The 57671-nt window shown below is 33.2% G+C and carries 57 protein-coding genes and 7 pseudogenes (1 of these 64 running past the window's edge); 24 read left to right on the top strand and 40 right to left on the bottom strand.

What is annotated here, in order from left to right; translation table 11 throughout:
• The 10 genes from RWU19_RS11835 to RWU19_RS11790 form a co-directional block, all read right to left on the bottom strand.
• Nucleotides 1–1116, bottom strand: partial view of a pilin N-terminal domain-containing protein gene (locus RWU19_RS11835; RefSeq protein WP_316002528.1) — the 5' portion only. It extends 861 nt beyond the left edge of the window; only the first 1116 of its 1977 coding nucleotides appear in the window; it begins with the start codon at nt 1114–1116; the stop codon falls past the left edge of the window.
• 52 nt (nt 1117–1168) lie between these two features.
• Nucleotides 1169–1840, bottom strand: coding sequence for a class A sortase (locus tag RWU19_RS11830; protein ID WP_316002527.1), 672 nt, complete (start codon nt 1838–1840; stop codon nt 1169–1171).
• 81 nt (nt 1841–1921) lie between these two features.
• A complete protein-coding gene (locus RWU19_RS11825) occupies nt 1922–3088 on the bottom strand; it encodes an EpaQ family protein (RefSeq protein ID WP_316002526.1) in 1167 nt (388 codons plus the stop codon).
• A 5-nt stretch (nt 3089–3093) separates the two neighbouring features.
• Nucleotides 3094–3783, bottom strand: a complete 690-nt coding sequence (locus RWU19_RS11820) for a sortase domain-bontaining protein (protein ID WP_316002525.1) — start codon at nt 3781–3783, stop codon at nt 3094–3096.
• Nucleotides 3784–3909: 126 nt separating this feature from the next.
• A complete protein-coding gene (locus RWU19_RS11815) occupies nt 3910–4149 on the bottom strand; it encodes a hypothetical protein (RefSeq protein WP_002358968.1) in 240 nt (79 codons plus the stop codon).
• Nucleotides 4150–4234: 85 nt separating this feature from the next.
• A complete protein-coding gene (locus tag RWU19_RS11810) occupies nt 4235–4420 on the bottom strand; it encodes a hypothetical protein (RefSeq protein ID WP_316002507.1) in 186 nt (61 codons plus the stop codon).
• A 55-nt stretch (nt 4421–4475) separates the two neighbouring features.
• Nucleotides 4476–4799 (bottom strand): hypothetical protein, encoded by a 324-nt coding sequence (locus tag RWU19_RS11805; protein ID WP_316002508.1) that lies wholly within the window; start codon nt 4797–4799, stop codon nt 4476–4478.
• Nucleotides 4796–5488 carry a DUF1642 domain-containing protein gene (locus RWU19_RS11800; protein ID WP_316002509.1) on the bottom strand — a complete coding sequence of 231 codons (693 nt, stop codon included), beginning with the start codon at nt 5486–5488 and terminating at the stop codon, nt 4796–4798. Before RWU19_RS11800 ends, RWU19_RS11805 begins: the two co-directional genes overlap by 4 nt.
• 590 nt (nt 5489–6078) lie before the next feature.
• Nucleotides 6079–6411: a type IV conjugative transfer system protein TraE gene (gene traE / locus RWU19_RS11795; protein WP_316002510.1), complete on the bottom strand. Its 333-nt coding sequence runs from the start codon at nt 6409–6411 to the stop codon at nt 6079–6081.
• An 838-nt stretch (nt 6412–7249) separates the two neighbouring features.
• Complete coding sequence (locus RWU19_RS11790; RefSeq protein WP_316002511.1) at nt 7250–8293, bottom strand: replication initiator protein A; 1044 nt, start codon at nt 8291–8293, stop codon at nt 7250–7252.
• Nucleotides 8294–10996: 2703 nt separating this feature from the next.
• On the opposite strand from RWU19_RS11790, the gene RWU19_RS11780 reads away from it, so the two are divergent.
• The 8 genes and pseudogenes from RWU19_RS11780 (at nt 10997) to RWU19_RS11750 (ending at nt 18554) form a co-directional block, all read left to right on the top strand.
• The gene (locus RWU19_RS11780) at nt 10997–11260 is read left to right on the top strand and encodes a type II toxin-antitoxin system Phd/YefM family antitoxin (protein ID WP_316002767.1); all 264 of its coding nucleotides are present in this window, start codon (nt 10997–10999) and stop codon (nt 11258–11260) included.
• On the top strand, nt 11260–11529 hold the full coding sequence (locus RWU19_RS11775; protein WP_316002762.1) for a Txe/YoeB family addiction module toxin: 270 nt from the start codon (nt 11260–11262) through the stop codon (nt 11527–11529). The genes RWU19_RS11780 and RWU19_RS11775 overlap by 1 nt, the downstream gene beginning before the upstream one ends.
• Before the next feature lie 54 nt (nt 11530–11583).
• A complete protein-coding gene (locus tag RWU19_RS13990) occupies nt 11584–11736 on the top strand; it encodes a type II toxin-antitoxin system RelE/ParE family toxin (RefSeq protein WP_410053488.1) in 153 nt (50 codons plus the stop codon).
• Between the two features lie 222 nt (nt 11737–11958).
• On the top strand, nt 11959–12819 hold the full coding sequence (locus RWU19_RS11770) for a ParA family protein (RefSeq protein ID WP_316002763.1): 861 nt from the start codon (nt 11959–11961) through the stop codon (nt 12817–12819).
• Nucleotides 12820–13374, top strand: a complete 555-nt coding sequence (locus RWU19_RS11765; protein WP_316002764.1) for a hypothetical protein — start codon at nt 12820–12822, stop codon at nt 13372–13374.
• A gap of 369 nt (nt 13375–13743) precedes the next feature.
• Nucleotides 13744–14496, top strand: a complete 753-nt coding sequence (locus RWU19_RS11760) for a hypothetical protein (protein WP_316002765.1) — start codon at nt 13744–13746, stop codon at nt 14494–14496.
• An 81-nt stretch (nt 14497–14577) separates the two neighbouring features.
• Complete coding sequence (locus RWU19_RS11755) at nt 14578–16575, top strand: immunoglobulin-like domain-containing protein (RefSeq protein WP_316002766.1); 1998 nt, start codon at nt 14578–14580, stop codon at nt 16573–16575.
• A gap of 320 nt (nt 16576–16895) precedes the next feature.
• Nucleotides 16896–18554: pseudogene (locus RWU19_RS11750) on the top strand (IS1182 family transposase).
• A gap of 136 nt (nt 18555–18690) precedes the next feature.
• On the opposite strand, the gene RWU19_RS13985 reads toward RWU19_RS11750, so the two are convergent.
• Together RWU19_RS13985 and RWU19_RS11745 are read right to left on the bottom strand one after the other, a co-directional pair.
• Nucleotides 18691–18801, bottom strand: coding sequence for an IS3 family transposase (locus tag RWU19_RS13985; protein ID WP_410053485.1), 111 nt, complete (start codon nt 18799–18801; stop codon nt 18691–18693).
• Nucleotides 18802–19070: 269 nt separating this feature from the next.
• A complete protein-coding gene (locus RWU19_RS11745) occupies nt 19071–19844 on the bottom strand; it encodes an AraC family transcriptional regulator (protein ID WP_316032195.1) in 774 nt (257 codons plus the stop codon).
• 165 nt (nt 19845–20009) lie between these two features.
• Here RWU19_RS11745 and RWU19_RS11740 point away from each other — a divergent pair, with 165 nt between their 5' ends.
• Together RWU19_RS11740 and RWU19_RS11735 are read left to right on the top strand one after the other, a co-directional pair.
• Complete coding sequence (locus tag RWU19_RS11740) at nt 20010–20453, top strand: hypothetical protein (protein ID WP_316002805.1); 444 nt, start codon at nt 20010–20012, stop codon at nt 20451–20453.
• 86 nt (nt 20454–20539) lie between these two features.
• Nucleotides 20540–21823, top strand: a complete 1284-nt coding sequence (locus RWU19_RS11735) for a hypothetical protein (RefSeq protein WP_316002806.1) — start codon at nt 20540–20542, stop codon at nt 21821–21823.
• A 317-nt stretch (nt 21824–22140) separates the two neighbouring features.
• On the opposite strand, the pseudogene RWU19_RS11730 reads toward RWU19_RS11735, so the two are convergent.
• Nucleotides 22141–23446, bottom strand: a pseudogene (locus RWU19_RS11730) (ISL3 family transposase).
• 132 nt (nt 23447–23578) lie between these two features.
• On the opposite strand from RWU19_RS11730, the pseudogene RWU19_RS11725 reads away from it, so the two are divergent.
• Nucleotides 23579–24699, top strand: a pseudogene (locus tag RWU19_RS11725) (IS3 family transposase).
• Nucleotides 24700–24961: 262 nt separating this feature from the next.
• On the opposite strand, the gene RWU19_RS11720 reads toward RWU19_RS11725, so the two are convergent.
• Genes RWU19_RS11720 through RWU19_RS11710 form a run of 3 tightly spaced genes read right to left on the bottom strand, consistent with a single transcriptional unit; the run spans nt 24962 to nt 25736 of the window.
• On the bottom strand, nt 24962–25300 hold the full coding sequence (locus tag RWU19_RS11720; RefSeq protein ID WP_316002807.1) for a hypothetical protein: 339 nt from the start codon (nt 25298–25300) through the stop codon (nt 24962–24964).
• 21 nt (nt 25301–25321) lie between these two features.
• A complete protein-coding gene (locus RWU19_RS11715; RefSeq protein WP_316002808.1) occupies nt 25322–25513 on the bottom strand; it encodes a class IIb bacteriocin, lactobin A/cerein 7B family in 192 nt (63 codons plus the stop codon).
• A 13-nt stretch (nt 25514–25526) separates the two neighbouring features.
• The gene (locus RWU19_RS11710; RefSeq protein ID WP_004271274.1) at nt 25527–25736 is read right to left on the bottom strand and encodes a Blp family class II bacteriocin; all 210 of its coding nucleotides are present in this window, start codon (nt 25734–25736) and stop codon (nt 25527–25529) included.
• A gap of 277 nt (nt 25737–26013) precedes the next feature.
• Between RWU19_RS11710 and RWU19_RS11705 the strand changes: the two genes are divergently transcribed.
• The 6 genes from RWU19_RS11705 to RWU19_RS11680 all read left to right on the top strand — a co-directional run bounded on the left by RWU19_RS11705 (nt 26014) and on the right by RWU19_RS11680 (nt 32587).
• A complete protein-coding gene (locus tag RWU19_RS11705; RefSeq protein WP_316002809.1) occupies nt 26014–28185 on the top strand; it encodes a peptide cleavage/export ABC transporter in 2172 nt (723 codons plus the stop codon).
• Between the two features lie 455 nt (nt 28186–28640).
• On the top strand, nt 28641–29591 hold the full coding sequence (locus RWU19_RS11700; RefSeq protein ID WP_316002810.1) for a sensor histidine kinase: 951 nt from the start codon (nt 28641–28643) through the stop codon (nt 29589–29591).
• Between the two features lies 1 nt (nt 29592).
• Nucleotides 29593–30351 (top strand): LytTR family DNA-binding domain-containing protein, encoded by a 759-nt coding sequence (locus RWU19_RS11695; RefSeq protein ID WP_316002811.1) that lies wholly within the window; start codon nt 29593–29595, stop codon nt 30349–30351.
• A gap of 808 nt (nt 30352–31159) precedes the next feature.
• A complete protein-coding gene (locus RWU19_RS11690; protein ID WP_316002812.1) occupies nt 31160–31297 on the top strand; it encodes a hypothetical protein in 138 nt (45 codons plus the stop codon).
• A gap of 16 nt (nt 31298–31313) precedes the next feature.
• Nucleotides 31314–31832, top strand: a complete 519-nt coding sequence (locus RWU19_RS11685; RefSeq protein WP_316002813.1) for a PedC/BrcD family bacteriocin maturation disulfide isomerase — start codon at nt 31314–31316, stop codon at nt 31830–31832.
• Nucleotides 31833–32407: 575 nt separating this feature from the next.
• A complete protein-coding gene (locus RWU19_RS11680) occupies nt 32408–32587 on the top strand; it encodes a hypothetical protein (protein WP_316002814.1) in 180 nt (59 codons plus the stop codon).
• A 453-nt stretch (nt 32588–33040) separates the two neighbouring features.
• Here the strand turns inward: RWU19_RS11680 and RWU19_RS11675 are convergent, their stop codons facing one another.
• On the bottom strand, nt 33041–33616 hold the full coding sequence (locus tag RWU19_RS11675; protein ID WP_316002815.1) for a helix-turn-helix transcriptional regulator: 576 nt from the start codon (nt 33614–33616) through the stop codon (nt 33041–33043).
• Nucleotides 33617–33839: 223 nt separating this feature from the next.
• Between RWU19_RS11675 and RWU19_RS11670 the strand changes: the two genes are divergently transcribed.
• The 3 genes from RWU19_RS11670 to RWU19_RS11660 all read left to right on the top strand — a co-directional run bounded on the left by RWU19_RS11670 (nt 33840) and on the right by RWU19_RS11660 (nt 37006).
• Nucleotides 33840–34364 carry a hypothetical protein gene (locus RWU19_RS11670; RefSeq protein ID WP_316002816.1) on the top strand — a complete coding sequence of 175 codons (525 nt, stop codon included), beginning with the start codon at nt 33840–33842 and terminating at the stop codon, nt 34362–34364.
• Nucleotides 34354–35370 (top strand): hypothetical protein, encoded by a 1017-nt coding sequence (locus RWU19_RS11665; protein WP_316002817.1) that lies wholly within the window; start codon nt 34354–34356, stop codon nt 35368–35370. The genes RWU19_RS11670 and RWU19_RS11665 overlap by 11 nt, the downstream gene beginning before the upstream one ends.
• Nucleotides 35371–35437: 67 nt before the next feature.
• Nucleotides 35438–37006, top strand: a complete 1569-nt coding sequence (locus RWU19_RS11660) for an ABC transporter ATP-binding protein (protein ID WP_316002818.1) — start codon at nt 35438–35440, stop codon at nt 37004–37006.
• Nucleotides 37007–37188: 182 nt separating this feature from the next.
• Here RWU19_RS11660 and xerS read toward each other — a convergent pair whose 3' ends face one another.
• Nucleotides 37189–38274, bottom strand: a complete 1086-nt coding sequence (gene xerS, locus RWU19_RS11655) for a tyrosine recombinase XerS (protein ID WP_316002522.1) — start codon at nt 38272–38274, stop codon at nt 37189–37191.
• A gap of 320 nt (nt 38275–38594) precedes the next feature.
• Between xerS and RWU19_RS11650 the strand changes: the two genes are divergently transcribed.
• Both RWU19_RS11650 and RWU19_RS11645 read left to right on the top strand, forming a co-directional pair.
• The gene (locus RWU19_RS11650; protein ID WP_316002521.1) at nt 38595–38828 is read left to right on the top strand and encodes an addiction module antitoxin; all 234 of its coding nucleotides are present in this window, start codon (nt 38595–38597) and stop codon (nt 38826–38828) included.
• Nucleotides 38825–39232 (top strand): type II toxin-antitoxin system death-on-curing family toxin, encoded by a 408-nt coding sequence (locus RWU19_RS11645; RefSeq protein WP_316002520.1) that lies wholly within the window; start codon nt 38825–38827, stop codon nt 39230–39232. The genes RWU19_RS11650 and RWU19_RS11645 overlap by 4 nt, the downstream gene beginning before the upstream one ends.
• A gap of 405 nt (nt 39233–39637) precedes the next feature.
• Here RWU19_RS11645 and RWU19_RS11640 read toward each other — a convergent pair whose 3' ends face one another.
• The 19 genes and pseudogenes from RWU19_RS11640 to RWU19_RS11550 form a co-directional block, all read right to left on the bottom strand.
• Nucleotides 39638–40174 carry a hypothetical protein gene (locus tag RWU19_RS11640; RefSeq protein ID WP_316002519.1) on the bottom strand — a complete coding sequence of 179 codons (537 nt, stop codon included), beginning with the start codon at nt 40172–40174 and terminating at the stop codon, nt 39638–39640.
• A gap of 53 nt (nt 40175–40227) precedes the next feature.
• The gene (locus tag RWU19_RS11635) at nt 40228–40398 is read right to left on the bottom strand and encodes a hypothetical protein (RefSeq protein WP_316002518.1); all 171 of its coding nucleotides are present in this window, start codon (nt 40396–40398) and stop codon (nt 40228–40230) included.
• The gene (locus RWU19_RS11630; RefSeq protein ID WP_316002517.1) at nt 40398–40631 is read right to left on the bottom strand and encodes a hypothetical protein; all 234 of its coding nucleotides are present in this window, start codon (nt 40629–40631) and stop codon (nt 40398–40400) included. The genes RWU19_RS11635 and RWU19_RS11630 overlap by 1 nt, the downstream gene beginning before the upstream one ends.
• A gap of 104 nt (nt 40632–40735) precedes the next feature.
• On the bottom strand, nt 40736–41359 hold the full coding sequence (locus RWU19_RS11625; RefSeq protein ID WP_316002516.1) for a hypothetical protein: 624 nt from the start codon (nt 41357–41359) through the stop codon (nt 40736–40738).
• A gap of 814 nt (nt 41360–42173) precedes the next feature.
• Entirely contained in the window at nt 42174–42548 is a 375-nt protein-coding gene (locus tag RWU19_RS11620) for a hypothetical protein (protein ID WP_316002712.1), read from the bottom strand.
• A gap of 247 nt (nt 42549–42795) precedes the next feature.
• The gene (locus RWU19_RS11615; RefSeq protein ID WP_316002713.1) at nt 42796–43125 is read right to left on the bottom strand and encodes a hypothetical protein; all 330 of its coding nucleotides are present in this window, start codon (nt 43123–43125) and stop codon (nt 42796–42798) included.
• 328 nt (nt 43126–43453) lie between these two features.
• Entirely contained in the window at nt 43454–44716 is a 1263-nt protein-coding gene (locus tag RWU19_RS11610; RefSeq protein WP_316032194.1) for an alpha/beta hydrolase, read from the bottom strand.
• 815 nt (nt 44717–45531) lie between these two features.
• Entirely contained in the window at nt 45532–45933 is a 402-nt protein-coding gene (locus RWU19_RS11605) for a histidine phosphatase family protein (protein ID WP_316002715.1), read from the bottom strand.
• 68 nt (nt 45934–46001) lie between these two features.
• On the bottom strand, nt 46002–46091 hold the full coding sequence (locus tag RWU19_RS11600; RefSeq protein ID WP_316002716.1) for a hypothetical protein: 90 nt from the start codon (nt 46089–46091) through the stop codon (nt 46002–46004).
• Nucleotides 46092–46682: 591 nt separating this feature from the next.
• Nucleotides 46683–47332: pseudogene (locus RWU19_RS11595) on the bottom strand (replication initiator protein A); the annotation flags it as partial.
• A 196-nt stretch (nt 47333–47528) separates the two neighbouring features.
• Nucleotides 47529–47936 carry a hypothetical protein gene (locus RWU19_RS11590; protein WP_316002827.1) on the bottom strand — a complete coding sequence of 136 codons (408 nt, stop codon included), beginning with the start codon at nt 47934–47936 and terminating at the stop codon, nt 47529–47531.
• A gap of 18 nt (nt 47937–47954) precedes the next feature.
• Nucleotides 47955–48773, bottom strand: a pseudogene (locus RWU19_RS11585) (ParA family protein).
• Between the two features lie 189 nt (nt 48774–48962).
• Complete coding sequence (locus RWU19_RS11580; protein WP_316002425.1) at nt 48963–49256, bottom strand: type III secretion system protein PrgN; 294 nt, start codon at nt 49254–49256, stop codon at nt 48963–48965.
• A gap of 136 nt (nt 49257–49392) precedes the next feature.
• The gene (locus RWU19_RS11575) at nt 49393–49572 is read right to left on the bottom strand and encodes a hypothetical protein (protein ID WP_316002426.1); all 180 of its coding nucleotides are present in this window, start codon (nt 49570–49572) and stop codon (nt 49393–49395) included.
• The gene (locus RWU19_RS11570) at nt 49569–49919 is read right to left on the bottom strand and encodes a hypothetical protein (RefSeq protein ID WP_215719684.1); all 351 of its coding nucleotides are present in this window, start codon (nt 49917–49919) and stop codon (nt 49569–49571) included. Before RWU19_RS11570 ends, RWU19_RS11575 begins: the two co-directional genes overlap by 4 nt.
• A complete protein-coding gene (locus RWU19_RS11565) occupies nt 49912–51237 on the bottom strand; it encodes a Y-family DNA polymerase (RefSeq protein ID WP_316002427.1) in 1326 nt (441 codons plus the stop codon). The genes RWU19_RS11570 and RWU19_RS11565 overlap by 8 nt, the downstream gene beginning before the upstream one ends.
• A gap of 254 nt (nt 51238–51491) precedes the next feature.
• On the bottom strand, nt 51492–51959 hold the full coding sequence (locus RWU19_RS11560) for a hypothetical protein (protein WP_316002428.1): 468 nt from the start codon (nt 51957–51959) through the stop codon (nt 51492–51494).
• 94 nt (nt 51960–52053) lie between these two features.
• The gene (locus RWU19_RS11555) at nt 52054–52581 is read right to left on the bottom strand and encodes a hypothetical protein (RefSeq protein ID WP_316002429.1); all 528 of its coding nucleotides are present in this window, start codon (nt 52579–52581) and stop codon (nt 52054–52056) included.
• Between the two features lie 438 nt (nt 52582–53019).
• Nucleotides 53020–53637, bottom strand: coding sequence for a recombinase family protein (locus tag RWU19_RS11550; RefSeq protein ID WP_316002430.1), 618 nt, complete (start codon nt 53635–53637; stop codon nt 53020–53022).
• A 359-nt stretch (nt 53638–53996) separates the two neighbouring features.
• Here RWU19_RS11550 and RWU19_RS11545 point away from each other — a divergent pair, with 359 nt between their 5' ends.
• Together RWU19_RS11545 and RWU19_RS11540 are read left to right on the top strand one after the other, a co-directional pair.
• Nucleotides 53997–54557: a recombinase family protein gene (locus RWU19_RS11545; protein ID WP_316002431.1), complete on the top strand. Its 561-nt coding sequence runs from the start codon at nt 53997–53999 to the stop codon at nt 54555–54557.
• A gap of 212 nt (nt 54558–54769) precedes the next feature.
• Complete coding sequence (locus RWU19_RS11540; protein WP_316002432.1) at nt 54770–55384, top strand: recombinase family protein; 615 nt, start codon at nt 54770–54772, stop codon at nt 55382–55384.
• 20 nt (nt 55385–55404) lie between these two features.
• Here the strand turns inward: RWU19_RS11540 and RWU19_RS11535 are convergent.
• The 3 genes and pseudogenes from RWU19_RS11535 to RWU19_RS11530 form a co-directional block, all read right to left on the bottom strand.
• A pseudogene (locus RWU19_RS11535) lies at nt 55405–55615 on the bottom strand (hypothetical protein).
• Nucleotides 55609–55720, bottom strand: a pseudogene (locus tag RWU19_RS13980) (PbsX family transcriptional regulator); the annotation flags it as partial. The pseudogenes RWU19_RS11535 and RWU19_RS13980, both read right to left, overlap by 7 nt.
• Nucleotides 55721–55842: 122 nt before the next feature.
• Complete coding sequence (locus RWU19_RS11530) at nt 55843–56838, bottom strand: ETX/MTX2 family pore-forming toxin (protein ID WP_316002433.1); 996 nt, start codon at nt 56836–56838, stop codon at nt 55843–55845.
• Nucleotides 56839–57671 lie beyond the last annotated feature (833 nt).

The following is a 57671-nucleotide window of genomic DNA, read 5'->3' as shown; positions in this document are numbered from 1 at the left end:
TGTGATACCGTCTGCTCCGCCTGCAATGTCTGTTGGGATATGAATCGTTCCTTGATAATTTACTGCGTCACCAATTTGGAAAGAATGTTCTTGTCCTGTTCCATTTGTTACTGTTTTATCGATCACTGGTGCTTTATAGTTTACGTATGAAGCTTTTAAGTCACTTGTCACGCCATCATTCGTAATTTCAAAGGTTAATTTATTGTGCGCATCGTTGCGAGCGTCTGCGCCTAATAAATATTGATCTGCTGTTGGTTCTTGATCTGATCCCACTACGACTTCTGAAGGAACTTCCACATAATAGTATTTTCCTAACGTCAAATCAGTCGCAGTCAGCTTTCCTTGATCATCCGCTACAAGATCTCCTAATTTTGTACCTTTTCCAGGTTCGCCCTTGTATAACTCAAATTTTGCCCCTTTTAAAGGTGTTTGTTTGCTTTGAGCTGTGCCATCGTCACCAAATTTCGTTAATTCAAAACTCAACTTAGAAACAATATTCTTTGGATACAAATGAATGTCTTTTAAAAAACCTGAACCTGTATTATCAGTCATTGGGGCAATCACAACCATTGGTTTTGCTTTTTGTGTGACTAATCCAGCTGCGGATTTACTTTCATACACCACATATACATTTCCTTTGGAATTGACATAGGCTGGTTGATCCGCAAAAGTGATCTCACCATTTTCATCTACAGCTGAAGTAATTTTGTTGGTTGCATTCTTGACGTACTCACTGTTAGATCCCTTGTCTTCTACATCTTTCACGATTTCGTCCACTTTCGCGTTGGTTAGATCAGAATCTTCCCTCGGTAATACTTGATCCGTAATATTTCCTAACGTAAACTCAACATCACCATAATCTGCCTTGTTGTATTTCGTTACACCTGTAGGATACTGATCGTGCGTATAACCATCGTTTTTAATCCCGTCAATATCAACATTCAATTGCGTACTTTGATCGTACATTAATTTATGAACCGTGATATTGACCTTCTCTGGTGGCGTTTTTTGCGTGACATCTTCTGCATATGCTCGATATCCCTGAAAGCAGCCTGCAATGATTCCTAACATTCCAACAAGCATTCCAGCTTTTTTTACATACCGATTTATTGCCATTTTTTACTCTCCTCATTTCATATTTCAACGACTCGCGTTGATTAAAACCTTGTTATTGTAGCTCTCCCTGTACCACGTATCTTTCTTTTCCTTGTGACGTATAAACACAAGTAAATAACGTTAATAAGGGTTTTTCTCCTTTCTTCGGTAAAGACAAGAAAGAGTTCTCTTCAGGAACGCCATCGATTAATTTAAAGTACTCAGGTACGATAAATTTACGCGTTACCTTGTAACGATAGACGCCATCGTTACTAACTAAGTCCATCACCTCCCCTAATGACAACTTTTGAATATCAGAAAATAAAACACCTGGCATTTCCATGTTATGACCTGCTAGGACATAGTTTCCTTTACCCATTTCAGCATCTTCATAAAAATAAGTAGCCGCTCCAAGACTCAAAGTGTATTGATTTGCCCCTTTAAAAATCGGCAATGCTAAACCAAGTGCAGGAATCTGAATTTGTGCAAATACTTGTTTATTGACGCCCATTTCGATTGCTTCTTTTTGTATGGACAACATTTGCCCCAAAGACATATCATTATTGGCGTTCGTTGCATCCTCCTTATAACTCTTTGCGTGTGCATTGATTTGATCTACGGGCATCTTTTTTTCTATATTTTGCTTAAACACCTCTCCTTCATGTTTTTGGTAGCTAACATAGCCAAACACACTGCAAAAGACGATTAAAGCGACTCCTAAAAAACCAAATAACCATTTTTTCATCCATCTGCCTCCTTTCAGACAAAACAAAAAACACTTTTTCACAACGAAAAAGTGTTTTCTCTTATTACTATTCTATTTCATTTATCTGGTGGTTTTATATTGGTGTGTAGCCATTGCTAACATTAAGAATACAATTGGCACCCAACTGATTGTAGTTAATGTTTCTTCCATGAATGATTGACACATGATCGCTAAAAAAGCCCACAAGAATGTTAGTTGTCCGTTTGTCAGCTCACATTTTCTTACGAGCAACCATAAGAAACTAAGCAAAAGAATAATCGATAGAACAAAACCAATCAATCCATAGTGATTGACGAGTGCGTGATACGTATTATGATTACCTAGAATCTGATTTCCTCTATGGAAAAAGAAAGGTTTCATCCCTACAAATATTTGTCCTGTTTTTTCGCCTAATGTTTCATAGAATTTGCGCCAAATTTCTTCTCGTCCTGTAAATAAGTGAACTTTGTCTGACATTGCAGCAAAATAAGAAATCGGTAAAGCTAGAACCGAAACTGCTGCATACATCCAAAAGGACAAGTGTGTGTTTCGAAAGATCTTCTTAGGTAAAATTTCTAGGATAACGAAGATAACAAGCACGTATAATGCTGCTTTCGATTGGCAAACCCAAATCGTTACCCCAGCAAGAATCAACGCTGGTAATGATAGCAATCGCATGTACCATTTTCCAAATGAACTAGCAAATCCTGTGATAAGAAGGGCTAATGTCATTAAAGAACTACCTATCGTATTTGTATTGATCCAAATATCTGATAATTTGTTCGATGGATTCCAAATACTTTGTCCTTCTGGTACTGGTATCTCGGTAAATACTCGATAAACCGTTACGAGTAAAAAGACATAGAATACTACAAGATACAAGCTACGATCAAATACAGTAAATTCCGTCCATTTTACAATCAAAATAATGGCAATAATTGTCGGAACGATCAGATCACCATAGAAAGTATCTCCTCGGTAGCTTCTAAAAAAAGAAAAGAAAAGGTAAAAAAGAATGCCTGCTGCAATGAAGAATAGATCGTTTCTCTTTACCTTGTACAGATTCAAAAGAAACAAACAGCCTACGAAAAACGTCACTAACTGTGCAGCATTATCATAAATAAATAATACCGTAGGAGGATTTAACCCCACCGTCCATATTAAATATAGAATGGATACCAACAGTAACAGAAAAATGGCACTCATTTTATTGATCAATTTTTCTACAAGTTCTTGAATGTGACTCACTTCCCTTATTTATTAATTTTTTCTACATTGACTAATTCGCACTGGATCACATCGCACTTTTTCATATTATTTGCTTGAAAGTCTAACAGTGTGAGTAGTGGTTTTTTACCTGCTTTTGGCAAGGATAAAAAGGAATTGTTTTCCTTAGATTGAACTACCTGGCTGTAATCAGAAATTTTTCCTCTTTTGGAGACTTCGTACTGATACTTGTAATGAGCATCGATTAGATCAATTTCTTCTCCTTCGGATAAATCAATCATATCGGATAATAAAACGCTTGGTGTATCTACGTTATAACCAGCAAGAATATAATTTCCATTTCCCATTTCAGCATCTGGATAATAAGTAGAAGCTACTCCTAAACTAAGCGTGTCGCTATTCGCTCCTTGAAAAACAGGGAGAATAAATCCTGTAGAAGAAAAAACAAGTTTTCCAGCAACTTCACCTTTGAGATCCTTTTCTAATGCCTGTTTTTGATTAGTAATCAGTTGTCTCTTAGAAATATCCGTTAAACTGGTCAAATTATCTTGATAGGTTTTAGCCTGTTCCTGAATATGGATTGTTTTTGTTACATCATCTACTTTTTCAGCGATTTTGTCCTTTTGATAACCTTGATAAGCAAAATAACTAAAAAGGAGAAAAACAATGATTACGCCTACATAAGGATTAAATAAAGTTTTATTGTTTTTATTCATCTATCTACCTTCTATATTTGAATTAATTTACCTACATCTAACCAAGATAAACCACGTTAAATTTTACTATTCTTTTTATTCAATAACAATGCCGCATCATAATTGATCATTTTCATATCATAATCGTCAAGAAACTTCTAATAATAGTTGGCAATTAGAACTTGTTTTCACATAAGTTCGTCTCAACTGTTCAAAATTTTTCATTGAACCCAACAAACAGGCTTTTTCCTTTCCTGTTATCTGCATGTCATTGATATATTGCATGACAGATAATCTTTTAAGGTGTTTTTGTTTCATCGTTTTTAGCAACTTTTCTTCCATTTCTTTCGACACTTTTTTTCTGTTTTCGATTTCTTCATAATTCATGAGTTTTCCTACCTTCCTTATTTTTTGCAAAAATAAAAAAGCCTATGTTTACATACGCCTTTGATTCACTCTAATTATTATATTTTTATTTGACTACTGGTCGAACAGGTTTTAACTCTTTAATTCCGTTTTGTATCCGCCAGTAATCGAATTCTTTTCTCAACGTTGATTTTTTCATATTTGTTCCTTCCGCTAGAGATCGAAAAACATCTCTTGGAGTATAACCTCGAGCTAATAATTGAATGTACTTTCCTTTAGTTAAACTGTCCATACTTATTGGTTCTAAAACTTATCTTGCCATTTTTTACCTCCATTATCCAAAATTTTCAATTTACCATATTAGCCAAATTAAATATTATATCAATAATTAAAAATACAAAACACACGATTAAATTCAATAGCAATAAATAAAAAAGTATTTCATCTTCTTCCATAGAAAGCTTTTCACATGATTTTCCGACAACATATCGTAATGTTGCTGTCAATATAAGACATAGCATTTGGAACATGAACCACTTAAATGCTAATAAATTTTCATTGACTAACCAAAGAAAAATTGTTCCTATGAAAGCGGCCACAGCAAAGAAAAAAGTAGCGATAGTTAGAGTGATAAAAGCATTCCATAAAAATATTTTAAATACTTTTTTCACATGGTATCCTCCATAATTTTTATTTTACCATCGATTGTAAAATATTTTTTCATTGTTTCAACCAAACTTTCGTATAACGGTTTAAACGATTCGGTAGCTATTAACTCGATATTTTCCAAATTAGTGAAATGTTCTTCGAGTTCTTCTTTCAATATTTCATCATTTATTTTCTCCTGCACTTGATCACTTATATACAATTGATCTTGCCTATGTTTGAAAGTTTTACCAGATTCCCAATCTCCTGTTTTTCTAGCGTAATCATACTGATCTACCGTTAAATATTCTTCATCATTACTTCCCAATGGCTTTTTCTTGCTATCATATCCATCTAGCCAAGCACGCATGAACTTTTCTGGATTCTTTATTAACCAGTCAACTGCTTTATCATGTTTATCATGCTGAGTATCTTCATTTTGACAGTAATACCAATCGTGAAATGTTAATATTAAAGCTAATAGATCAACATCTGACGAATTACGATAATAATCTAGTAACTCTGCTACATTTTCAGGTACATCAACTGACTTTTTCGGTTCGTCCAGTTCTATTGCATTCAATACCGATAAAATTGCTTCTTTTTCTGAAATCTCTCGTTTGAATTGTTTCGGAGCTAAATTCATGACACTCAAGTCATTTTCAATCTTTTCAATCCATGCAGTTCTGCTCATTTTCACAAATTTTTGAATCATCCCTCTACCACCTTTGCTATCTACTAAATTAGTTTTACTTCATAACGAATATTTTTATCGTTTTTCGTTCACTCAAAAATATATAAAATAAATAGACTCGTTTATGGCGTCCGAAACGAGAAACCCTAGTAGAAAACGGTAAATGCTCGATTGATCCAAAGATCAACGTCTTCGCAAGTATCTACATGTACTGCAGCACACGACACAATTTCTTGTGCGTCCTCCCCATTACGAGAAGACCTACTCCTTATTTCATGAGTTTGCGTCAAAGCCTAGATCCCTTAGTAGCTGCTCATGATTAATCTAGGCGCTATTCTAACTTGTCTAACTTCTAAATTCCCTCTTGTTTACTCTGTGCATATTATTTACACAAATTCATTTCACCCCTATCCAAACAAGGGCATTTACTCGATTGACCAATTTTTTACGTTACCAATCGTAAAAACCTACCCCGTCACTCCCCGAAGGGAATTGTTGATAGATCAAGTCTACTCCTTATTTTTCTAGTGATTCTAAGTTCTTTTAGAAGTCTCGACAATATTTTCAAGCAAGCGAAAAACGATAAAATACAAGTTATGAGAATGATTAATTCAGCTGATTAAACGCCCCATCCCTTTTGCGGTACAACGCAAGACTCCATTTTTTCTTCGACCAATCAGTACACCGTTTTGGTCATAAACATGTTTGATTGTTGGATATAGCTCTTTTAAAGGGATAGGATCTTTTAAAATTCTTTGCTTTTGTTTACCAACGTAATAAATCATTTCCTCTGAGACTTTGTCTTTCTGGATTATATATTTCTTACACTGCACAACGGTTTTACTTTGGCCAGTTGATAGTTTCTTCGTGATTTTTTCTGTAGCGGTACACCGTTTACCGTAGTGACAAATATTTTCAAGACTCAAAATTCCCGTATATGACATAAAATGATCCTCCCACTTTCTTTAAATATTTTTAACAAGTTTTTCTTGTTATTTTTCAAAAATAGAGAATTGATTTTCGTTCTTGATAAACAAAAAAGAGGGAACGCATACAAACATGCGTTCCCTCTAATTTCAGCGTTTACCATACGGCAAAGGGCCACACAGACTTTTTTCTAACACTATGCCTTGACATAGATCCATCGTAATACCACGTATTTTTAACTTTTGCAAGACTAAAAAAGTGGTATCACTTTTGAATATCTGTTATACTAAATCCGTTGCGGGTAATACCGTAACACTGAAAGGTTAACGCATTAAGGGCCAAATCTTAATGCCTCCTGTGGATGTCGACGAAGGTTGGTAGCCTTCCGAGTCTCACAGGGCCTTTCTTTTTTTTGTATTTTCAATTATCCTAAATTAACGTCCAAAAGTGCAGAACGAAAATCAATTCATCACAAGCATAGCAGACAATTAAATTTAAAACAACTAAATTTATACAAAAAAATGTAAGCGAATAATATTCGTATTGCCTGAAAAGAAGTAATATCAAGTTTTTTAGCTTGTTTAAATAATGAAATTATCTCTCTTCGTGTATTATTATAACTCAAAAAAAGGAGTGTGCAAACATCTGTTCCCTTTTTTGCTGTTTGAAATTAATTATTACTTTTAACAGTTATGACGTAAAAAGCTACGTTTGCGATTTTTATCATAATATTTTAACTTACAAGTTCTATTAAAATAGCTATTACTTTGTAACATTCGTAATATAATTAGAATAATAAAAAATTTTTAATTTTAATGCTACCCATGAAGCAACAATCATCCTACCGGTAAAATTTCACTCTAACCAGTCTTTCGTAATAGTGTTTGGGTAGCTTTCAGAATTCAAACGTTTTTCACTTGATACTTTAGCAGCTATTGGTTTTTCAATAAACCAATTTTTTACATAGACAAAAATCAGGTTCTGGATATTTTCGACTTTTTCGGTTTTTAATTTTTGATAGGCTTTTAACAGTGTCGTGTATAATTCTTGTTCTGCATTGACATAATAACTATCGAGTTCTTCAAAAACTATTGAAATATCACTTTCTATTTCAGCTTTTTTCTTTGCATTATGAATAGTCTGGACGGTTTTTTGAGCTTCACTGTAACTTGAAGAAAATGTTTTTATCAAATTTAATACTCGTTCAGGGACAAACGTAGCTATGCTGTCGCTTGTCATGATTGTCTCAAAATTGTCTAGCAACAATTGATCTTGTACGCGTTCTTTTTCAGTGTCTATATTGTGTCTATTAGTGTCTAATATATTATTATTATTAAGTTCTGGTATGATTTTCATACCCTCTGATTTATCAACGTTTTGGCACGGTATGATTTTCATACCCTCTTGAGCCCCAAGGGATTCAGCGTCTGATTTTTCGTTAGGGGTGGGTATGATTTTCATACCCTCTGATTTATCAACGTTTTCCCTATTTTCTCTATCAAATTTTTCGAGTAAGTAGATATCATTTTCTGAGACTTTTAATTCTGCTAGATATAGTCTATTAGGATTATTTTTCCCTAACTGTTTGTTGAATCCCATCTGTTTTTGTAATAATAAACCAAATGATTCTAACTCTTTTTTGATTGCTATCGCTTTTTGTTTTTGGCAGTTTAATACGCTGCATAGTTCATTTGTCGTATAAGTAAAATAAACATTACCATCTTCATCGATTTGCTGTTTACTGATCGCGATCTCTAATCTTGCTTTTAAAAGCATATAGGCAATCTTAGTTGAATCTTTCATTTTTTTGTATTCGTCAGAAACAATAAAGACTTTTGGAAATTGATAAAATAATTCGTTGTAAACTCTATCCGCCTTAAAGTAATTAAAATCAGTCATTGTAGATCCTCTACTTTCACATTGTATTATTTATGTAAAATTACCTACTCTTTTCGAAAATAGCAAAGATAAATAAAAAATGCAAACGCATTAAAAATGTTTTTTTATTAAGTACTACCTAAAATCAGAAATAAAATTAATTGTGTACTACCTTTAAAGTTATTAAGAACTACTTTAAATATATATTATTTTTAATTAAATACTACCAGAAAATTAAAAGAATAAAATATCGAGTCAAATTAAAGATAATTATGTACTACCAATATAAAAATAAAAATTAAATTAAGAACTACCTAACATTTAGAAAACATACTACCTATAAATACAATAAATACTACTCTAATTAGGTAGTATTTATTGTACATTCTTATAAGGTAAAGCTTTAGGATATAAAACAATAGATTATATACTACTGAAAATTATAATAAGTACTACCAACAGCACACATGTATAATGATTATGTACTACCAATAAAAATAGGTAATTTAATTACATACTACCTTTTTTATTGCGTAAAAATTTAATTTGTAGTAGTTACATACTACCTACTAAAATATGTACTACCATTAATGTTTTAATTACATACTACCTTATTCTTTATTAAGTACTACCAAACTAGTAAGAAGATAAAAAAAAAATACTACCAAAGTACAATTAAATACTACTTAAATTGTAAAAATTAAGAACTACCTTATTTAGGTAGTTCTTAATAAAGAAAATATAAGATAAATTTACAATGTGTAAAAAATTAGACTTAAGTTTTCAAATATATGCACTTGTTTATTAAGTACTACTTTATTTAGGTAGTATATAATTTATACATAAAAATCACATGCGTGTATTTTATCTAGCAAAAGAGTTGCATATGATTTATATAAAGGTGTGCAGCATAATTTAGTAGGAATTAAGAGAATAAAATAAATATTTTTTTGTTTTGCTAATATACAAATACTACCATTTTAAGGTAGTGTCTAAATATGCATCGTTCATTTTTTCAAATAATTGTATTATATAAGCATAAAAATTGATATAACTATTTTGTAGATTATTTAAGTACTACTTAAATAAGGTAGTAGGTAACTAAGAAGTAATACATATCTTCTTTTATATATAGAAGGAGAGAGGCCTAGTTAAAAGCAGCGACGGAGAGTCGTAAACTAGTTGAGCAATCGTTAGTAGTAATTCCAAGGCTTCATCTTCGAACAACATGAAACAACGACAATTAATAACAATGGATTTAATGATTCACAAAATTCATTTGATGGACAATCAATTGATATTAGCAATGTGGTTCTACCTTTTTAAGTATACGCATAGATTGCAATCGACAGATTATGTGCTATAATAAGAGTATCAAAACAGGTTCATATTACGACCGAAAGCCACTAGCGTGCAGGCTAGTGGTTTTCTTTTACGTTCTTTATTAGATTAACGGGTAGGCTTACTGTCTTTTTTGGCAATTTTACAATCAAGCCATTTGCAGACGTAGTGTGCAGCTACTTCTGCCAGGATTGCAAAAATAAAATCTATAAACAAGCTCATTAATTACGACCTCCTCCCCTTGCCAGAATGGGCCGGGGTAGCAGACAGCAAAACTATTATAGCATAATTGAAATATCTAAATGACACAGGTTTATACAGATATAATAATTTATGTAGTCTATTTTTGATCAAAATCGACATAATTTTTAATAAATACCACCTTTTTTAGGTAGTATTTATTTTTTATGTTTTTAAAGAGAAAGTTCATTATATATGGGAAACTTCTTACATATTATGTTGAGACATGTAAATATTCAACCCTGTTAGATTATTTACAAAATTTTATTTTGTGTTTATTCTTGTTTTAAAAGGAATGGGATAAAATATAAGTATAATAACTATTGGATGCTAAATATAATTACTGGAGGAGAGGTAGTGAACATACTTAATGAAAAAAGATATGTATGGTTTGCTGGTAAAAAATATATGACTACTTTCAAAAGACTATCCGAGTTAATGCAACAGACTGTTAAAAGTGCTATGCCTGAAGGATACAAGTTTAATTTTGTTCAGTCTTCAGTATCTACTGAAAGTATCTACTTTTCAATTCTTTCTGAGAGTAGGCTTTTTCATTTTAGAATAAATTCTCATGCAAAGAAAACTGATGCTGATATATATACGTTCCTTACAAATAATTATAAAAATTTCAATGATTTGAGCAGAAGTATCAGTGAATATCTCAAGGGGAATAACTATCTCAAGATTCGATTTTCACATATATTAATTTTACTACCATATTTGAATGAGAATTTCACCCTAATTCAAGTAGATAAGTCTTTCATTGCCTCAGGTAATCAAGGTAAAATGAATATTACAAGTAACAAAACATCACGTTTGCTATTGGCGTTGATGGGTTACGGAATTCTTTATAGAGATGACCAAAATGACCAGATTCTAATAACTCGGGCCGGGCGTTCATTATTAATGAAATATAGAAAATTTATACCGGAAGGTTTTCAAATCTTACAGTTAGAAAACATGCGTTTAGAAGATTTATTTAGATTAGCAGAAGATGATAAGTATAGATTTGAAGTTTTGAAAATTCAAAAGAATGAACTATTGAATAAGTTATATCCTGAGAATGCGATAAAAGCACATTTTGGTGATGCTAATCATATGTATAGTTGGTTCATTCCTAAAAGATTTAGAGGGGGAGTAGATATGGCAAATACAGTCTTAAATCCTAGCTCAGCACGGAAAGATTTTTATAAGTTGTTGAAAGATGTAAATGATAATCATACGGAAATTAAAATCATTAGTGAGCGCAGCGAAAATAATGCGGTGCTTATTGGTTTGGATGATTGGAAAGCAATCAAAGAAACGCTATTACTTGAGCAAACAGGCACTTTGGATGTTGTTCGTAAGCGAGAAAAAGATGATAGTGGATTTACTGATGTTGATGAAATTGATTGGGATAACTTATAATGAATAACTACTCTGTGATGATTAAAAACTCGGCTAAGGCTGATTTAAAGAAAATCAAACAATCTAATTTGAAATCTGAATTTGAGAAGGTTATTCAGACTTTAAAGGAAGATCCCTACCTCCCTACCCAATCATTTGAGAAGTTGAAACCTAAACATAAAGGTAGGTATTCTAGAAGTTTAAATAGACAACACCGGGTTATTTATAAGGTAGATGAAGATGAACATGTGGTTGAAATTTATTCAGCATGGATACATTACGAGTCGTAAAAATGACAAAAAAATTGGAGGATAATCTTTTTGAACTACGATCGGATTTAGGAAATAATATTCAAAGATCAATATAATTTTCACTGGACAGGTTCGCGTTTCATTATTACACATGGTTTTAGTAAGAAGGCACAAAAGACGCCACCAAAAGAAATTTTACATGCTTTGGAAATACGTAAGGAATTTGAGGAGGAGGAAAACAATTGAAAGTAGAATTTACTTGATAAGCCAAAAACATCCTAAGATTAGTGGGTAAGATATTTCGTCAAATATCTTACCCACTAATCTTAGGATGTTTTTAATTATGTACTACCTTTTACTTATTAATTATAAGGTAGTACTTATTTATCCTTTTTTTGGTAGTATCTAAAAACAAATATGTTATAATAGTATCAAATAGAATATTGCTAAAAGAAAAGAGGTAGGAACGTGGTAGCGAAGAAATATGTGATCGGTAATTTTAAAGGTGGCGTAGGTAAAAGTACATGCGCGCAGATGTTAGGGTTTGAATCAGCAGTCAATGAAGGAAAAAGAACCTTGATAATTGACTTGGATATGCAAGGAAATACTTCTGATGTGATGAATTTAACGCATATGAACTTCACTAACGAAGAAGGAGGCGGAGAAGGTGAACCTATTGTTTACGAAAATACTGTGACTGACGTGTTGATAAACAATCTCCCACCTAAAGAGGCTGTCTATAAAGTGATCGATAATCTCTATATACTTCCGGCAGACATGTCCTTTGAAATGTATGATGATTGGATCAAAGAACAATATAACGATTCATTGTCCCAATTCAAATATATGAAAGAAAAGCTAGAACCATTATTTGATGAGTTTGACGTCATCTATTTAGATGTCCCACCTTCTATTTCTGTATATAGTAAATCCGCGATGTACATTGCTGACTGGGCAATCGTTGTCTTGCAGACTCAAGTAAAATCGATGAGAAATGCTATGCAATATCTTGAATATATGGACTTTTTTGTGAAAGAATTTGATACGAACCTATATGTTGCTGGTGTGATCCCATTTATGTTGGAAAGTGGGGATGCAGTAGATCAAGAAATGTATAAACAGGCTCAAGAAATTTATGGGGAACATTTGATTAAAAATGTTGTACTTAAAAATGCGCGTTTAAAACGATATGATGGTTCAGGTATTACGATGGAGAAGACAAAGAAAGGTCGTTTGAAACAATGGGATCGAAAAAGCCACGAATTATTTATCAGCATTTTAAAAGAACTGGAAGAACACGAGAACTGGTATGCTATGGAGGTGGATTAATTGGCTGATATCAAAGGACTGGATATTTTTGGAAATAATAAAGGGCTTGCCAAAATAAAAAAAGAAGCAGAAGCAAAGAAAAAGCAGCAAACAATTACACCATCTGAAAATAAGCAATCAGAAGTGAGTCAACTTCAAGAAATGAAAGCTTCTTCCAATATAGAAAGACAAGGAAGAAGAAGGGCCAAAAAAGTTGGCGCACCAATCAGAAAGTTTGATAAGGTTTATTCAACCAAGCATCCTTTAAAATTGTCAACGTTATTAAATGCTACTTCGAGAGTTTTAGTAGAGAAGTATGAGACAAATATGACAAGAGATGAATTGTTGAGAAAAGCCTTGGATGAATATATTAGACAAAACCTTACGCAAGAAGATAAACAGGACTTATTTAATGATGTGGTGAAAGAATTAAATTTGTTTCGAGAAAAGTATCCCATCGTTCCAGAACTAGACGATCATGGAGAAATAGTGAGGACGACAGCCCAAATTAAGAAAGATACGGAAGAATCTATTCGAAAGGGTTGGGGAATGAACCTTAAAAGTAGAGTGTTGTAATAAAAATAACGGATGATTTTTAGTTATTAGTAAAGTAAAGGAGCTACTGACACGTGAAGAAAATCCTATCAATTCCTAAATAATGAAGGTGCTAACGTCCCTTTTTTGCTGTATTTGATTATCGTTTGAGTGTTCCGCTAAAAGAAAGGAATCCAGTATTATCAATGGTGACGCTCTTTAGCTTGTTTCTCCAATTGGGTAGTCCGATGGTAGGATTTGCACAAGAAGCCTCTAGAGAGACATAGAAGGTAGAACAAAAAGAGACGCCTGCTCCTACGAAGGCATCAGAAACTTCATCAAGCGCTCAAGCAACAGAAGAAGCCCCTAAAGCTTCGACTGACAGCAGTCAAACAGAACAAGCGACGGAAAGTGGAGTCAGAGACAACACAATCGCAAGATCAGGGAGAGGCAACAAATGACACACCGGCGCCAGCGTTGCCTACTGCTGAATTGCCAGCTCCTCAAGGAAAAGCAGGAAATACAAAAGTTGATCCCCCATTGACTTTGCCGCCAGGGTATGCCGCGGGTACAATAAATGATAGTATCACTAGACAAGACAATGGAGATAAATTAGATTTGGTTTGGTTTAGTTCTGGTAGTGTAACAAAACGTGGATTACCAATGCTTTTAAATAATGGCCGATCATATGTTAATTTGGACGCTCTTGGTGTCACTCCTTTGGTAGATAAAAATATAACACTAGGAGGCAGTTACAATAGTGGTATATTTTATAGTATTCCTGTCTCTAATCGTTTATATGGTCATACACAAGATAGCCTATACTGCTCTTTCTACTTTAATGATAACCAAAATAATCATTTTAAATTGGAGGTTGTTCAAACTTTTAATAGTAATAATTCTGTCACCGTCAATTATACTCTACAAAACTTAACTACGACTACTTTGAAATTAGGATTGCTGCAAAACATGGACCTAAAGGTGATAACCGATTTTGTTCCAGTCTCACCTGTCAATAACTTTGAAGGATTTTCGTTACAAGGTTCGTCTGGACCAAGACTAACCATCTTGCCTGTCGGTTTTGAAAATTGGACTGCGGGGCGCTACCTTGATTCTACGAAATTTCGTAATTTCACACCAGCAGATGCGGATGGTGTGGGCTGAGAGACGGGATTCCCAAATGGGGATCCTACAAAACCATTAACCGAAAATAAACCAGTAGATCTGGGGGATAGTGGTGCATCTATGAAAAATGTCGGAAAAGATGTTCCCCCTAATGGTCAAATTTCTTTTGACTATGTTCTAAAATATGGACAAGATATTGCGCTAGATTTAACGGTTGATCAATCTGATATTACTGCCATCGAAGGTAGCGATGCCACTATTACAGGACAAGACTGGGATGATGATACTCCTGATTTCAAGGTATCGATTGAAGAGAAAGCGACCAGCAACGTAGTAACCTCACAAGTTTTTACTAACATTGGACTCGGGCAAAAACAACCCTTTCAATTAACCATTCCTGCAGATAAATTGAATCTAGGCACGAATGAATTTATCGCACGGGTTTCAGACAAATGGGGAGAAAAGAAAGAAGTACCTGTAACGGTAGAAGTAACGGATCAGAAAGCGTGCATTGAGTTTGAACACAATCCGTTAGAGATAAAAGTTGGGGATGCCTTTGATGCGAGTGATTTCGCAAGTGTAGGTGTCAAAGCTTATGATGATAATGACCAAGACGTTACTAATACGTTAGTTATTTTGGATAATACGGTGGATACCACAAAAGCAGGGGAATACCACGTGACCTATTTTCTTCCAGGAGGGACGATTCAAAGTGAGTTAACGGTTAAAGTAACTACTGCGCCGCGTTTTGAATTTTCTCAAAACCCTGTTCATTTGAAGGTGGGTGACACCTTTGATCCAGATCCGAAGAATTGGGGGATTAAAGGGTATGACGAAAACAATAATGACATTACTGATCAAATCATTGTGGATCCCTCAAGTCAGGTAGATACCACGCAAGAGGGAACGTACAAGCAACGGTATTCTCTTCCTTATTCTGGGCATCCTGATGTTTCAGACGAATTAACGGTCATTGTAGAAGCCAAAACCAATAGCATTGTCTTGAAAAACGGAAGTTTTGAACAACCAATTATAAGTGGAAGCAATCAAGGAGCGCAATTTCCAGACGGTACATCAGGACTGGAATGGCACATGACTGCTAGTGACAAGCAAATCGAGCTTCAAAATATCACTAACTTTGGACCTGCGCCAGATGGAAATCAGTGGGCAGAGTTAAATGCTACCACGGATGGAGCGTTGTATCAAGATATCCCGACCACACCAGGAGCGATTATTCACTGGAGCGTTTGGCATCGCGGTTGTGATGGCACAGATGTGGCAAAAGTGAAATTTGGACCACCCAATGGAACAATGGAAGACCAGAAAAAGATGACAACCGGTACCACTTGGACCGAGTACAAAGGCGTGTATAAAATCCCCCCGGGCCAAACAGTGACGCGTTTCGAATTTGAATCAGTCTCTACTAGCACGGGAGATATTACTAGAGGAAATCTGTTGGATAATGTCTTTTTTACTGATGAACAAATAGGAGATAAACCGGTGATTCAAGCCCAAGACCAGACAGTTCTTCAAGGAGACACTTTTGACCCAATGGCTGGTGTAACGGCAACGGATGCAGAAGACACGGCAGGAGGCATGGATGTACCAGTGACGGTACATGAAAATACCGTGGATACGTCCAAGCCAGGAGACTATTCTGTGACCTATTGGGCCACCGATAGTGATATGAATACGACAGAAAAAACCATTAAAGTAACGGTCATTCCTAAAGAAATCAGTATGGATGTTCCAGATACGATGGCATTTAAAGAGATTCCATTAAACGGGCGAGTCCAAAAAGTGGCACGAGAAGAAACAGATTGGCAAATTGCCATTCAAAATACCAAGAAAGCTAACTGGACCCTGAAAGCAGAAGCCACTACGGTCATGGATAGTTACCAACAGGCCTTCCCAGATGCATTGATCTTTGTGGCAGAGGATGGGACAGAGACGTCCATGTCGTCGCAAGTACAAATTACCCAAGGAGATGGCAGCGATCCTGCCCCGACGGTACAATGGGAGGCGGACAAAGGGATTCTGTTCCGGGTGAATCCAACGACGATGAAAGCAGATACGTATAGTGGTCAGATTCAGTGGACCTTAGAAGAAGCACCTTAAATTGAAGGATCCTTACTTTTTAATAGTGGACCGGGACTTTCTATACCAGAAAGCTATACAGTGCGTATCATTGAAGTCTTCACATGGAGGTGATTTCACGGAGATAGTAGAGAAACACGCGACCTACGCTTCAGCATAAGAAGCATAGTTTTTTTAGAAAAGAAGTAGGGGAACGTGAAAAGCACCTAAAGAGAGTGGGGTAATAGTCAGAAAAAAATCTGATTATTGCCCCACTTTTTTTGATTTTAAGGTACACAAAAAGCACTCATCCCTGTAAGATTAAAGTGACCAAACCCAATCAGAAAGGAAGCGAGTGCTTTATGTTTAAAAATTATACCATCAACCAAACAACTTTACCATTAGATATGGAACAATATATTCCTGAAATAGATGCGGTCAACGCTTTAGTCGAAACAATGCCACAAACACTCTTTCTTGAATTAGAAGAACAACTAGGCCTATCGGCCTACCACCCCAAATGATGTTAAAAATTATTTTATATGCTTATACGCAGCGTGTCTTTTCTGGTCGGAAAATTGAATTTCTATTAGATGACAATTATCGTATGCGTTGGTTGGCTAACCACGAACAAGTCAGCTATCGGACCATCAATCGATTCCGAATTCAGGAAACAACCGCTCACCTTTTAACTAAAGCGTTTGTCTTACTTCGCCGTCAATTGATTACTAATCAAGTAATTGATAAAGAAGCGATATTTATTGGTGGTACAAAAATTGAAGCAGATGCAACAAATTCAGTTTCGTCTGGAGTAAAGCAACGAATCGTTATGAAACTGCTTTGGATAAGCAATCAAACGAATTCTATCATGCTCTTTATTAAAGAAGAAATTTAAAAGAAGAAAGCTAATCCGATGGATTGACAAGCAATCAATTGGAAGAAATGGCTCATCACTTGGAAACAGAGTTAGTGGCGACAGAAGAGCAGCTATAAAATGAAACAAAGAAAGAAAACTAAAGCAAATAAAAGAAAAAAAGAAGAACCTACAAAAAATATCTACGTAAAATCAAAGCTGATTATCTACCAAGAAAACAAAAATATGAAACCTATAACCGCCTTTTTCAAGAGCGAAATAGTTTATCTAAAACAGATACAGATGCCCCATTTATGCGAATGAAAGACGATTACATGCGCAATGGTCAGCTAAAACCAGGCTACAATTTACAAATCGCAACAGAAAATCAATATGTCCTAGCGTATGATTTGCTCCCAAATCCAACAGATACAAAAACCTTAAATCCGTTTTTAGACAGCTTTTTGGAACAACACAACGAATTACCCGAGTATATTGTAGCGGATGCTGGCTATGGAAGTGAAGAAAATTATATGTATATCAACGATATCTTGCATAAAACGCCATTAATTACCTATGCTAGTTATCATAAAGAAAATAAAAAGACCTATAGAGACAGTCCCTTTGTGGTTGATAACTGGCGCTATCTTGAAGAAGATATGTATATTTGTCCTGCCCATCGGGCAGTTCCCTTCAAGTGATATAGTCGAAGAAAAGATAAAAGTGGATTTGTACGTGACTTCAAAATTTACGAATGTGAAAATTGTTGAGGCTGCTCTGTTCGTAGTCAATGTACGAAAGCAAAAAGTGAGCGAAACCGACAAATTTTAGTGAATAATACATGGGTTATTTCAAAGCAGAATGCAAAAAGAAGCTTTTAGAGGAAAAAACAGGTTTGATCTATCGGAAACGGAAAATCGACGTCGAACTAGTGTTTGGATATCTAAAGGCTCATTTGGCGTTCCAATGTTTCCACTTACGAGGGAAATAAGGAGCCAAGATTGACGTTGGCTTGGCACTCATGGCATTAAATTTAAGAAAATTAGGGAAATACATGGAGAGGAAGAGCCGTAAAAAAGAAAAAACAAGTCCGGTTTTGAAATTAACCATCAAAATCGGACTTGTTTTCTTTTGGAGAAAGGACTATTGTCTCACTCTCAAATTATAAATCTACTGAAGGAGTAATGTAGTTTAATCTTAAAAAAAAAGAGACTTACAAAATAATTAGTATGGAGGTTCCCCAAAAAATTGGACTTCTTGGGAGTGGAAAAATCCATTCTTTTTTATGCTCTAAAATGACATTTTTACGCAGCTGTTACGGCTGTTTTACGAAATTGGACAGGACTTTGCCAGTTTAATTTCTGTTTTATACGTTCATTATTGTAGACTTGATAGGTATTGAACCAGCACTTCACTTATAATGGAGCCTTAATGGAATACTTCTTAGACAGATAATCGCTTCCGCCTTTGCCATTCAAATAATCATGAACATTATTTCATTTATCTACAAATTTTTGAGTCAAAGCTTAGATATTAAGATTTTCTTGAAAAAATTAGGTTAAATATTGCTTTAATAATTAGTTAAATGACTAATAGATTACTGTTGAAGACAATTATATAATAAGAAAGAAAAAGAAAGAAGTGGCTGAAGAAACTTTTTTCTTTTAAAGAAAGGATCAAAACTTTAATATTTACCATTACTTTTAAATTTTATAATTCCGTTTTTACGATATTGAGAAGGTGATACTTTAGTATACTTTTTGAAAACTTTTGAAAAATAACTTTGATCAGTATAATTTAATGCTATTGTAATTTCCATTATGGTGAGATCTGTAGAAGAAAGCAAGTATTTGGAGAATTCTATTTTTTCTTGGTTTATGAAACTTTTCAAACTCATACCAGTTACATTTTTAAAATGATATGATAAATATTCTGGTGAAATATGAAAATGATTTGCTATTTGAATAACTTTTAAATTACTATTAACGTTATTTTTAACATAATTTATAATTTTATTTACTAGTTGTGAATTATATTTATAAAATTTTTCATTTTCGATTAATATCATAAAATTTTCAACAATTTCACATATAAATTGTATCGGTTCCACTTTTAATTTTTTGAAATTTAATCCAAGATATGCATCTGATAATGAATAAGCTTCCTTTTCACAGACTCCTTCTATAATAACAATTCGCGTAAGCAATGTGATAATTCCTACAGTATAATAGATTAATAATAAATTATCAAAGTTATCAGTCTCCATAGAGGAAAATATTTTTTTTATCAGAAATCGCATTCGTTTGTAGTCACATGAAGTAACTACTTGAGCAATTAGTAATTCAAAATGTCTTTTCTGTTGGAAGAAAGATTCATCATTTAAATTTGCTTTTGCGTAGAGAATATTCAATTCGGGTACTTTTTTGTCAAAGGAAATTGTTTTCTTTTTTACAGTCATATAGATTCTCCTAACGAATAGTTTAAATACATGATAATTATAGTAAAAAAATAAAAAAATATTAAGGAAAAATACAAATATTCTTAGTATATTACCTAATTTTTTTTCGTGAATAAGTTAACATTGTATTTGTACCAAATATATATTTTTTAGGAGGGATTTATTATGTTAAAAAAATTATTAACAAGTACTATGGTGTTGTTATCAGTGTCGTCAGCAGCTGCTGGAGTACTATGCACAACTACGGTATCTGCTGATACAGTTAGTTCTACTACTGTAGCAACACCACAGCTACGTGAAATTGGTGGTAGTTTTTCGGGGGAGCTGCATGAAGGAATGGGGGTTGAGCCAGTAAATATAGGGACAGTAGAATATACTATTCCTCCAGTTATAGTACTTGATGTAGTTGATGGGGGACCAGAGAGTTTGAGCTGGTCGGTTGCAGTCCTGGATCAAAGATCGGGTTTAGTTAGTGATTGGACAGAATTTAAACATGGGAATACAACGTTACCTATAAATATTGATATGTCTAAAGTTCGTATAGGAGATGAGTTACAGCTTCAAGTACATGCAAATTCAGGTGAGGGTTTTGTGACATTTTATGTATAGATACTAATTCAGATATGAAGTTTTTATATAAAATAAATCATAGAGATCTTCCTTATAAGAAGAATAGAATAGGAGTAGACTAATCCATGATTTTAAATAAAAAAATTGCAATATATGGCTTAATGGCTCTATCAACACTAACACTATGTACAACCGTAGATGCCAGTAGCATTTCCACTAAATCAAATGATTTAAATGATTTGTTTAATGATTGGGGCGTCACAAATGTCAATGAAACTTCCAATGCTCAGGTAAGTGAATCTGTCACGTTGGGGGATAAATTCTCTAATCAATCAGATGCTATGTTTAGTAATACAGTTACTATTAACGGAAAAGAACACACATACTCTTATTTAAATGGAGACTCAACAACTTCTCCTTATTACCGTATTGATGATAAAAACAACACATATGTAATAAAAGGGAATACAAAATATTATAAAAAACTAAATGTTGATGGAAATATTGATCTAGCAAGAGTAGTTACAAGTGATGATGGTATGCAAGTAGCAGAAAAATTAACCCTGAATACTTCTACAAGATCATTTGACCACGAAGTAACTGTGAGAAATGGCACAAAATCTAAAATTTCAGGACAATATTTTGGAACATATTTAGATACAATGTTGGATGACGATGATGACATACCTATTTATGCTTCAGGAGATGGCGGAACTTATATTGAAGATAGTAATCTAAAACTATTTAATAAAGCTTTAAGCGATAACATTGGTTTGCTTGCTGGTCATTATAGTGCTGATGGTGTATTAAAGGATAAAGTATCGGTAACAAATCAGAGTGATGGTGAAAAATTAGTTGACGCTGGGGATAGTGCGCTTCAATATCAAACAAAAACAAAAGAGACATTAGATGTGAATGATACGTTCACATATAAGTATTCTGAAGCTCTGTATTCTCAAGATGAACCAGATCCAACTTGGCCTGACGGCTCTCCAAATGGATGGAAGGATTTTGCTGGACAAGATCTTCAGTTGTTAGATGATCCAGACAACTCACTATTTGGTGATTATGTTTTCTACTCAGAGCAACAAGCAGCGATTTATAAGAGATATGAAGGTGAAGAAGCATTACATGAGGGTAAATATCGTGTAACTGTTTATGCAAAAGGTACAACTTCTGAATATCCGTCTCTACCATTGAAGGTAAGTCTTAAAAAAGACCCTTCTTCTAATGATAGTCGTACTTTATTATTAGCTAACCCACTTGGATCAGGAGAAAAAGTTGACAAAGGGTATTATAAAGTAACAGCAGATGTGACAATAGCGGAAGATGAAACTACTCCACTTATCACTGTAGAAAATTATCAAGGTGGATATATTGCCGGAATATTCATTGATCCACTAGATTAATAAATTTAAAAGTTCACATTTAAAGATTTAGCTGTATCTTTAAAACTAGCAATTTTAATAAAGAGAAATTATTAAAATTGCTTTTAGATTTAACTTCGTATTATATTTATGATAAAGATAGATATAATTAATTTATACCAGAATAGAGTTTGTTAAGTGTATAAATTTTTTTCATAAGCTAAAATATATAGGCAATTTAGAGAACTTCACAAGAATCTAGAATCTTGAAGAAGTAACTCTAAAGGCTCTTTGTCAAATAGTGTTGTTTTAATTAAATCACCTTGAGGAAACGTTTCGGCGTTTCCTCTTTTATGTTATTAAATAATTTCACAGAGATTTTGTTGGATCAAGACTCGCATACGCAGATGTCGAAACGTTCGAAAGCCAAACGCGATGCGTTTAATGACTTTGATTAAATTGTTTTTCCCTTCCAATTTGCCGTTAGAATAGGGATATTTTAGTGCATTGATGATTCCTTTTTTATATTTGTTTAACGAAAGAATCGCTTTTTTAAATCCTTTATCCAATGATATCGGTAATGTGTCGATCAACTCGAAAAAGCCAGTAAAATCTTTTGTTTCAAAAGCAGCCGACAATTCCTGATAGATTTCATAACTTTCACGCAAGTGCTTATCAATTGAGAGCAGATAGTCTAGGACGTCTGATTCGGTCACGTATTTCCGTTGGAAAAGCGGAAATTGACGAAGAGAAGTATAGTTGATTTTTGTTTCTTTCTTCAAGATCGTTCGCCAGTATTTTTTTAATTTACGGTAATCTTTCATTGCTTTAGAATCGCTTTTCTTTAACCGGTTCATGGTTTGGATTCGTTGCTTATTGAAGGCGCGAGTCAATTGTTGGAGTATGTGGAACCGGTCAATCGACACACAAGCATTTGGAAAAAGCGCTCGTGTCACTACGTGATAAGAAGCATTCATGTCCATTACGATATGCGTCACGTTTTGCCTTGCTTTTAGGGTGAAGCGTTGGAAATAGGCGGTTAATTTAAAATTTCTCCGATCATCTAAAATATCAAAAATCTTTCCAGTGTCGGCATCACTGAGAATAAAGCACATCGCGCCTTCACAATCTTTGGTTCCTTTGAATTCATCAATCATCAAATGTTTCGGTAAGTAAGCAGGTTTTAACTGTGGTTCTTCAAAGAAAGAGTCTAGTACGCGTTCGACCGTTTTGGTCGATACAAAGTATCGAGCCGCAATATCTTTCATGGAGATCTTCTTCTTTAAATCAATAGCAATCGCAAATTTCAATGGTTGCGAAAGATAGCAGTTTTCAGCGACATAATCAGTTTTAGCTGTAAATGTGTTTACAATAAAAGCGTTGCTTGAATAAACGAAGATAAGAAGGGACTTCTTGATAAGGAATCAGCTGGATCAAGCCCTCTTTATACGAATGATAAATCACTGTTTCAAAGCCGCACAGTTCGCAGTGGTGCGGTTTATAAGTCAATATTCCCGTAAAGATATTGGCCATTCGGTCATGGACCCGTTCTTTGGTCAGCGCATCTTCGGGAAAAGTGATGTATGAATTTTTGATATTTAACAATTCTTTGATCATTTGGTCTGTATTTTCATCTTTTATTTTGATATTCTTAGGTAAAGACATTTGGATTCTCCTTCTATAAGTGGTTCAGCGACTTAATTATAGAGGAATCAAATGTCTTTTTGTTATAAAAAAATATTTGATGTCCTTGCTCGATTTGAGTAACAACACCAAATATCATAGAACCATGATTATTTGGATGGTAACTATCTGTCAAAGAAGTATTCCATTAAGTCGCCGTCACAAGTGAAGCGTTGGATCAATGTCTATCAAGTATTTGGTGAAGAGGGTCTAGTAAGAAAGCGTCAAAAGAAAAAATATTCTGTTCAATTTAAGCTAGATGCGATAGAGTTATATCTAACAAGTGAGCTGTCCTATCGTGAAGTTGCCAACACGCTTAACATGAACAACCCTAATTTGATCGCTAGTTGGATGCATCAATTTCGTGAAGGTGGGATCGATGGACTCTCAAAAACGAAAGGACGATCACCTATCTTGTCTAAGAAAAATGAACCCAAAAATAAGAAAAAAGCTACAACTAAAGCAACGTCTGAAGAACGTGAACGCATCGAGGAGTTGGAGAAACGAATACGTTCCCTTCAAATTGAAAATGCCTTTTTAAAAGAATTGAGGAAGCTGCGAAAACAGGAAGCCCAACAACGACGAATGAAGCAATCGCACGAATCATCGCAAGCCTCCGAGGACCATTTAAATTAGTTGATTTAAAGTTCCCTAGGTCGACCTTTATGTACTGGCAAAAACGATTCGACCGTAAAAATCCAGATCAGAAGATTGAAGCAGAAATGCTTGAAATTCGGGAAAAGCATAAGAATTATGGCTGTTTACGGATGACCAATGAACTAAGAAACCGTGCTTTCTCTATCAATAAAAAGAAAGTTCAGCGCTTGATCAAGAAGCTGGAAATAAAAGTCACGGCATACACGCGTAAATCCCGTCGCTACAATTCTTATCGAGGACAAGTCGAAGCAACAGCCAAAAATCGGATCTATCGTTGTACGTTTCACTCTGATCAAGGTTGGGCGTATCAAATGAAAGCTTATGGAAACAAATTGAAGAAACACAAAATCTTTCAAAGCATGTCTCGGAAAGGGAACTGTTTAGATAATTCACTTATGGAGAATTTTTTCGGTTTATTAAAACAAGAGATTTTTCACGGGAAAACTTATAACAGTTTTGAGGAATTAAAATCAGCCATCGACAGCTATATCTATTACTACAATAATGAACGAATAAAACAGAAATTGAACTGGAAAAGTCCCGTCCAATTTCGTAAAACAGCCGTAACGGTTGCGTAAAAATATCATTTTAGAGCATAAAAAAAGGAGTGGACTTCTCCACTCCAAAAAAAGTCTAACTTTTAGGGGTCACTACAGCAGGTTAACGGTCTATTTTTTGACTAGATGTTTTCGCCGCCGTCTTAAACGGGCTACTTAAGGACTATGTTGACGCACAGTTTTTTTCTAAGAAATAAATTAACTTTTCGAAATAAAAATATCCATTGTTCTCAACTCTACCCGATTTGTTATAGTCTATCAAATGATTAAATGAACATGCATTCTACATCTTTGATATGATTTCTTCAATTTTATAAAGCTTAGAAGATGCTATGCCAGTTCCTAGTACAGTGTAGTTTTTTAATTGTTTCGGAGTAACTTGAGTAGCTTCATAAATATTTTCTTGTAAAGTAGTATCGATCCTATTTAAATAATCCGCAATTAATTTGCGCTGTTTCTTTTTTCTGATTTGAACTGGTAGAGTAGTTAAGACTACTATGCCGATTGAAAAAAACGACATCGCTAAACTATTCAAGAATGTATTTGAAAAGTATATTGCTGCCAGCCCAATTATCGCAATAGAAGCAGTTAAAAAGAAATCCTTTTTTTGATTCTTCGGCATAGTAATACTCCTTATAAAGATTTATTTTTGTGAAATCCAGTCTTGTCCTGCACCGACTAAGCATCCGGCTCCAATGGAAATTGGAGTTCCACCCAATGCACCGACTAATCCACCTGCCACGCAACTACCCACGACTGATCCCCAATTAGTTTTACCTCCAAAAATTTCCATCATTTCTTGATCTCTTAATAATGTAATATTTGCAGTTTTCATTTTCATATCCTCCTTATTGTCCTAAAAATCCACCAATGCATACCGCTGACCCAGCAATGACTCCGACATGGGCGCCTACGAAAGCTCCAGCAGGACCTCCTGCTGCTCCTGCTCCTGTACCAGCAATACCCCAACTACCAATTGCTTGCAAGCATTGTTTAGCAGTATAGCCACCGACTACTAGTACCAATTCTTCTTTGCTTAAACTTTGAACGTTTTTCATAGTAAAACCTCCCCTATAATTTTTATTACGAAAAAAATATATCATTCGAATTGAATTTTTAAGGTAAATTATCTCAAGATGACATTATTCTGTACTGAAATGTAAACGAGCCTATCCATCTGTGTCTTTTTAGTGTAATTTTTACTCATTTATCGTTTCAGCTGTAATTCTATTCACTTTAGGATATGAATGAGTGATTTCAGGACAATTTTTAATAATATTATATGAATACAAGTATATTTACACCATATTAAGTGCTAGAGAAGGTGTACGTATAATGAGAAAAATAAAGTTGATTAAGCAACATGATGAAAAAGATTGTGGTGTTGCCTGTCTTTCTATGGTCCTAAATTTTTATGATACGAGCGTTCCTATCAGTAAATTACGTTTAATGTCCGGGACAAACAGCCAAGGTACTTCAGCCTTTGGATTAGTCCAAGCATTAAACGATTTTCAATTTCAAACGCAGGTTTTTCAAACTGATGGATCAATTTGGAAGGAAGAAGACTTACCCTATCCATTGATTGCCCACGTAATCATTGATGGAGCATTCTTCCATTACGTTGTCGTTTATGGAATGAAAAATGGAAAGTTGCTTCTGGCAGATCCGGCTAAAGGAAAAATAGAACGAACGCCAGAAGAGTTTGCTTCTATATGGACAGGAATCTTATTAACTACTGCTCCTACTGAGAATTATCATCCCATACAAGATAAATCAAATGGATTGTTCTCTTTTGTGCCCATATTGGCAAGTCATAAGAAGACAATTGCCGGTATTGTACTTCTTTCTTTTATATTAACCGGATTTGGCATCATAGGTTCTTATTACTTTCAAGTGATAATTGATCGAATTGTTCCTTCAAGATCTGTTAACTTATTAGAAATCATCTCAATAGGTCTTTTGTCAATGTATGTGATACAAACACTATTCCAGTATTTTAAACAGTATCTTTTAATTAAGTTAGGACAACAGCTAAGTTCTTCAATTATGCTGAAGTATTTCAACCATGTTTTAAATTTACCAATGAACTTCTTTTCAACAAGAAAATCAGGGGAGATTGTCTCAAGATTTTTAGATGCCAATAAAATCATCGATGCCTTGGCGAATGCGACACTATCCCTATTTTTAGATGTGTCCATGGTTGTAATTATTGGAACTGCTTTATTTTTACAAAATCATCTTTTGTTTTTAATTAGTTTCAGTACACTTCCAATTTACGGCTTAATCGTCTTTCTATTCATGAAACCATTTGATCGAACAAATGAAGAGCAAATGGAATCTGGTGCTGTAGTCAATTCTCAGATTATTGAAAGCTTGAAAGGGATAGAGACAATAAAGTCCTTTAATGCGACAGATCAAGTATTTGAGAAAGTTCAGAGTCAATTCAAAAAGATGATGGATAAATCATTCAAAAATGCGAATCTTGATAACCTACAATCGAACTTAAAAACGGCGCTTCAAGTAATAGGTTCTACCATGTTACTGTGGGTAGGTACGTACTTAGTAATCGAAGGGAGCTTGTCTATTGGGCAATTGATTACTTATAATGCCCTGATGTCTTTCTTCACAACACCTTTGCAAAACATCATTAATCTTCAGGTAAAGATTCAAACGGCTAAAGTAGCTAACGATCGATTAAACGAGGTTTTCTTTCTGGATCGAGAATTTCTGGGTGAGGCAACCAGTCAACAAATGAATAACGTTGAATTGTTTACAAAAGAGCCATTAATCGAAGTAAAGGACGTATCCTTTGCCTATGGATTCGACGAAAATGTTCTAAATGATCTTTCCTTTTCAATTAAATCAAATGAGAAAGTAGCAATCGTTGGAATGAGTGGATCAGGAAAATCGACTTTAGCTAAATTGTTCGTGAACTTCTATACTGCTCAAAAAGGCAAAATACAAATTCAAGGAAAATCTATTCAAGATATTCCAAGAATCGATTTGAGAAATAAGATCGGGTATGTGTCACAAGAAACCTTCTTTTTTAGTGGCAGCATCTTTGAAAACTTGATTTTTGGTTTAGACTATCAACCCACGGAGGAACAGATTATTTGGGCATGTGAAATGGCTCAGATAAAAGAATATATTGAAGGACTTCCCCTTCAATTCCAGTCTCCTATTGAAGAAGGTGCTAGCAATCTTTCAGGTGGTCAGAAACAGCGTTTAGCTCTTGCGAGAGCGTTGTTAAAGAACTCAGAAATTCTCATCCTCGATGAAATAACTAGCGGTTTAGATACTCGCTCAGAGCATCAAATAATTCAAAATTTGATGAACCTAGAGGATAAAACCATTCTGTTTATCGCCCATCACTTATCCATTGCAAAAGATTGTGATCAGGTATTTGTCTTAGATAAAGGGCAGCTTGTCGAATCTGGAACTCATACCCAATTAAGAGCACTAAATGGGACCTATGAAGAACTTTGGGAAATGATGGCAATTGCTTAAAAAAGGAACAATATAGAGCATTATAAACATTCTGCCTATTTTTATTGATTCTTGTTATAATTAGATATCTATAATAATAGGGAAGTGTTTATATGGTTTTTGTAGATTCTTTCTCGTATTTTTTTAAAGAATTATTTGATCTGTTGCTGTTTCTATTCATGATTAGGCTACTAACAAATATTCGAAAAAAATCATTCTATTTTGCTCTACTTATATTCCTTTTTCCACTCACATTACTTTCAGTAACAGATGCACTTTTGACTGGAATAGCCCTGATATCTTTAATTGTGATACTAAGATTTAAGTCTTGGCGAAAGGAACCAGAAGTCAAATTTACCGAGTTATTAGGTCTTTTGCTTTCCTTAACGATTTATAGCATAGTACCACTCTTTTCATCCATCATTATATCTAGAATCTTTAAACTCGAATTCAACGTATTGAATGAACGAGGACCTTTGTTAGTAGTTATTTTGATTGGATTTGATTGGATTCTGTCAATCATCATTGCGTTGACAATAAAATCAAAGGTAATGAAACGTTCAATTCCTTCCGAAGAAGCAAAAGTGTATTGTATGCAGCTGGGAATATTTTTGACGTTTGTCTATTTGTTTGGAGAAGTATTAAGAAGGATGCAGATACTAGGCATTTTTCAAATCGTAATGATCAGTTTTTTAGTTACTCAATTCTCGGTTACGATGTATTTTACTTATCTTACTTTGAAAAAGAATCACGAAAAAACTGAATTGAGCAACCTTAAAGAACAGATGGAAATGATGCGAGTCTATACTGCGGACATTGAGAGAAACTATCAGGAACTGCGTAAATTCCGCCATGACTATAAAAATATGCTACTAGGTCTCAAGGCAACGCAAAATGAATCTGCGATCGATGAAGGGTATTTAAATAAGATGATCGATTATTCTCATCAGATGATAGATAACAGTGTGATGCGTTTTTCAGGACTAAGCAACTTAAAAGTAGACTCCGTAAAATCCTTGATGGTAGCAAAGTTAATCCATGCAGAACAATCTAGCATTGAGGTAAATTTTGAATGTCTCATTCCAATAGCAAACATCAATATGGATGAAATCAAACTTGTCCGAATCTTAGGTATATTAATCGACAATGCGGTGGAAGCAGCAATTGAATCAGAAGAAAAAAAAATAAACACATTGTTTATTGATTCCACCGATTCGATTGAGATTTCAATTGAGAATTCTTTCCTTGGCAAGCTGCCTTCTTTATCAGAGATGAAAAAAGTAGGATTTAGTAAAAAAGGAAAGGACAGGGGACTAGGCTTATCCAATGCTCAGGATATCCTTACTTCGACCAAGCAAGCTGACCTGGCACATTACTCAAATCAAGGAATGTTTGTTTCTACACTAACTATAAGAAAGAGTGAATAATATGACATTACCAATTATTCTCTGCGAAGATGACATAATTTTGATGTCTCATTACAAGGCAATCATCAATAATTGGGTCATGATCAATGATTATGATATGCAACTGGTTTTAGCAACGACTGACCCGGGAGATATTTTCTTGTATTTATCAAAAAACAAGGTAACAAATAGTTTGTACTTTTTGGATATCGATCTTGGAAAACATTTAGATGGAATTGATGTCGCACAACGTATTAGAACTGATAACGAGTTCGCTCAAATCGTCTTTATCACTTCTCATCAAGAGTTGGCAATGGAGACGTTAAAACGACAAATAGCACCGTTAGATTATATTGTTAAAGACGATCAAAGTGAAAAAGGACAAATAGAAAATGTTTTAGATGGACGCCACAAGTTAACATTTGTGGACAATAGAACTAATGAACGTCATCTATCCTTTATGATTGGTACAAGGAACTTTAGAGTGGATATTACTTCGATTTACTTCTTAGAAACGTCGGTCACGCCTCATAAAATTATATTATACGGCGAAAACATAATGTATGAATTTTATGGGAAGTTGAATGATTTAGAAAAAGAATATCCTGAATTACTTCGTGTTCATAAGTCGTTTCTAATCAATCCAAATAAAGTAATTTCTGTAGATTATAAGAGTAGAACGATATTCTTTCCAGAAGAGTATTCTTGTAGGTTCCCATTGGCAAAAAACAAAATCCTAAGAAAAACCTTAGATAGCACTGAAAGCTCAATTCGTAAATAGGTACTACGATATAGCGATTGAAAGAACAATAGACAGGAATACTCATCAAATTTAGCTAAATGATGCCGCAACAATTTAGTGTCGGCTTAGAGTTTATTTTTGTATTTTTTATCATGAGTTTAAATTCCAAGTCCTTTAATCAGAATACATTACCCAATATCTATTTGGTATTTTTAGATAGTCTCAATTTGAATAACTAATTGTGATTTAAACTCAAACTGAAATAGACCGAAAAACTCAAGGACCTGTGCTCTTGAGTTTTTTTCTATTGCGGAATCAGCTTTTAAGAAAAAATCAGAAAAAGAGCACCTTTATTGTTAAGTGACCACACAATAACTAGTTTCTTGCTCCAAATTTTCTGGCTATTGCAGTTGCTTTCGCCCATGATCCCAAACCATTTAAACCAATTTCTAGATTTATTTTTTGTATCAGTCGGTCTAACTCTGATTTAAATTGTAGTGAATGAACCTTGGGAGAAGAAAGATCATCAAGAGATTCATGTAGAACATTGAAGCCATCTGTACTTTTCTCGCTTGGATTCAAACTCATATGTCTTTCAATTATCGAAGTAAAATGAGGGTATCCTCTTTAGTCTTACTTAAACTATCTCATAATGAAAGAATTTGATTTTGAAATAAATGAACCCAAATAATAAGCGTGCTGAAAAAAAGAGAAATAAGAGCATTACTTTTGAACTCAAAATATGTCTTCATTTCAAGACATAAATTATTGATTTCCGGATATAAGTCACTAAATAATCAAAGAAAAAAATATACTATTGTCATCAAATAGAAGGAGAGTGGTTCAGATGACAAATCGAAAAACATTACCAAAAGAAGAATTGAAAAAAACCAAAGGAGGAACTCCTGGAGGATTTGATATTCTTTCTGGCGGTCCTCATGTCGCCCAAGATGTATTAAATGCAATAAAAGGCTTTTTTAAATAGAAGTGGAGAGAGAAGAATGAAGAAAAAATTTTTATCCATAATAGCATTATTATTTTCAATTACAATTGGGCTGTCATTTGCTCCGCAAAATTCCTATGCGGATGAGAATAGTCCTGACACAAATTCCACTGAAGTTGACCATCAAAATGCGACAAATGTAACAGAAGAAGAATATCTACAAAACATATCTGGTATTAAGGAAGTAAATGATTCAGAACTAATCAATCTACTGAAAAGTGATGATTCATATTTAATGTTGATTGGTTATAAAGGATGTCCGTACTGTCGAGAGTTTTCAAAAGTGTTATCTGAATTCAAAGAGACCAGTAAACTGCCTATCTATTATGTTAATTTAGAAAAACCTTATGGTGATACGTTATCAAGTGAAGACAAACAATTGATGCTATCATTCTTTAATGAAAGAGTTGGGCTTCAATATACTCCAACATTTATTAGAATCGACCATCAGATTCCAGTAAATGGGTTTATTGGATCAAACACTACATTAACTGATCTTCAGTCTTTGAATTACTAATTCGAATCATCACTATTAAGAATCAAAATACAATTTAATCGGTAGAGGATGATATTAATATCTTGTCCTCAATTTATTTTGAAAGATTCAACTTGAAAAATGTTACTTCTTCGAAAAGATGAAAACAATTAATTAATACGTATATCTGAGTAGCCTAGACATCTGCATATTGGCTGACACTTGGATCTTCACGAAATGTTCACTACATGTGGTTTAAGTCCTGAAATCATTATTAATGCCTAATTTTTTGAACACTTTAGAAGTGTTGGAACACATTGAATTTGCTACAAGCTAAATTTTGGTGATTTTTTAACGGAGTATATGGAATTAGCTACAGCACAAGTTGTCGAGGGATAATATGATATTAATTCAGAAGAATCAGTATTTAATAAAACATTCGAAATTCTTGATAAAGTAATGGGAGAGCAGGTTTTTGTAAAGCTTTCTTCAGCGCAAAATCCTACTAATTCATTTTCACCATATCATTTTGAAGGTTTTGCTTTAGGTATACAAAGAAGTTTATGTCCAATTAATGAAAATGCAGAAGAGGAGATTGAATCTCTTAAATATTTATTATGGAAATCAAAGCGAATCCTGAGTTTAAACGCCTAACTACTGGCGGCGGAAAGAATTACAAAAAGCCATTGAATAATCGAATAGAATTCGTAGAATTAGCTGTTATCTGTCTAACAGGTAGCACCAGAAAGCAATACAGCTCTCAATACGGTCTCAAAGACGCGAACGCTGTAAAATAATCAAAACATTTTTCAATCAATGTTTTTCATACTTCATTTTAGGTGGCATCTGCTAATATTTAAAGCGTATGGGGCGTGTTGACGTACGTTTGAGTAATTTATAGGTCACAAGGCTTCGGAAATCTTTTCAAATGTAACTCTAGAGCTAAAGTTGCCCCTATTGTCGTAATATGTGTGTGGAGTATGTGGAAGGTCCTTATGTCATTGTTCAATGGAGTACATAAATTAGTTTAAGTAGTCTTTATGTACGGCAGTTATCTATTCTTTAAGTTACTCAAACGAGAGAGAAATCTTCTTTCTTGGATTTTTTAACAAGTTTTTCTTAGTTGCATTGATTCAATTGAGTGTCTTTCCCGACTTGTTCCGTTCAATATACTCAAGTTCTTGTGTCCAATCGAAAATAGAATTTATGAAAAGCCTTGATCTCAACATGAAATCAAGGCTTTTATTTGACTAAAAATTTAGTACCGTATAGAAAAGTAAACCTAGAATCCCTAGGCCAATGATGATCCATATAATTTTTCCAATAGGATGATTGGGATTTATTGTTAGTCCGGGACCATATGCTTTAGGAATAAAAAGTGGTTGTGGCCCATCATTATCGGTTCTATAAAAAGATTTATAGAGAATATAGCTAGAAGCAACAAGCGGAATGCAAATGAGAATGACAATAGTAGCTAGAATATTTTCATTGAAATGATCTTTCAAGAAAATATTCGATAAACAAAGTAGTACTATCAATACTAAGGACGTGGCAATAATATAACTAGATATACGTTCCTTCTTTTTTTTCTTAATCAGCTTGTAGTCCTCTTCTACTTTTTTCATGTACTTAGAATCTCCTTTTAACATATAGTCAAGGGATAGAGAATAGTTTTCACTAATTGATATAAGCGTGGGAATATCTGGAAAGTTTTTTCCATTCTCCCAATTTGAAACGGTTTGTCGTGTGACAAATAATTTCTCAGCCATATCTTGTTGTGTGATTCCCAATTCTGTTCTTCGATTTTTTAAAATTTGTGCAAACATTCTACGTATCTCCTTTCAAAAATAAAATAATATAAAATGTGTATTTGCTCAAGAAAGCTTGATTTGACAAGGCGCAAGAAATTCTTGCTTGTCATTTTATATTAAAATTCTCATACTGAGCTTGTAAATAATTATAACGCAGGTAGAAGTTTGATAGTATGTTAATCTACTTTCTAACGGTAAAAATTATTTGCCAATTTTAATGTGAAAGAAGGAAAAACAAATGAGAGAATCTGGAGCGAGATTATTTGGAGAGCCATTGCGAATGAAGAGTGAAAAAGCTAAAGAGAAGGATTTTTTTTCTTTAAAGGTCAAAGAAAATTATATGCCAGATATTGATTTGAGTTTTATTAATTCACAAAAAGCATTAGTGATGGTAGAAAAAAATAACGTTTCTGAATTTATAGAATTGGTTATGGAAAGTAAAAATCTATCATTTCATGACATTATGTCAACGGAAGCTGAACCAAAAGGTATTTTTTATCAAGTTAATTATATTGCGGTCTATTTTGTAATTGCGGGGGCAGTAGCTGCTGCGGTAATCGATGTGGTTAGAGATGCAAAAGATGCAAACGTTCAGAAAATGAAGATCCGCCTAGCAGATAATGAGTTTACAACGTTATTAATTGCTGCTTCTCTTGAATTTGGTGGGTTGTCTTTCGCTCAGAAAGTAGGGAAACTGTATCTTACTATGGTGAATGATTACTTCTTAGAAAATGAAGGTAAGGATGTTGTGTATGCAAACTAACAAAATCCTACCGAAATTAGGTGCTATTCTGCTTACCTACAGATGTAATGCAGAGTGTGATGAATGTTGCTTTGAATGCAGTCCAGATTTAAGCAATCCAAAATTATCTATTGAAGAAATCAGAAGTTTTATAGATCAAATTAGTGATAAGGATGAAATGCAGTTACTAGTTTGGTCCGGTGGAGAGTGTTTTTTAGAGTATAAGACACTTACAATAGGAATTGAATATGCGAAACAAAAAGGATTGAGTTCTAGGTGTGTGTCGAATGCTTTTTGGGCAAAATCAATTGAACAAGCAAAAAATAAACTTTTACCCTTGAAAGAAAGAGGATTAGTAGAACTTAATTTTTCAACAGGCGATAGTCATCAGAAATTTGTACCAATTGAACGGGTAATGAATGCCACTGTTGCAGCTTTACAACTGGGAATCAAAGTTTTCATTGCAGTTGAATCAACAAGTAGAAGTATTTTTACACCAAAAGATATTTTTGAAAACGAACTGTATTTAAAATATATTAAAGGAACCAGCCTTGAAAATATTTTTTCTGCTGAACCTACAGTATGGGTTTCATTTCATGATAATAACAGTTATGAATATGGAGAAATTGTAGGAAATTCAGGTGGATGTGAAGGAATATTCGATACAATTTCTTTGGAGCCTTCTTTGGGACTAATGGGATGTTGTGGTATTACTTCCAATCATATACCAGAAATGCATCTTGGAAAAGTATCTGAAGGCGATGCTTACCACAGATATTTGGCACAACAAGATGATTTTTTAAAATTGTGGATTTTTACAGAAGGTCCTGAAGCTATTGTAAAACAGGCATGTGAATGGTTAGGTATAGAGCCGCCAAAATTCTATCATAAATGTTTATATTGCGCATATTTATATCAGTCTGATGAAATTCAATCTGCTATCACACAAAATTATCAAGTGGTAGAGGATAGAATATTAAAGAAATATCAAACTGAAACTATCTTACATTCTACATTTAATCGTTGATTTTTGAATTATATACAAGTCTGTCAGTTATTAGAGACAGACTTGTATATATATCGGGAGGGGAACTATGAAACTCAATATTACTTTAGCCTTGAGGAAACATAAGATTATTCTAATACTATTATTTGGACTGGTCTTTGGACAAATGTTAATTAGTACGATTTTCCCTTACATAACAAAATATATTATTGACGATGTTCTATTAAAAGGTGAGTTAACAAATTTGAAACCAGTTTTGATTCTCGTTTTTCTGCTAATCATTACTCAGATACCGATTAACATTGGTATTAGTTATAGCTCATCTAGATGGATTCAACTATTGGTATTTGATTTTCGTCAAGAAATCAGCGAAAAGTTTCTCTCATTAAAGACAAATGTTAAAAAAAATGGATTATTTATCAATACAATAACTTCTGATTGTGAAATAATAGGAAATCAATTATTAACGATTTTATTAAACGGATTTCCAAATATTTTGTTGATTATTTTATATTTTATTGTAATTGCACATCTAAATTGGAAGCTAACTACAATTGTATTAGTTTTAATTCCATTATTTTTGATTGCTTCGGGGATGACTTCTAAAAAAGTGTATACTTTGTCAATAGAGCTACAAAAGTATAGAGATGGATTGACTAAATATTTGAACTCATATGTACACAATAAGCTTCCTATTGACTTGTATGGTTTAGGAGATGAGGAAAAAGATGGTTTCAATAATGTAATATCTAAAGTAAAAGATTCATATATTAAAACCAATACTATTATGACCTCTTTAAGCATGATTTCAGGTATTTTAACGGTAATTGGTCCTTTGATAGTACTCTTCTGGGGAAGTGTTATGGTAATAAATAAAGAATTAACATTAGGATCGCTTATAGCTTTTAATACCTATACAGCAATGTTATTTACGCCTCTTAGCAAACTCTTAAATATTTTACCACTATTTGCGCAAGTTCAAGCTTCCTTTAGGAGAATAGAGCAATTAGATTTTTCTGATGTGAACCACCCAAAAGGGATATACAAGCAGATTCCTCCAGACCGCTCTATTTCAATAAGTGTTGAAGGATTCATTCCATGCGTGGAGGGAACGAAATTATTCAAAAACCCAATAAGTTTTTCAGTTCTGCAAGGAGAGATTTGGAGAGTGAATGGATCAAATGGTGTAGGAAAATCTATTTTGTTAAAATGTTTGATTCAGTATCACGAAAGTTTTTATGGAACAATTTGGAGAAAAGAAAATCAAAAAATTGCTTACGTACCACAGGATAATTTTCTATTCGAGGGATCCGTTTACAGTAATTTGATTAAAGGACTAGAAGAATATGATCAACAGCACCTTAAATATTTCATTGAATTACTTTCTTTTGATGTAAGTCTGGATGATGAAGTCACACCGTTTAGGATTACACTTAGTAGTGGTCAACAACAAAAGATCAAAATAATACGTGCTTTGTTGAGTAAGCCAGATGTCCTAATTTTAGACGAGACTTTAGCAAATTTAGATGAAGAAATAGTTATCCGATTTATGAGGTATATAAAAGACGCTAATTTGTCTATAATTATTGTGAACCATAGTTCTTTAGAAAAAGTTTTGCAACCATTTGAATATAAAATTTTAGAATTAGGCAAGTAATGTTTGAAAATACGATTTTAGAAATTAGTTCTAAAAAACTCTATCAAAAATATATTTTTGATAGAGTTTCAATGGTCTTATTAAAGATGTGAATATTGCTACAGTTGCGTATGTTTTAGGATTCCCAGAAAAAGAGACATTGTCATTAAGGAAATGACTTTTAAGTATTAAAATATCTATACTTATAAAGAATTTAATGCATCAATTGTAGCTGCATTGTCTATATGGGTATATAAAGTAGTTGTATTGGTACTTGAATGTCCCAATTGTTGGGCAGTTAATACCAAAGAATTTGTCTGTTGATAAAGTCTAGTAGCTAATGTGTGGCGCAATTTATGTGGACTGACTTGGACCCTGAAACCTTTTGAATATTTTGCTACCATCCGTTCGATTGCAATACCGGATATACGCTTGGCTTCTCCTTGGTAAATTGCTAGAAATAATGCTTTTTCGTTTTCTGTCACTTTATATCGTTCTTTCCGAATAGCTAGATAATTAGCTAAATATTCCATTGCGAACGCTGCTATATTGACCGCATCTCTCTTATTTCCTTTTCTAGTTACTACCACATTATTCTTATCCAAAGATAGATCATCCAAGTTAATATTTACAACCTCGGAGAGTCTCAATCCAGATCCTAAAATCAATGCATTGATCGCCAGGTCTCTTTCTGCATCTCGTTGGTAATAGATCAGAGCTCGTTTGCTCAAAGTATTTTTATATTCGTTGGCAATATAATCTAGATAATTTTGTGTGTCTTCGTCTAGAAATAATTTTTTCTCAATGGCATTTGCACGTGCTGCTAAAGTTGTTTTATCTGTGATAGTTGTTACCTGGTCCATAGGATTATCGTCTAAGTATGGTTTTCCTAGAGGATTATTGGAACTTTTCGAAAGATATTTAAATAGAACTTTCAATGCTGTGATATTTCTATTGATAGTAGAAGTGGATAGGCCTAAGTTATTATTATCTTCGAGCTTAGCTTTTGTTGTATCTTTTTTTACATTTTCTTTTGCGCGACGTTTCAAATGAGATTTGTACAAGTTTAGGTCATAGGCAGTTAACTGTCTTATCGAGGTGATTGAAGTATCAGGAACGATAGACTCACTTAAAAGCCATTCATAAAAGAGCTTATAATTTTTTAGATATTCTAAAGTGGTTCGAGGTGATTGATCTTTATCTTCACGATCTTGAACAAAATCTTTTATATAATCGGGCATATGAAGTATGATTGTATCTATTTTTTGATATATTTCTGTATTTTTCATGTCATTCATCCTTTCAATAAGTAGGGGAGAGGAGTATCTCTATAATTGGACTATACCAATTAAAAAGGTGTTTGTCAATTGGTATACTATATTTTTTTTAAAAAAACAATAATTATATAAGGTTTTATATAATTATATAAAATAAATGGTATATATAAATGGTTGAGGGAATAGCAGTTTGTATTCTAAAATTTTTTTGGATGTTCTTAATTCTATAGAAAGAACAATCTTTCTATAGAGTTAGACATGGGAGGGACTACAATTGATTTAAAATCAATAAGCGTATATACTGTATATACAAATAAAAAGGGGAGAAGACTATGACAATCAAAGAAAGAAAGTTCAGAGAAGTGGGGAACTCAGTAGTATTAACTATTTCAAAAGAGTTTCTTAAAGAAAATGGGTTAAATCCTGGAGATACAGTTTTTTTAGACGAAGAAAAACTTCGAGCAGCAATTACAAAAAAACAAACCATATCTGATGAGATCGATGTAGCAATCTCTCAAGCATTAACTGAATATGATACTACTTTTAGAGAGCTTGTCGATAAATGAGTATTCATTACCTGGAAGCCAAAGATATTATAAAAATGAATGTGATCCAAATAAAAAAATACTCACCTAATGAACCCATTGGTGTAAAGGACGCGAATGCTTTAGAAATGTGTGTAGGGCAACTTCGAGCCTCGGCTTTTGGTGAAGAGGTTTATCCTTCGATTTATGAAAAAGCAGCTATCCTACTTATACAATTGATAAAGAAACATCCTTTTCAAAATGCAAATAAACGTACTGCTTTCTTAGCTACTTTTGTCTTTTTGAAAATCAATGGACAGTTTTTAGCTATTGAGCAAAATGATGCTGTAAATTTGGTGGTATATATTGCTACATATGATAAGGATTTTGACCAACTAAAATATGAAGTGATCAACACTATAAAGACACATACGAAACCCATTTAAGGAGTTGCTGTACGTATCTTTATAGTGTTATTAGCTGCTATAGCGAAATAATTGAAGTAAATTACAAATAGCTATAATTCAAATACAACTATATAGAAAACGTAAATTTTCTATATAGTTGGATCTAGTACTCTCTGATGAGTAAATCTTTTATTACTGAGTTGTTTATAATTTTATTTACACAATTTGCTAAAATTTGAATCTAATTAGGACTTAAAGTTTCCAAAACTTTAAGTTTTACCTTTAATATCTCTATTTAAAAGACAAACAGACTCTCCTGTCTATTTTTTTTTTGAGTAATTATGATAACCCGCATACCAAAGGCAGTCATAGCCCTTCCTCTATAAGTGAGCAATGACTGCCTATCTACATTTAATAATTGAGAGAATCCCGTCTATGTTTTTCTTAGTCTAAACGAACAATTTCAGGATTTTTAACATCAACATCCTCTATTCCTGTAACATCGAGACCAGGATTGTATGGTTGGTATGGTGTTACTCCATTGTCAGTTCCTTCAAGATGAATCCATTTGCCTAAATCATCAGATTTAATTTCAATGCTTCCGCCATCCCCTAAACCTAATTGTCCTCTTGTAGTAGATATTTGTTTAAATTGAATTCTACTTTCAGATCCTGGTATTAACTTATTGGCTTTTACATCTATACTAAATTTATAATTAGACAGTGGTAAAGTATCTAAGAATTGTAATAATGTCATTCTATTCTTAGGACTTTGAGCATTTTGAGGAGTCATCTTCATATTTAATACGTTTCCTGTTATAGTATTTGTTTGTAATGTATTAAATCCATTAAGAGTAGCTGAATCCCAACCATCTAGTCCTTTAGAAAAGTCGGGGTTATATAAAATATTTTCTCCTACTGGACTGTGCGGCATAGAATAAGGATAACATGATAGATATAAAAATCTACAAAACTCTTTCAATAATTTTTATATATCTTTTTAGTTGAATCTCTTAACACACTTTGACACTTCTATTATTGTTGCAAATTGATATTCTTAATTTTAAGTTTAGCTAACTTATCTGTAGAGAAACCGAATGGAGTGACTAGAGGAATACCATTTTCAGTCATGGCATACTCTACATGTTTCCATTGCCTTAAATCAGAATTCGCTAGAGAGACTGTCTGATGTCTATTTGGATCCATCAGCCCCCGGGGTACACATTTCCTAAAGTTAATTCAGCCTGACTTTCTCCAGACATTAATTCCATAGGTTTAATATCAAAACTTATTTTAAATTGCCCCAAATAAGGAGTATTTTTAATTTGAGAAGCGCCCAATCTTGCTCCACTATTTAATGTAAATACTGCTCCTTCATCATAAGTTGTAATTGTTTGTCGTGGTCCATCTAATAACCGACCATATGCACCATTCATCATATTAGAATTATAAAAAAGATTTTCGTCTGCTCTGAATGGATTAGCTACTATAGTTTCTGTATGACTTTCTCCGTATTGTCCAGTAAACGTTAAATAAAAAACCTCTAGCCCTGATGCCTCATGTGGTAATTGAATACTGTACCTATTTTATCTGATGCCACTGTTTCTCCTACTGGAACTAATCTATCAATTCCATTAACTTCTAAACGTAAATTTGTTCCCGTACTAGCTCTTTCCGTAATCCTGTCATTTTCAGATACTAATGTATCCGAGTCAGAAATTGTCATTGTATTTTCTATTACTTCTAACAATTTTTTATTATTTATCGCATATTTTGTAGTTGTTCCTTGTGCTCTATCTAACAGTTTAAAGTATAAATTATTAGTAATTACCTGTTTATCTACTGAAGCAATCTCTGATAAATTAATTTCGAAGAATAGATATTCTCTACCATCCATACTAAGCTTCGGGTTACCAATACTATATTCATTTCCTTGTGAGCCTTCATAAAACATATTACATTGATAATCGAGTGCAGGGATAGGGTTAGTTAAGTAAACATCTACTGTTCCATTTGAATTTACATTGATATGATCAATTTCTGGAGTAACTTGCTGATTATTTTCTTGTAATAATATGTCGTTGTGCGTATTTGAAATTTTACCTGCATAAGTTCTCTCAGAAACCATTAATGAACTAATTCCTAATATACCAATTGCAACTAACATAAGATTTCTTTTTTCATATTTTACTCCTCCAGTTATTCGATTGTAATATTTACAAGGGAAAGCATCATAATTTCTCTTAAGAATTATTGTACTTCTTTCCTTGCAATAAATAGTTTTTTCAAATACTTAATTAATATAACAGTGTTTAAAATGTAGTTCTTTCCACTTCACTTAAATGTTCCAAGCTAATACCGACGTCCCATGTGTTTTATTTCACAAAAATGGATACACTATTTAAAAATAAATAAAATCACATTTAAACACCACCTCCTTTATAGTTTATCCTTCAATAACCGTACTAGGAAAAATTAATTATTATATAAAAAGCAATGTTTTTCTCAGTTATCTTTACTAAAAAAATAGTTAATAGAAGATTTCTATAATGATATCCATTTACTTTTACTATCAACTGTGCTTGATTTATACTTTATTTAAATTTGTAGGTAGTAAACTAATAGTTTCTATTCCTTTAATTCATACTATTATTGCCAGATTGATTGTATATTGAATAATTCCTTTATTTCAAATTTAATCGCCTACACTTAATTTAATAAAAAGCACATCAGGATAGCGTTTTCATTTATAGAATAGTTTTTCCAAAAGTATATTTATTTCTAAACTATTAAATAGAAAACATTCATTACCTATTGAAAGAAGAAATTGTTTCAGAGACAATTGTCTCTGAAACGTCTCTTCGTTCTTATATAGCTTTTTTATTCCGCTAGAATTAGAACTTTCTCTCTGTCTTCTATTTTCGAAATCTTCTTTATACTGAAAGTCAGCAATTATTAGAGGTACTAACGTTATTATTTATTTAAATTAGAGCAAGTAAATGTTCTACAATTAGAGTACTTTTTTCTTTTTTATTTATATAACCAAAAGGACACGCTTGTTCATTTATCAATTTTCTTGCTTCCGTCACATCATTTCCTAAAATAATTATTTTAGTTTCCGGTGACAATTTATTAAACACTTGAACAAACCAAGTACTACTCATGCGTGGAGAAAAATCGCTATCATAAACATATACCCCTCTAGTTATATCCGAGTTAAAAATATTTTTTAATAAGTAATCTTCATTCTCAATCAATGCTACACTTTCTAATAAACAATTTCTTTCTACCATATCGTTAAAAATATTTTGTAAACTGGAGCTTTTTGAAATCAAAAAAATTTCAGCTTTACTCATATTACACCCCCAATAACACACTTAATGTAAAATAGAAAATGTCTACTTTAGTTTTCCAACTCTTTTTTCTTTATCAAGTAATTTTCCACTCCCCTTGAGATAATGATCGTATTTTCAAGCACTTTGATTATTGTACCTGATACCCAATTTCCATGAACATCTTTAGCAATAATTCCCATACCAATACTTAATTTTTATTCAGAAGGAGTTAACACGAAATTATCAAAATCACCATACCCATTTCCGGTTAAACGCTAATAAATATATTTAAAGCCCCAGTATTACTTGATTTAAGCTGTACTTTTTGCGAAACGAATACTCGAGAAAGATGAGTTGGCAAGACAGATATTCCATCAATAGTTCTTAATCCAACTACAGCATCTATTGCTGGAAAAGGTGGGTTTGTATTCGTCGCTCTTGAATCCCAAGTTAAGGTATATAAACTATTTGGTTTTAAATCGGTAATATTTTGACTGGTGACAGGCCCAGCACCTTTTCCTATTGTAAATCTAAGAAAATGATTGCCTTGATCGTCCATAATTTGTAACTTTTTAGGAAACGGATTATTCCAACCCATTAGTCCATTTTCAAATGAACCATTTATAATTGAATTCTCTCCAACTGATACTGAACTAGTGCCCCCAATACGACTCCTAAGGTGGCAAATAATAAAAACTATTTATTCATACTTATTATTCCTTTTCATTAATTTATGAAGAGATTTATAAATTAATATTGACATTTTAATTATAGAAAAATAACAGGTAGGTGATGGGACATAGAAATAAAAATACCGCTCTATATATCGTTTTTCGAATTGTTAACGTTACTTTTCAACTTGCAAAAGGTATTCATCCCCCCCACCTTATAGAGGATGGACAATGGATGTCTAAATTACATTTAAATTAGTTAACAGATAGACTATTGAAAAACCTTTCTATTGCTTGATGAGTTTCTATTCCTAGATCGCCTATAAAAATATTTCCTTCATGAGTGCCCCCAGGAATAATTTTTAATGTATTCTGAGAACCAATTGCTTGCCCATATAAACTTTGAGCATTACTTAAAGGTACAATGTTATCTGCATCACCATGAAGAAATAGTTTAGGAATAGCCGATGATTGTACTCCTGATAAAGGTAAATTAGAATACAGAGTCATGTGGATGTTCGGTTGTAATAACTGTGTATCTAGTAAATCAAAAGTGGCTTGTCGATTTTCTTCGGTTAACCCCATCATGTTAGATAAAGTTACTCCCAATTTTTCAGCGGCAAGATTGTAGACATGTGTTAATTCTCCATCAACCGATGTATAGCCTGCAACTTCTATCATACCTTTTACATTTGATGGAATTTCATTATTTAAAGCCCCCATTACGGTAGCACCACCCATCGATCCACCATAATAATAAATATTTTGGTTTGGTTTTAATGATATTTCATTTTTTACCCATGCTGCGAAGTCATCTTTCTCATAATAACCTAAAGTAATATATTTCCCATCACTAATGCCGGCACTGCGTGGTTCTGTAAAAAGAACGTTATAGCCAAATGATACTAACATTTGAATTTCTGGCGAAGACATGTCCCATCCGTTGCTGCGAAATCCTCCTGTAGTTACAATAGTTGTGTCTGAATTCTGATCTAAATAATAAGCATTTAAGTTTAGATTTTCACCTGTAGATTGATCAATAACTTTTATTTCACGTTTAGGAAGTGATGGTTCTGGCGGCACATTCATAGAAAGCATTTGAAATAATAAACTATCACGTAGAAATCCTGTATCATAAAATAAATAAGCATTCCATGCTTGATCTATAGTGTTTACTTGGTCGGGATTCTCATACTTGTCACAAATTTTTTGAAGTGTTACCTCAAGTAAAAATAAGAATAATCCATTATTTGGGTCATATTGTTTATAGAAGTTTTCAACTTTATTTAAATAGTCATTTTGCGATGAATATTTATTTGCTGTTATATTATATTTTTCTTTAAGTTTAGAAAAACCTTCTTCCTTTATGACTTCTTGTACAGATTTCATGACTGTAGAAATTTCTTGAATCTCGTTTTTTGAATAAATAGTATCTGCTTGAACTACTTTTTGACTTCCTAAAAAGAATATTAGCCCTAATACAATAATAATTATTGGCTGTTTAATTTTTTTGCACATAAATTGATGACCCGCTTTCGGCTTTATAGTATTTGTTTTAAAAAATATTTAATGAATTACAACATTTTCTGTCTTATTTTATTTTAAGAAAGTACTATTCTTTAAAGCAAAAATGTCATGACACTTATTATATTATCGCAATTATAGTGAATATTTATATATAAATCACAAAAAGTGATTTTAAAGTCATAATCGTTAAAAGTTTTTAAGAGTATAGTCTGAGTAATCCTTTTACGTAGCTATTTTTTAAAAGAAATGTCTAAAATTCCTTCTATTTGTGTGAATGATATAACAATTCCAGTAGAGTCCCTATTGTTGAACCAAATAATCTTAAATATCAAATTGACAAAATTCTACATGGAATATAGGGACGTAAAGTTGCATCAGAAAAGCGAATGATGGCAGTATATTTCTACAAATCATTCGCTTTCTTTATTTTATAAACAGTTGGACGAGAAATCCCATTCTTTTTCACAATTTCTGTCTGTAGCATCCTTGCAATAAACTTGCAACTTTGAATACGCAGCTTTAACAGATTCTTGTACAGTCTTACAGCTTCTTTTCTTCAGTTATGACATAAAATTTTTGTATCCTTTTTCAAGTCCAAATACACGTTTACGTGCTTCACACTGCCATTTAAATGTTGGATATCTATGGTGATTGGATTGACGATAAACGTGTTTCACTAATTCACCACAGTCGCAGCGAACGTGAGTCGGTGGCCAATAATGTCTAAAATGATGAGGATGGGCGACTTATTCCTAAATTTAATTAAAACGACTCTAAAACATCTATCTTTTCTTTAACTTTATTTTTTAGTATGCTTCACTTTCGCCACTTGCAACATACTCCATATTTCCCACTTCGTTTACTTCGAACTTCCCATTTTTATAAGTAATCTTCGTTACACTAGAATTAGCTAACTGGCCTCCTTCTGGCTCTTTATCTGTCATATCAGAAATCATAGCTAAAATTGACATTCCATGAGAAATAATAAGAACGTTTCCTCCACCAGCTTTCGCTGTTTTTTTTGCAACAGTTTTCAATTCATTTTGCATCCGTTGCTTCACCGTCTGCAAATCTTCAGCCATACCTAATTTGTCAATTTGTTTCAATGTATCCAATGCTTGTGGAATAGAAGTTTCACCAGAGCCAAGAGCTTTCATGTATTCCTCGCAAGAACTGTATCCTAATTCTTTTCCAACATCTCCCCACATAACTTTGTCATACTCACCTTCATAAAAACCAAAACAAAACTCACGAAAATTTTTGCTTTCCTGCACTTTTAAATTGGACTGTCTATTCTTTTTAGAACTATATTTGCCGTTTCACGAGCACGTCCAGCATCACTTGAATAAGCAGAAGCAAAATTGATGTTTTTTTATGCAGTCCTCTACCTAATTGCTCAGCAATTTGAACACCTTCTTGTGTTAAAGGTGTATCTGACCCTCCCTGTGCCCGCTGTACAGTATTAAACATTGTCTTCCCGTGACGTGTATCATAAAACACAACTTCCCCATTTTTATTAACATTTTCCATTGAATTAATAGGTTTACTTGTATTAAAGACAGTAAACAGCAATAAAGCATTTGTTAGCCACTCCAGTTTGAAAAAATACTTAGTCGATAATATCGTCGTTTCCTTCCTATTTGGTGGATTAGTTTCTATCCTTCCTGTTTTGGTAAATATGTGGAGTATGCTCCTATTCATCCCCCATATTCCATTAAATCGTTTCTACAGTATGATGCTTGTTAATTCTCAAGAATTTATGCCCAGCTTGTATTTCGAACACCCACTACTCTATTTCTTCGTGCGTGTAGGATTTATATTTGTTTTTGGCGGTGCCATATCTGTTCTTTCAACGATCATTTCATATGTATTAAAAAACTGTTACTTAGCTGTTGTTGCACCAATGTTTGTGCTTATGTTTATAGACATGACGATTCGGATCTTCCAAAGAGAAAATCTCAACAGTTTTTTGAGCTTCACTGTAACTTGAAGAAAATGTTTTTATTAAATTTAATACTCGTTCAGGGATAAACGTAGCTATGCTGTCGCTTGTCATGATTGTCTCAAAATTGTCTAGCAACAATTGATCTTGTAGGCGTTCTTTTTCAGTGTCTATATTGTGTCTATTAGTGTCTAAAGAATTATTAGAATATAATATATTGTCTGCGATTTTCGCATTTACAGGAATCGGGATTTGGCTTTCTTCTTCGTTTATTTTAAATATGTCTTCTGAGGTTACTTCAGGTTTACCTAGATACAAAAGATTTGGAGTAGTTTCAATCTTGCCGTTTGATTGTTTAATGCGCCCTTTCTTTTGCTTCAGCAATCCTGCTGATTCTAACTCTTTTTTTATTTTAGAGATTTTACCTTCTCGACAATTTAGTAATTTCATTAGCTCTTCAATTGTGTAAATAAAATAAATATTATCTTCAGAATCTACCCAATTGTTTTGTACTGAGTAATCAAAGCGTGCTTTTAAAAGCATATAGGTGATCTTAGCATCATTTGAGAGATTTACATATTTCTCGTTCGTAAAAATACTTTAGGCATTTGGTAGTATTTTTCCCGATAGATTTCTTTTGATTTATAATAATTAAAGTTACTCACCGTTTGCCTTCTTTCTTGGAATCTTATATATACATTCATGATTTTCAACAAGTGAACTATACCATGTATTAAGGGTGAATAAAACACTTTCAGTATTTAAGGTATAAGTTATATGTTAAAAAAATAAGTATAAGTTATACTTTAAATAGAAATAATGTATAACTTATACTTTAATTGAATACTGCATGAGAAAAAATTATTTTGGTAATTTATCAAACTCTTCTTGTATTTCTTCTTTTATGTGTTCTTCTTTTGCTACTCCTAGTCTATGCTGGATATATGAATCTGCTAATGTATTAACAATTTTTTCGAAAGAAATTCTCCCTTTTTCACTTTGTAACTCCGTCATATAGTCTTGTAAAATTGAGAGTTTGCTGTTTAATGCCGGAGAGATCTTTTTAGGAACTGATACCTTGTTTCTTTTATCAGGAATTGAGACTGGTCGACCTCTTTTTTTCAATGTAATATTTTTTGTGTTACTCAATGCACTATTGCTAAAGTTATATTCACCGCTTATTTTCACATCTTGGCGTTTGTTATTGGGTAATAATGGCTCAAATTCGCCGTTCTCCATTATTTTAGGAATATCAAAGTCCTTAGGCATTACTTATGCAACTCCTTATTATTTATTTAAAAACTCTTGTCTAGCATCTAGTTCTGCCAAAATATTTATAAATACTTGGTGTGCTTTATAATCCTATTGATCAAAATTTCCATTTTTATATTTTCTTAAATGTATGCCAATTTTAGAATACCTTCTCAATCTTTTTTGATAATGAATGAGATTTTTGGATACCACGGTTCCGTATTTTTCAATTGCTTCTTCTAAGATTTCTTCATCAAAATCATCATTTGGTTCTACCATACAAGGTACAATATCTATAATTTGCAAATCAAGATCGTATCTATCGACCATGAATTTTTGATAATTTACATATTTGTTGACTCCCTCTAAGGATTCTTCAGCTGTTTGAAATGAAATTATCGAATAGTCTGAAGCTGCCATAGCATTATCGGAAAATTCGCTAATGGTTGGAGGTACATCAATAAATATTTCTTGATAATTGGTCTTTATTGGAAGAAGTAATTTTTTCAAGACAGTAACTTGGTCTAATTCATTTTCATGTTTATTAGCAAAAGCGGAGAATGATCGAAAACTAGTGTCACATGCTAGAAGGTCAAGATTTTCATTTACCTTAATAATACTACTTGCTAATTCTCCATTTGCGACACCATTTGTTATAGTGGTATTGATATCGGTTATACCGAAAGTTCTTGCAATGACTTGTGTTAAGTTCGCTTGAGGGTCTAAATCAATAATAAGCGTTTTTCTATTTCTTATCATTGCATTGTCGTAAGCAAGCATGCTGACTATCTTAGTTTTACCTACTCCTCCTTTAAAATTGCCAACTGTAAATGTAGTCCCTTGAAAAGTATCCATGTAAATCCTCCCAATCTTTAATTGATAATTAAAGTATAACTTATATTGTAATCATGAAAAACGTTGAAATATAGCGATTTTTAAAAATAAAAGTATAAGTTATACCCTAATTATATATGGTATAACTTATACTTTTACTGTTTAAGGTATAACTTATACCTTAAAAATCACTTTTCGAAAATAGCTATTCTAGTCTATTTGTTTCTTTACTTTTCGCTGCTGATTTGAAGTGAATTGATCATATTCATTTTCTAGTATTAATAACTTTTCGTATACATCGGTCATATTCATACTAGAAGCAAGACTTAAATCGTATATGAAAGAAGCAGGTAGATTTTGGACTCGGCGTTGTCGGGTTATCCAGCTTGCAACAGTTCCCTGTGGATAGCCGTGTAGCTCACAAAATTGCTCTACAGTTATTCCTAAATACTTGATAATGTAAACATTGATCGGGTGCGAGTAAACAAATGTATTGATAGACATGGTGCGTAAGCCTACTTTCTTTTATTATTGCGTTTGCAATAATAGTTTAACACACGTATTATCCTAGTATCTACTCCTATTTGTAGAAAACAAAAAAGGATTCATAGAGATAACTCTATAGAATCCGTAAAATACCTTATATAAATAACGGGAAAATATAAAACCTAAAATTATGATACCCTGCTGCAGCTTCTACATAGAAAGAGAAGCGCTCAACACCAACCTCATTTATCAAACGTTGGCCATAACCCCAAATCACTTCTGATAGCTGATCAAAGGTTATATACTTTAGCTCATATTGCTGAATTATGTTCATTCTAAGTGACTCCATTTATGTTCCTGGTAAAATTCGATATGACGTATTTCGTCGTAGTGAATTTTGTCTTTTCCAACATAGATCCCCAGCTCATCACTTCCCAAAATCTTACCGATAATATCGTCTGGATAGTATCCTTCAGCGTTTCGTTCTTCTTTTTGAATACATACTGATCTATTTTTTATGACTGCAGCGTTCAGTACTTCCGCAATCTCTTCAGTCGTCATTTGTTCTTTTGCCAAATTATGATTTGCACGTTGCTCATTGTCCGCATCGATCTCTTCCGTGTGATCGGACAAATAGAATCCTGCCCATTTCAACCGTCCACGATCGTTATAATCAATCATTTTTAAGCCCCCCATTGCCTCTTGCATGGCCACCAACCAATGTACTTCTAGTAATACTACGAGCGCCTTCTAGCATAGAAGAAGCATGCACAATCGCTGTAAAACCATATTTTTGTCTGATCTTATCAATAATCTTATCCAGGTTTTCTTCATCGATTTGTTTTTGCGGATCACTAAATAAATCCAGCTGAAGCGAATCGGTGTACACAAGCTTGCTATAGGTTATTCCAACGTGCCTTACTTCTTGTCCTTCATAATACTTATCAAACAAGAAAAGACAATAATTCTGCAATTCCTTTGCATTATCTGTGACAGGGATCTTCATCTGGTGGAAAAATCCTGGTCTGGTCTCTAAGATCGACGTACCAATGTTTAAATGGATACATCCTGTTTTACAATTATGATGCCTAATGCGTATCGCTACTTGTTCCGCCATTTCTTTTACCACCAACTCGATTTCATTTCTTCTAGTATAATCTCGTGGTAACACTTGTGAATTTCCATATGATTTTTCCTTTGTCGGTTCTGGTGGGACTGCTATGTCTGTTCGATCGATTCCATTTGCATGGAAGTACAGCTGTAAGCCAATCACACCTAAACGACTCTTAATAGTGTGTGGATTCCAATTAGCTAAGTCTTTAATACTCATGATACCCATTTGGTTGAGCCTTTTTTTCATTCGAGAACCAATGCCCCAAAAGTCCGTCATTTCAGGAATATTCCATACTTTTTCGGGAACGTTTTCGTACGTCCATTCTGCAACAAATCCTTCATTATGCTTTGCTTCATTGTCTAAGGCTAGTTTAGCCAAAAGGGGATTATCTCCGATACCTACCGTAGCAATCAATCCTAGCTCTTCTTTAATATTCTCCTGGATCATTTGAGCCAGCTTCTTTCTCCGTTGACTTCGTGTTCCTTCAGTCGTAAAAAGGTTCAGTGATCTGGTCACTTTTAAGATCGATTCATCGATTGAGTAAATCAATAAATCTTCGTCTGCTACATATTTTCTAAAGATATTGTTTACCTGCATGTTTCGCTTGATATATAGGTTCATACGTGGCGGAACAACATACAAGCTTTTAGGAAATGGTTGCGGTAGATCTCTTGGTCGACTGACATTAGAAATACCATATTTTTTCTTTGCAGCTGGTGAAGAAGCTAAAATAAGTCCTGCTCCTGTATTATCTGCTCGACTCATGACGACTAACTCAGTCGTTAATGGATCTAAATTTCTCTCTATACATTCAACGCTGGAATAAAAGCTTTTCATATCGATCAAAAAGTAATCATTTACTGGCTCTTTTGAATAATCCATCATAAATAACACTCCATTCGTTACAATTATACAAACATACGTTCTCTTTTGTAAAGAAGGAATGTTTAAATGGACAAAAAAAGATTCAAAGTGTTATTATAAGCAGTTTAAACGGATAACTGACCAACTCTTGACCACTTATTAGATTTTAAATGCGTTAGAATCTTCATATATCAACTAAATACAGAGGAAAGCTGCTTTATTCACTATAAAAAAATCCGAACTTCCTTTTAAAGGTTGTTCGGGTTTTATAACTTTCATGACGAACTACTAACAAGCAGACTTTTTACTTTTTGCCAGTCTTCAGGGTATATTCCGTAAAATTCATGTTTGTTAGATAATTGCGTTATTTCTGCAGCTGTTCTCATATATAATTTTTTTACCCCTCGATACTTATAGTATTTTTCTTTTGGGTAAAATGCTTGAAGCGTTCCATCGAAACAATAGTCTTGGTCTTCGAACTCAATCCAAGCGTGCAAAAAATCACTTCTTTGAAATTGACCAATACAATAAATAGCTTCTCTGCAGTCTCGTGCAAATTTTATACTTTCCACGAAGCATTGGTTTGGTTGCATTCTTTTCTTTAGCTTGTGCCGATAACATTCGGGAATAGGAATCTCAATCTCTTTCAGCTGTTCTTTTTCTTTCTTTAATGCTTGATAACATTCAGTATAAGGCACTCTTAAAATGGCCTTTTCTTTCCTTTCATATGCTTCTTTATCCATTGTGATCTCCTTGTCTACAAAGCTTATTTACTGACAGTATGCTTTATAGTGTATTTGAAATTTTAACTATTATAAAAGAAAGAACTTATTTGTTTTACAAGTCATAGGTCAGTAAAATATATAAAATTTTTCCAGATTGCAATTCTACTGCTTTATAAAGAACAACACTTTCTTTGCCGTTGTCCATTTCGCCACCTGTTGGGATTTCATCAAATTCTTTTGCATCAGCTGCAATATTATCAAAGGATAAATAAAGACGTTCTGAATCATTTAAAGCCTCTTGACGGAAGCCATCCACTAGGTTTTCTAGCTCTTCAGATAATTCTTCTACTTTCAAAAAAACATGTAACGCATTCGTAACCACACGCCGTCGATCTTGTGTGTTACCTTCCAAAGCAAAAATATCATAGCTTCCATCAAAATATTGTTTAACCATCGTGTATTCCTCCCAAAACTTTTGTAATTTGTTTGCATTTTCTAAACTCATTTTCATAACTTCTTGCTTTTTCGTTCTCAATTTGCTTATTGTATTTCTAGTGACGCCTGATCTTTTTTCTATTTCGTATGCAGAAACTTTAGAAGCCAATAATTCTTCGATTTTATTCGTGTCAATAATTGTCATATTAGAAACCTCTTCTTAGTTTGCTTTTCTTTATGTATTAATTATAACGTAACTCATAAGTTACGTAAACTAAAAGTTACATTTCGCTTTTAGGTATTAAGAACAAAAAAACATAGAATAAATCGAGAGCCTGTGCTGGTGACTCAAAATGAATCTATTCAATTTCAATATAAACATTAATAGCAACAACAATAATACAAACAATAGTAAACATCATTCAACAAATGATTCAGGTTCTAAACCACCTGATAAACATCAGTATAAAAAAATCGCGTTACTAATCATAGGACTTACATTTATTGTTACCTTCTGTCTTCCAAACAGTAATAAATCTAAAAGTCAATACTTTCACTCAAAAAACATAGAATTACCGAAAATCAACGTTGAAAGACATTAACCAAAAAATAGCCATATTATAGATTTTTTTTAACTAACTTGCTAAATTTTTCCACTTTTTAAATTATCTCTAGTATCTTTTGTAATACCATACTTCATCCTGTATCTTCTGAAGGTTCTTCTATTAATGCCTGTTTGCTCTTCAACTTCTTTATCGGTAGATCCATCCAAAAATAATTTGAAAGCTAACTGAAGACGTGGATCGTTTTCTCGATACTTGGGTTTTCCTCCTTTGTATTTTCCTTTAGCTTTAGCAAGCGCAATACCTTGCTTCTGTGTTTCAAGTATATATTTACGTTCATCTTCAGTCTGGTACTTATATAATTCAATAATCAAGTTATTAAGTAATCGACGTAGGTTATCATCGGTAATACCTGTTAACGCTGGTAAATTCAAAACTTCAAGCGTTGCTTTCTTCAGCTGAATAAAATTCATCGTTTCTGTTAGCTCTTTATTATTTCGCCCAAGACGTTTTAATTCTGTCACAACGACAATATCACCTTCACGTATGAATTTCATCATTTCTTGAAATCCTTCACGATTGGTATCTTTCCCACTTGCCTTATCAGTAAAAATTTTATCACACTTTGATAACAGTTCTAACTGTCGATCTAAATTTTGATCAATACTGCTTACTCGAGCATATCCAATTTTAGCCATAGAAAAAACTCCTTTAAAACTCAAAAATTTGGATCATTTTTAAAATCCTGTTGCCCAACTCTGTTGACCCCTTAGGAATCCAAGTGTCGCTTTTCTTTTTAAATGGCATAAATTTTTAATTTTATTTGACACAAATCATAAATATTTAATTGCTAAGAAAATCGTTCAAAATAATTAGCGGATTTTTTAGTTTTTATTTTAAAGCAAAGTGTTCATAAAATCGTCCGTTTCTGGACATTCTATTTTTTTGCCTTATTTTTCAAAAAATCAATTCATTTTATGTTCACAAACCCATCACAAAATCTATGTTCAGTTAAACTGTTTCGATAAAGTTATGTTACAATGAAATTAATGAAGGAGTGATTTTTTTGAAAATAGGTTATGCACGAGTATCTACCGGTTTACAAAATTTAGATTTACAAGAGGATAGTTTAAACAAGTTTGGTTGTGAAAAAATTTTTACCGATCATATGAGTGGGGCAAAAAGTAATCGACCAGGATTAGAAATGGCAATCGATTTTGTTCGCTCTGGAGATACACTTGTTGTTTGGCGTTTAGATCGTTTGGGAAGAAATATGGAAGATTTGATTTCAATTGTCAATCGATTGAATGAACGTGGTGTGAGTTTTCATAGTCTTCAAGAAAATATCACGATGGATAAATCCAGTTCGACTGGTCAACTTATGTTTCATTTATTTGCGGCATTTGCCGAGTTTGAACGAAATCTAATTTTGGAACGCTCTGCAGCAGGAAGAGCGGCTGCTCGTGCAAGAGGAAGGTTTGGCGGTCGTCCTGAAAAATTAACTGAACAAGACTTGGAATTACTAAAGACTTTAGTAGATAGTGGAACACCGATTAAGACAATCGCTGAACGTTGGAATGTTTCTCGAACAACAATTTATCGTTACCTTAATAAATAAAAATAGAAGAAAAAGAGAAAAAATAAAAAAATCCACTAATTATTTTGAACGATTTTCTTAGCAATTAAATATTTATGATTTGTGTCAAATAAAATTAAAAATTTATGCCATTTAAAAAGAAAAATGACACACGACTACGACATTGAAAAATCTGGTTTTCTAGTGTATGATTAGGGTGTATTTTAAATAGTTTCAGAAAGTAGGTAAAAATTTTGATAGTTGCATACATACGTGTCTTATCCATCGATCAAAATGAACAACGCCAGATTGAAGAAATGAAAAAATTCGGTGCAGAGAGAATTTTCATCGAGAAACAATCTGGCGCAACGATTACTCATCGACCTGTTTTTCAAGAAACATTGGATTTCGTCCGAGATCAAGATATTTTTATTGTTGAAGCTATTGATCGACTTGGAAGAAATTACGACGAAATCATCGCTTCAGTCAATTACCTAAAGAAGAAAAACGTACAGCTAATCATCACAAGTCTACCGATCATGGCTGAAGCCATTGGCAATCCACTCCTGGATAAATTCATTAAAGATTTAATCATCCAAATTTTGGCCATGATCGCTGAACAAGAGCGTACCGAATCTAAACGACGCCAGGCGCAAGGAATTAAGATTGCGAAAGCAAATGGAGTCTATAAAGGCCGTCCAAAGCTTTACAGTGCTAACGCAAAAGATCCCCAACGACGCTTAGTGTACAAAAACATCGTTGAAGATCTAAAAAAAGGTGTTGCGATCGCTCAGATTGCGAAAGACTACAATGTTACAAGACAAACCGTATATAGAATAAAAAAAGAGAGCATGATCAATGACGAATAGTTGATCATGCTCTCTTCTTTTTATTGGCTTACTTTTTGGAATACTGTTATAACTTTCACAAATAACTTCTCAACCAAACTCTCATGCACTCTTTCCAAAAAAATACACGCTCTGACTTTCATAATCAATTGTCGTTAGTTGATCTAACAGTAATTTTCTTGTTTGTTCATGTCCAAATTGAGGAACTGTATTCATTAATAGATTATCACCTTGTCTAGGTTTTCTCACCATTTTTCATTACCTATAGCTTCACCTAAATTTTTGAATTACCACGTGATTTCTTTCGTCAGTGTAATTTTCAAATAACTGTTCAATCGTTAGCTCATTTTCTAAATTTACTATGAGTATTGTGCCCTGATTAATTTGATTTATTAATAAAATTTAGTTAATAGAGTGATAGAAAAAAGCTTCTTACAAACCGATTTCTCCCTTAATTCCTCATTATAAAATGATTCTTTCTAATCGACTTGAGGAACTATATCCATTGGAATAGAATCAACTACATCCCTACTTCCATTTGTGACATCAACAACATTCATTAATAATTCTGTTCCAATTTTTGCTTTATATTTAGATGTTGTCAGTTTTTTTAACGCAGTAGTACTATCAATACGTTGCCAAGTATTTCTGACTTCCCAAGTATATGCAGAATCGCCTAATATACTTACTAATCTTTCTTGTTCAGATATAGCATCCCCAATGGAATATTTTTCAGTTTTTGTAGTATCCCAACCACCATCCCAAGGTAACTTTTTAAACGGAATTTCAGCTGAAACCATACTGTCTAAATCGGTCGTTCCAGAGGCCGTACCCATTTTTAATACCCATTCTAATTGATACGTATGTCCAGCAGGAACTAACAATTTTTGTGAAGGAACTTCCCAATTTTTTTCTATACTAGAAGTAACTGCTTTAGTATGTCCGAAATCATAGCGCACTTCCATCGACATAGAACCAGAAACGAATGGAAATTTCATTTCTGCACTTGTAGTCAATGAACCACCTGCTGAATGAGTTGTTTGCGTAGTGACACTATCAGTTTGTTTATATCCAAACGCTGCAGTTGTAAGATTTTGGTCTTGATTCGTATTATTTGTAAGGACAGCTTTGTGAGCTGCAACAGATTCTCCATCTTCAATAACCATGTCATTATTTATTTTTGCAACAGGTTCGCTTGTTAATGAAGAAGGGTCTAATTCTGGACTATTATATATACTAAGTCGTTCAAGTTCATGCAGTTCGCCATTAATGCATTTGTTATAGGAGAGAACAAAACCTAAATCTTTACAGTCATATTTTATCTGGGTCAAGGGATCAACATCATTCAATGCGGTTGCTCTTCCAACTGATTCTGTTTGAACGTTACTTGCATATACTAGCGTAGCCGGTGTGATGGCTGTTAAACTCATACCGCCTAACAAAATTAAAGCGTTTAATTTTAAAAATCTTTTCATAATATTACACTCCTCGAATTTTTATTGTTGTATGCAACGGTAGAAACCGTTTTCTGAGTTAAATATTTTGTAGCTGCAAGAACTTCCATGTAATAAAAAGTACCAGCATTATTCATTAACATTTGCTTTTCTTGTTTGCAGTTGAAACTGTTCTTCTGCATGTGCCACATTAAATGTGGGAAAATTAAGCCAATTATTAATGCTTAGAATTAATCCTCCCTTCTATTATGTCTTTACTTAACTGAATAACATCCTTAGGTTTCACCTCCCCTCACGGATTAATTGTATTTGAAGATTAACAAAAAAACGTATGCGTTTACTATAAAAACAGACGTTTATTTTATTTAAAGTAACGTAATATAACGTTTCTAAGCATAGTAAGTAAAGGAAGGTTTATAGTAGTTTATAACAGTTTATCTTAGAAAAATATAAATATTCGTCTTTCCCATAATTTTGAAATACTCTAGGATTGGATTCGTGAGAATTATATTGTTAAATAATTCACATAAATGCTTTTTATATGTATAATCAACTTGTAGATAATTATTTCCTAAAAGCGAGGTGTTTTATGCTTCTTGTTAATTATTTAGTTGTTGTCTTACTATGCTATTTTTCAGCAGTAACGCTCTCAGCAATTCTTTTTTTTAAAGACAAAAAGAAATTGCATAGAAGACTGTTAATATATTTTTTACTTTTATTCTTGAGTGGTTTTTCTGATTATATTAACTGCATTCTTTCAAATAATAATAGTGATTTGACTTGTCGGTTTTTTCCTTTTGTAAACGTAGCTATGTATGTATTAGTGATCTTATTTTCTTTTATAATATGTACAC

This window comes from Enterococcus sp. 2STP, from assembly GCF_032465635.1.
Classification (GTDB): Bacteria; Bacillota; Bacilli; order Lactobacillales; family Enterococcaceae; genus Enterococcus_B; species Enterococcus_B lactis.
The sequence above is the reverse complement of the archived record's forward strand: the minus strand, read 5'-3'. Positions and strand labels throughout refer to the sequence as shown.

Excerpts from the sequence above, each read along its gene's own strand:
- RWU19_RS11830 (WP_316002527.1), bottom strand. The coding sequence starts at position 1,840 with ATGAAAAAATGGTTATTTGGTTTTTTAGGAGTCGCTTTAATCGTCTTT.
- RWU19_RS11820 (WP_316002525.1), bottom strand. The coding sequence starts at position 3,783 with ATGAATAAAAACAATAAAACTTTATTTAATCCTTATGTAGGCGTAATC.
- RWU19_RS11815 (WP_002358968.1), bottom strand. The coding sequence starts at position 4,149 with ATGAATTATGAAGAAATCGAAAACAGAAAAAAAGTGTCGAAAGAAATG.
- RWU19_RS11810 (WP_316002507.1), bottom strand. The coding sequence starts at position 4,420 with ATGGACAGTTTAACTAAAGGAAAGTACATTCAATTATTAGCTCGAGGT.
- RWU19_RS11800 (WP_316002509.1), bottom strand. The coding sequence starts at position 5,488 with ATGATTCAAAAATTTGTGAAAATGAGCAGAACTGCATGGATTGAAAAG.
- traE (WP_316002510.1), bottom strand. The coding sequence starts at position 6,411 with ATGTCATATACGGGAATTTTGAGTCTTGAAAATATTTGTCACTACGGT.
- RWU19_RS11790 (WP_316002511.1), bottom strand. The coding sequence starts at position 8,293 with ATGACTGATTTTAATTACTTTAAGGCGGATAGAGTTTACAACGAATTA.
- RWU19_RS11780 (WP_316002767.1), top strand. The coding sequence starts at position 10,997 with ATGGCAAATACAGTCTTAAATCCTAGCTCAGCACGGAAAGATTTTTAT.
- RWU19_RS11775 (WP_316002762.1), top strand. The coding sequence starts at position 11,260 with ATGAATAACTACTCTGTGATGATTAAAAACTCGGCTAAGGCTGATTTA.
- RWU19_RS11755 (WP_316002766.1), top strand. The coding sequence starts at position 14,578 with ATGAAAAATGTCGGAAAAGATGTTCCCCCTAATGGTCAAATTTCTTTT.
- RWU19_RS11745 (WP_316032195.1), bottom strand. The coding sequence starts at position 19,844 with ATGACTGTAAAAAAGAAAACAATTTCCTTTGACAAAAAAGTACCCGAA.
- RWU19_RS11740 (WP_316002805.1), top strand. The coding sequence starts at position 20,010 with ATGTTAAAAAAATTATTAACAAGTACTATGGTGTTGTTATCAGTGTCG.
- RWU19_RS11735 (WP_316002806.1), top strand. The coding sequence starts at position 20,540 with ATGATTTTAAATAAAAAAATTGCAATATATGGCTTAATGGCTCTATCA.
- RWU19_RS11720 (WP_316002807.1), bottom strand. The coding sequence starts at position 25,300 with ATGCCGAAGAATCAAAAAAAGGATTTCTTTTTAACTGCTTCTATTGCG.
- RWU19_RS11715 (WP_316002808.1), bottom strand. The coding sequence starts at position 25,513 with ATGAAAACTGCAAATATTACATTATTAAGAGATCAAGAAATGATGGAA.
- RWU19_RS11710 (WP_004271274.1), bottom strand. The coding sequence starts at position 25,736 with ATGAAAAACGTTCAAAGTTTAAGCAAAGAAGAATTGGTACTAGTAGTC.
- RWU19_RS11705 (WP_316002809.1), top strand. The coding sequence starts at position 26,014 with ATGAGAAAAATAAAGTTGATTAAGCAACATGATGAAAAAGATTGTGGT.
- RWU19_RS11695 (WP_316002811.1), top strand. The coding sequence starts at position 29,593 with ATGACATTACCAATTATTCTCTGCGAAGATGACATAATTTTGATGTCT.
- RWU19_RS11690 (WP_316002812.1), top strand. The coding sequence starts at position 31,160 with ATGACAAATCGAAAAACATTACCAAAAGAAGAATTGAAAAAAACCAAA.
- RWU19_RS11685 (WP_316002813.1), top strand. The coding sequence starts at position 31,314 with ATGAAGAAAAAATTTTTATCCATAATAGCATTATTATTTTCAATTACA.
- RWU19_RS11680 (WP_316002814.1), top strand. The coding sequence starts at position 32,408 with ATGGAAATCAAAGCGAATCCTGAGTTTAAACGCCTAACTACTGGCGGC.
- RWU19_RS11675 (WP_316002815.1), bottom strand. The coding sequence starts at position 33,616 with ATGTTTGCACAAATTTTAAAAAATCGAAGAACAGAATTGGGAATCACA.
- RWU19_RS11670 (WP_316002816.1), top strand. The coding sequence starts at position 33,840 with ATGAGAGAATCTGGAGCGAGATTATTTGGAGAGCCATTGCGAATGAAG.
- RWU19_RS11665 (WP_316002817.1), top strand. The coding sequence starts at position 34,354 with ATGCAAACTAACAAAATCCTACCGAAATTAGGTGCTATTCTGCTTACC.
- RWU19_RS11660 (WP_316002818.1), top strand. The coding sequence starts at position 35,438 with ATGAAACTCAATATTACTTTAGCCTTGAGGAAACATAAGATTATTCTA.
- xerS (WP_316002522.1), bottom strand. The coding sequence starts at position 38,274 with ATGAAAAATACAGAAATATATCAAAAAATAGATACAATCATACTTCAT.
- RWU19_RS11650 (WP_316002521.1), top strand. The coding sequence starts at position 38,595 with ATGACAATCAAAGAAAGAAAGTTCAGAGAAGTGGGGAACTCAGTAGTA.
- RWU19_RS11645 (WP_316002520.1), top strand. The coding sequence starts at position 38,825 with ATGAGTATTCATTACCTGGAAGCCAAAGATATTATAAAAATGAATGTG.
- RWU19_RS11635 (WP_316002518.1), bottom strand. The coding sequence starts at position 40,398 with ATGGATCCAAATAGACATCAGACAGTCTCTCTAGCGAATTCTGATTTA.
- RWU19_RS11630 (WP_316002517.1), bottom strand. The coding sequence starts at position 40,631 with ATGATGAATGGTGCATATGGTCGGTTATTAGATGGACCACGACAAACA.
- RWU19_RS11625 (WP_316002516.1), bottom strand. The coding sequence starts at position 41,359 with ATGTTAGTTGCAATTGGTATATTAGGAATTAGTTCATTAATGGTTTCT.
- RWU19_RS11620 (WP_316002712.1), bottom strand. The coding sequence starts at position 42,548 with ATGAGTAAAGCTGAAATTTTTTTGATTTCAAAAAGCTCCAGTTTACAA.
- RWU19_RS11615 (WP_316002713.1), bottom strand. The coding sequence starts at position 43,125 with ATGGGTTGGAATAATCCGTTTCCTAAAAAGTTACAAATTATGGACGAT.
- RWU19_RS11610 (WP_316032194.1), bottom strand. The coding sequence starts at position 44,716 with ATGTGCAAAAAAATTAAACAGCCAATAATTATTATTGTATTAGGGCTA.
- RWU19_RS11605 (WP_316002715.1), bottom strand. The coding sequence starts at position 45,933 with ATGTGGGGAGATGTTGGAAAAGAATTAGGATACAGTTCTTGCGAGGAA.
- RWU19_RS11590 (WP_316002827.1), bottom strand. The coding sequence starts at position 47,936 with ATGCCTAAGGACTTTGATATTCCTAAAATAATGGAGAACGGCGAATTT.
- RWU19_RS11580 (WP_316002425.1), bottom strand. The coding sequence starts at position 49,256 with ATGTCTATCAATACATTTGTTTACTCGCACCCGATCAATGTTTACATT.
- RWU19_RS11575 (WP_316002426.1), bottom strand. The coding sequence starts at position 49,572 with ATGAACATAATTCAGCAATATGAGCTAAAGTATATAACCTTTGATCAG.
- RWU19_RS11570 (WP_215719684.1), bottom strand. The coding sequence starts at position 49,919 with ATGATTGATTATAACGATCGTGGACGGTTGAAATGGGCAGGATTCTAT.
- RWU19_RS11565 (WP_316002427.1), bottom strand. The coding sequence starts at position 51,237 with ATGATGGATTATTCAAAAGAGCCAGTAAATGATTACTTTTTGATCGAT.
- RWU19_RS11560 (WP_316002428.1), bottom strand. The coding sequence starts at position 51,959 with ATGGATAAAGAAGCATATGAAAGGAAAGAAAAGGCCATTTTAAGAGTG.
- RWU19_RS11555 (WP_316002429.1), bottom strand. The coding sequence starts at position 52,581 with ATGACAATTATTGACACGAATAAAATCGAAGAATTATTGGCTTCTAAA.
- RWU19_RS11550 (WP_316002430.1), bottom strand. The coding sequence starts at position 53,637 with ATGGCTAAAATTGGATATGCTCGAGTAAGCAGTATTGATCAAAATTTA.
- RWU19_RS11530 (WP_316002433.1), bottom strand. The coding sequence starts at position 56,838 with ATGAAAAGATTTTTAAAATTAAACGCTTTAATTTTGTTAGGCGGTATG.